53 protein-coding genes and 1 tRNA gene (2 of these 54 cut by a window edge) are annotated in these 57671 nt (G+C 71.0%); 24 read left to right on the forward strand and 30 right to left on the reverse strand.

Annotated elements, in window-relative coordinates; all coding sequences use genetic code 11:
- The 23 genes from atpD to ACGF2Y_RS12130 form a co-directional block, all read right to left on the reverse strand.
- Positions 1-217 carry the start of a F0F1 ATP synthase subunit beta gene (gene atpD / locus ACGF2Y_RS12020; protein WP_018958984.1) on the reverse strand. 1226 nt of this gene lie to the left of the window's left edge, so only the first 217 of its 1443 coding nucleotides appear in the window; the start codon lies at positions 215-217; the stop codon falls past the left edge of the window.
- Entirely contained in the window at positions 217-1134 is a 918-nt protein-coding gene (locus ACGF2Y_RS12025) for a F0F1 ATP synthase subunit gamma (RefSeq protein ID WP_392945506.1), read from the reverse strand. Before ACGF2Y_RS12025 ends, atpD begins: the two co-directional genes overlap by 1 nt.
- Positions 1135-1137: 3 nt before the next feature.
- Positions 1138-2709: a F0F1 ATP synthase subunit alpha gene (gene atpA / locus ACGF2Y_RS12030; RefSeq protein WP_392945508.1), complete on the reverse strand. Its 1572-nt coding sequence runs from the start codon at positions 2707-2709 to the stop codon at positions 1138-1140.
- 131 nt (positions 2710-2840) lie between these two features.
- On the reverse strand, positions 2841-3656 hold the full coding sequence (locus ACGF2Y_RS12035; protein WP_392945510.1) for a F0F1 ATP synthase subunit delta: 816 nt from the start codon (positions 3654-3656) through the stop codon (positions 2841-2843).
- A complete protein-coding gene (locus ACGF2Y_RS12040; RefSeq protein WP_391893180.1) occupies positions 3653-4189 on the reverse strand; it encodes a F0F1 ATP synthase subunit B in 537 nt (178 codons plus the stop codon). Before ACGF2Y_RS12040 ends, ACGF2Y_RS12035 begins: the two co-directional genes overlap by 4 nt.
- A 37-nt stretch (positions 4190-4226) precedes the next feature.
- The gene (gene atpE, locus ACGF2Y_RS12045) at positions 4227-4463 is read right to left on the reverse strand and encodes an ATP synthase F0 subunit C (protein WP_003966254.1); all 237 of its coding nucleotides are present in this window, start codon (positions 4461-4463) and stop codon (positions 4227-4229) included.
- A gap of 95 nt (positions 4464-4558) precedes the next feature.
- On the reverse strand, positions 4559-5386 hold the full coding sequence (gene atpB / locus ACGF2Y_RS12050; protein WP_161265985.1) for a F0F1 ATP synthase subunit A: 828 nt from the start codon (positions 5384-5386) through the stop codon (positions 4559-4561).
- 201 nt (positions 5387-5587) lie between these two features.
- A complete protein-coding gene (locus tag ACGF2Y_RS12055; protein ID WP_392945514.1) occupies positions 5588-6028 on the reverse strand; it encodes a hypothetical protein in 441 nt (146 codons plus the stop codon).
- Positions 6029-6295: 267 nt separating this feature from the next.
- Positions 6296-7696 carry an MraY family glycosyltransferase gene (locus ACGF2Y_RS12060; protein WP_392945516.1) on the reverse strand — a complete coding sequence of 467 codons (1401 nt, stop codon included), beginning with the start codon at positions 7694-7696 and terminating at the stop codon, positions 6296-6298.
- A gap of 108 nt (positions 7697-7804) precedes the next feature.
- Positions 7805-9085 carry a serine hydroxymethyltransferase gene (gene glyA / locus ACGF2Y_RS12065; protein WP_392945518.1) on the reverse strand — a complete coding sequence of 427 codons (1281 nt, stop codon included), beginning with the start codon at positions 9083-9085 and terminating at the stop codon, positions 7805-7807.
- A gap of 149 nt (positions 9086-9234) precedes the next feature.
- Complete coding sequence (locus ACGF2Y_RS12070) at positions 9235-9876, reverse strand: protein-tyrosine-phosphatase (protein WP_392945520.1); 642 nt, start codon at positions 9874-9876, stop codon at positions 9235-9237.
- Positions 9873-10520 (reverse strand): L-threonylcarbamoyladenylate synthase, encoded by a 648-nt coding sequence (locus tag ACGF2Y_RS12075; protein ID WP_392945522.1) that lies wholly within the window; start codon positions 10518-10520, stop codon positions 9873-9875. Before ACGF2Y_RS12075 ends, ACGF2Y_RS12070 begins: the two co-directional genes overlap by 4 nt.
- A 55-nt stretch (positions 10521-10575) precedes the next feature.
- Positions 10576-11421, reverse strand: a complete 846-nt coding sequence (gene prmC / locus ACGF2Y_RS12080; protein WP_392945524.1) for a peptide chain release factor N(5)-glutamine methyltransferase — start codon at positions 11419-11421, stop codon at positions 10576-10578.
- 46 nt (positions 11422-11467) lie between these two features.
- Positions 11468-12544, reverse strand: a complete 1077-nt coding sequence (gene prfA, locus ACGF2Y_RS12085; RefSeq protein WP_392945526.1) for a peptide chain release factor 1 — start codon at positions 12542-12544, stop codon at positions 11468-11470.
- A gap of 157 nt (positions 12545-12701) precedes the next feature.
- On the reverse strand, positions 12702-12926 hold the full coding sequence (gene rpmE, locus ACGF2Y_RS12090) for a 50S ribosomal protein L31 (RefSeq protein ID WP_015611364.1): 225 nt from the start codon (positions 12924-12926) through the stop codon (positions 12702-12704).
- Between the two features lie 184 nt (positions 12927-13110).
- On the reverse strand, positions 13111-14214 hold the full coding sequence (locus ACGF2Y_RS12095; RefSeq protein ID WP_392945529.1) for an LCP family protein: 1104 nt from the start codon (positions 14212-14214) through the stop codon (positions 13111-13113).
- Between the two features lie 329 nt (positions 14215-14543).
- On the reverse strand, positions 14544-16592 hold the full coding sequence (gene rho / locus ACGF2Y_RS12100; RefSeq protein WP_392945531.1) for a transcription termination factor Rho: 2049 nt from the start codon (positions 16590-16592) through the stop codon (positions 14544-14546).
- 389 nt (positions 16593-16981) lie between these two features.
- Positions 16982-17899, reverse strand: coding sequence for a homoserine kinase (gene thrB / locus ACGF2Y_RS12105; protein ID WP_392945533.1), 918 nt, complete (start codon positions 17897-17899; stop codon positions 16982-16984).
- Between the two features lie 405 nt (positions 17900-18304).
- Positions 18305-19375, reverse strand: coding sequence for a threonine synthase (gene thrC / locus ACGF2Y_RS12110; protein ID WP_392945535.1), 1071 nt, complete (start codon positions 19373-19375; stop codon positions 18305-18307).
- Between the two features lie 6 nt (positions 19376-19381).
- Entirely contained in the window at positions 19382-20671 is a 1290-nt protein-coding gene (locus ACGF2Y_RS12115) for a homoserine dehydrogenase (RefSeq protein WP_392945763.1), read from the reverse strand.
- Positions 20672-20840: 169 nt separating this feature from the next.
- A complete protein-coding gene (lysA, locus tag ACGF2Y_RS12120; RefSeq protein ID WP_392945537.1) occupies positions 20841-22232 on the reverse strand; it encodes a diaminopimelate decarboxylase in 1392 nt (463 codons plus the stop codon).
- 33 nt (positions 22233-22265) lie between these two features.
- The gene (gene nrtL, locus ACGF2Y_RS12125; protein WP_392945539.1) at positions 22266-23474 is read right to left on the reverse strand and encodes an ArgS-related anticodon-binding protein NrtL; all 1209 of its coding nucleotides are present in this window, start codon (positions 23472-23474) and stop codon (positions 22266-22268) included.
- Between the two features lie 280 nt (positions 23475-23754).
- Positions 23755-24168, reverse strand: coding sequence for a response regulator (locus ACGF2Y_RS12130; RefSeq protein WP_392945541.1), 414 nt, complete (start codon positions 24166-24168; stop codon positions 23755-23757).
- Between the two features lie 211 nt (positions 24169-24379).
- Here ACGF2Y_RS12130 and ACGF2Y_RS12135 point away from each other — a divergent pair.
- Positions 24380-24451 (forward strand) — tRNA-Arg (locus tag ACGF2Y_RS12135).
- A 117-nt stretch (positions 24452-24568) separates the two neighbouring features.
- On the opposite strand, the gene ACGF2Y_RS12140 is transcribed toward ACGF2Y_RS12135, so the two are convergent.
- Positions 24569-25618: an AI-2E family transporter gene (locus ACGF2Y_RS12140; RefSeq protein ID WP_392945543.1), complete on the reverse strand. Its 1050-nt coding sequence runs from the start codon at positions 25616-25618 to the stop codon at positions 24569-24571.
- Between the two features lie 269 nt (positions 25619-25887).
- Between ACGF2Y_RS12140 and ACGF2Y_RS12145 the strand changes: the two genes are divergently transcribed.
- Both ACGF2Y_RS12145 and ACGF2Y_RS12150 read left to right on the forward strand, forming a co-directional pair.
- Positions 25888-26442 (forward strand): copper chaperone PCu(A)C, encoded by a 555-nt coding sequence (locus ACGF2Y_RS12145; protein WP_392945545.1) that lies wholly within the window; start codon positions 25888-25890, stop codon positions 26440-26442.
- Between the two features lie 145 nt (positions 26443-26587).
- Positions 26588-26947, forward strand: coding sequence for an SPW repeat protein (locus ACGF2Y_RS12150; RefSeq protein WP_392945547.1), 360 nt, complete (start codon positions 26588-26590; stop codon positions 26945-26947).
- Between the two features lie 1419 nt (positions 26948-28366).
- On the opposite strand, the gene ACGF2Y_RS12155 is transcribed toward ACGF2Y_RS12150, so the two are convergent.
- Positions 28367-29398, reverse strand: a complete 1032-nt coding sequence (locus tag ACGF2Y_RS12155; RefSeq protein ID WP_392945549.1) for a CBS domain-containing protein — start codon at positions 29396-29398, stop codon at positions 28367-28369.
- The gene (locus tag ACGF2Y_RS12160; RefSeq protein ID WP_392945551.1) at positions 29382-31199 is read right to left on the reverse strand and encodes a DUF262 domain-containing protein; all 1818 of its coding nucleotides are present in this window, start codon (positions 31197-31199) and stop codon (positions 29382-29384) included. Before ACGF2Y_RS12160 ends, ACGF2Y_RS12155 begins: the two co-directional genes overlap by 17 nt.
- A 340-nt stretch (positions 31200-31539) precedes the next feature.
- Here ACGF2Y_RS12160 and ACGF2Y_RS12165 point away from each other — a divergent pair, with 340 nt between their 5' ends.
- The 7 genes from ACGF2Y_RS12165 to ACGF2Y_RS12195 all read left to right on the forward strand — a co-directional run bounded on the left by ACGF2Y_RS12165 (position 31540) and on the right by ACGF2Y_RS12195 (position 36998).
- A complete protein-coding gene (locus ACGF2Y_RS12165) occupies positions 31540-31725 on the forward strand; it encodes a hypothetical protein (RefSeq protein WP_392945553.1) in 186 nt (61 codons plus the stop codon).
- 94 nt (positions 31726-31819) lie between these two features.
- On the forward strand, positions 31820-32251 hold the full coding sequence (locus ACGF2Y_RS12170; protein WP_392945555.1) for a hypothetical protein: 432 nt from the start codon (positions 31820-31822) through the stop codon (positions 32249-32251).
- A gap of 161 nt (positions 32252-32412) precedes the next feature.
- A complete protein-coding gene (locus ACGF2Y_RS12175) occupies positions 32413-33258 on the forward strand; it encodes a hypothetical protein (RefSeq protein ID WP_392945557.1) in 846 nt (281 codons plus the stop codon).
- Between the two features lie 86 nt (positions 33259-33344).
- Entirely contained in the window at positions 33345-33833 is a 489-nt protein-coding gene (locus ACGF2Y_RS12180; RefSeq protein ID WP_392945559.1) for a hypothetical protein, read from the forward strand.
- Between the two features lie 240 nt (positions 33834-34073).
- Positions 34074-35351 (forward strand): hypothetical protein, encoded by a 1278-nt coding sequence (locus ACGF2Y_RS12185; RefSeq protein WP_392945561.1) that lies wholly within the window; start codon positions 34074-34076, stop codon positions 35349-35351.
- A gap of 10 nt (positions 35352-35361) precedes the next feature.
- A complete protein-coding gene (locus ACGF2Y_RS12190) occupies positions 35362-35991 on the forward strand; it encodes a hypothetical protein (RefSeq protein WP_392945563.1) in 630 nt (209 codons plus the stop codon).
- Positions 35992-36470: 479 nt separating this feature from the next.
- Positions 36471-36998: a hypothetical protein gene (locus ACGF2Y_RS12195; RefSeq protein ID WP_392945565.1), complete on the forward strand. Its 528-nt coding sequence runs from the start codon at positions 36471-36473 to the stop codon at positions 36996-36998.
- On the opposite strand, the gene ACGF2Y_RS12200 is transcribed toward ACGF2Y_RS12195, so the two are convergent.
- Positions 36911-38791, reverse strand: coding sequence for a serine/threonine-protein kinase (locus tag ACGF2Y_RS12200; RefSeq protein WP_392945567.1), 1881 nt, complete (start codon positions 38789-38791; stop codon positions 36911-36913). The two genes, ACGF2Y_RS12195 and ACGF2Y_RS12200, sit on opposite strands and share 88 nt — an antisense overlap.
- A gap of 282 nt (positions 38792-39073) precedes the next feature.
- Positions 39074-40219 (reverse strand): Ku protein, encoded by a 1146-nt coding sequence (locus ACGF2Y_RS12205; protein ID WP_392945569.1) that lies wholly within the window; start codon positions 40217-40219, stop codon positions 39074-39076.
- 78 nt (positions 40220-40297) lie between these two features.
- Here ACGF2Y_RS12205 and ligD point away from each other — a divergent pair, with 78 nt between their 5' ends.
- From ligD to ACGF2Y_RS12255, 10 genes are all read left to right on the forward strand, one after another.
- A complete protein-coding gene (gene ligD, locus ACGF2Y_RS12210) occupies positions 40298-41188 on the forward strand; it encodes a non-homologous end-joining DNA ligase (RefSeq protein WP_392945571.1) in 891 nt (296 codons plus the stop codon).
- 330 nt (positions 41189-41518) lie between these two features.
- Positions 41519-43951: a HEAT repeat domain-containing protein gene (locus tag ACGF2Y_RS12215; RefSeq protein WP_392945573.1), complete on the forward strand. Its 2433-nt coding sequence runs from the start codon at positions 41519-41521 to the stop codon at positions 43949-43951.
- Positions 43948-44265, forward strand: coding sequence for a zinc-ribbon domain-containing protein (locus tag ACGF2Y_RS12220; protein ID WP_392945575.1), 318 nt, complete (start codon positions 43948-43950; stop codon positions 44263-44265). The genes ACGF2Y_RS12215 and ACGF2Y_RS12220 overlap by 4 nt, the downstream gene beginning before the upstream one ends.
- Positions 44266-44499: 234 nt before the next feature.
- Positions 44500-45330, forward strand: a complete 831-nt coding sequence (locus ACGF2Y_RS12225; protein ID WP_392945577.1) for a hypothetical protein — start codon at positions 44500-44502, stop codon at positions 45328-45330.
- A complete protein-coding gene (locus ACGF2Y_RS12230; protein WP_392945579.1) occupies positions 45327-46706 on the forward strand; it encodes an ATP-binding protein in 1380 nt (459 codons plus the stop codon). The genes ACGF2Y_RS12225 and ACGF2Y_RS12230 overlap by 4 nt, the downstream gene beginning before the upstream one ends.
- 102 nt (positions 46707-46808) lie before the next feature.
- Positions 46809-47309, forward strand: coding sequence for an SH3 domain-containing protein (locus tag ACGF2Y_RS12235; RefSeq protein WP_392945581.1), 501 nt, complete (start codon positions 46809-46811; stop codon positions 47307-47309).
- 205 nt (positions 47310-47514) lie between these two features.
- Positions 47515-48897 carry an FtsW/RodA/SpoVE family cell cycle protein gene (locus ACGF2Y_RS12240; protein WP_392945583.1) on the forward strand — a complete coding sequence of 461 codons (1383 nt, stop codon included), beginning with the start codon at positions 47515-47517 and terminating at the stop codon, positions 48895-48897.
- Entirely contained in the window at positions 48894-50351 is a 1458-nt protein-coding gene (locus ACGF2Y_RS12245; protein WP_392945585.1) for a penicillin-binding transpeptidase domain-containing protein, read from the forward strand. The genes ACGF2Y_RS12240 and ACGF2Y_RS12245 overlap by 4 nt, the downstream gene beginning before the upstream one ends.
- Before the next feature lie 26 nt (positions 50352-50377).
- Positions 50378-51460: an amidase family protein gene (locus ACGF2Y_RS12250; protein WP_392945587.1), complete on the forward strand. Its 1083-nt coding sequence runs from the start codon at positions 50378-50380 to the stop codon at positions 51458-51460.
- Complete coding sequence (locus tag ACGF2Y_RS12255) at positions 51457-51942, forward strand: DUF3291 domain-containing protein (protein ID WP_392945589.1); 486 nt, start codon at positions 51457-51459, stop codon at positions 51940-51942. Before ACGF2Y_RS12250 ends, ACGF2Y_RS12255 begins: the two co-directional genes overlap by 4 nt.
- A 51-nt stretch (positions 51943-51993) precedes the next feature.
- Here the strand turns inward: ACGF2Y_RS12255 and ACGF2Y_RS12260 are convergent, their stop codons facing one another.
- Both ACGF2Y_RS12260 and ACGF2Y_RS12265 read right to left on the reverse strand, forming a co-directional pair.
- The gene (locus ACGF2Y_RS12260) at positions 51994-52845 is read right to left on the reverse strand and encodes a hypothetical protein (RefSeq protein ID WP_392945591.1); all 852 of its coding nucleotides are present in this window, start codon (positions 52843-52845) and stop codon (positions 51994-51996) included.
- A 134-nt stretch (positions 52846-52979) separates the two neighbouring features.
- Positions 52980-54092: a ferritin-like domain-containing protein gene (locus ACGF2Y_RS12265; RefSeq protein WP_392945593.1), complete on the reverse strand. Its 1113-nt coding sequence runs from the start codon at positions 54090-54092 to the stop codon at positions 52980-52982.
- Positions 54093-54413: 321 nt separating this feature from the next.
- Here ACGF2Y_RS12265 and ACGF2Y_RS12270 point away from each other — a divergent pair, with 321 nt between their 5' ends.
- From ACGF2Y_RS12270 to ACGF2Y_RS12285, 4 genes are all read left to right on the forward strand, one after another.
- Complete coding sequence (locus ACGF2Y_RS12270) at positions 54414-55352, forward strand: diiron oxygenase (RefSeq protein WP_392945595.1); 939 nt, start codon at positions 54414-54416, stop codon at positions 55350-55352.
- Between the two features lie 64 nt (positions 55353-55416).
- Entirely contained in the window at positions 55417-56193 is a 777-nt protein-coding gene (locus ACGF2Y_RS12275; protein WP_392945597.1) for a TetR/AcrR family transcriptional regulator, read from the forward strand.
- 4 nt (positions 56194-56197) lie between these two features.
- On the forward strand, positions 56198-56473 hold the full coding sequence (locus ACGF2Y_RS12280) for a hypothetical protein (RefSeq protein ID WP_392945599.1): 276 nt from the start codon (positions 56198-56200) through the stop codon (positions 56471-56473).
- A gap of 343 nt (positions 56474-56816) precedes the next feature.
- A protein-coding gene (locus ACGF2Y_RS12285) for a PQQ-binding-like beta-propeller repeat protein (protein ID WP_392945601.1) crosses the window boundary here: on the forward strand, positions 56817-57671 show its 5' portion. 2259 nt of this gene lie beyond the right edge of the window; only the first 855 of its 3114 coding nucleotides appear in the window; its start codon is at positions 56817-56819; its stop codon lies beyond the right edge, outside the window.

Consider the following 57671-nt stretch of genomic DNA (forward strand, 5'->3'; position numbering starts at 1 on the left):
GCATCGAGATCGCACGGACCACGCCGTCACCCAGGTGCTGGGCGACTTCCAGGGTCAGCGTCTTGCGGGCGCCGTCCTCGGCGGGGTCCGCGACCTCGACGTGGAGGGCGTTGTAGATCTCCGGCATCGCGTCGACGGGGAACTCCACGTCGACGACCGGGCCGATGACCCGGGCGACGCGGCCCGTGGCAGCGGCCGTCTCAACTGTCGTCGTCATTACTTGTCACTCCCCGCGGTCGCGTCGGCCAGAGCACTGGCACCGCCGACGATCTCGCTGATTTCCTGGGTGATTTCGGCCTGTCGGGCCGCGTTGGCAAGCCGGGACAGGCTCTTGATGAGGTCCCCGGCGTTGTCGGTGGCCGACTTCATCGCGCGGCGGCGGGCAGCGTGCTCGGAAGCGGCCGCCTGCAGCAGTGCGTTGTAGATGCGGCTCTCGACGTAGCGCGGCAGAAGGGCGTCGAGGACGTCCTCGGCCGACGGCTCGAAGTCGAACAGCGGAAGGATCTCACCCTTGCGGGTGCTCTCCTTCGCCACCTCGTCGAGCGAAAGCGGCAGCATCCGGTCGTCGACCGCGTTCTGCGTCATCATCGACACGAATTCCGTGAAGACGATGTGCAGCTCGTCGACGCCGCCCTCGGCCGTGTCCTTCTGGATGGCCGCGATCAACGGGGCGGCGATGCTCTTGGCATCGGCGTACGCCGGGTTGTCGGTGAAGCCGGTCCAGGAGTCCTCGACCTTGCGCTCGCGGAAGCCGTAGTACGCGACACCCTTGCGGCCGACGATGTACGTGTCGACCTCCTTGCCCTCGGAGGCAAGGCGCTCGCGCAGTCGCTCCGCGGCCTTGATGGCGTTGGAGGAGTAGCCGCCGGCCAGACCGCGGTCGCTCGTGACGAGCAGGACCGCGGCCCGGGTCGGGGCCTCGACCTCGGTGGTGAGCGGGTGCTTGGCGTTGGAGCCGGTCGCCACCGCGGTCACCGCACGGGTGAGCTCGGTCGCGTACGGCTTGGACGCCGCCACCTTGCGCTGTGCCTTGACGATGCGCGAGGCGGCGATCATCTCCATCGCCTTGGTGATCTTCTTGGTCGCGGTGACGGCTTGGATGCGGCGCTTGTAAACGCGAAGCTGAGCGCCCATCGATCAGCCCTCGCCCAGGAGCTTGCCGTCCGAGGTCTCGAACTGCTGCTTGAAGGCGGCGATCGCGTCGGCGATCGACTGCAGCGTGTCGTCGGACATCTTGCCGCCCTCGGCGATGCTGGTCAGGAGGTCCTTGCGCTCACGGCGCAGGTACTCCAGCAGCTCGCCTTCGAAGCGGCGGATGTCCTCGACCGGGACGTCGTCCATCTTGCCCGTGGTGCCGGCCCAGACCGAGACGACCTGCTCCTCCATCGGGAACGGGGCGTACTGCGGCTGCTTCAGCAGCTCGACCATGCGCTTACCGCGCTCCAGCGAGGCCTTCGAGGCCGCGTCCAGGTCGGAACCGAAGGCGGCGAACGCCTCCAGCTCACGGTACTGGGCGAGGTCCACGCGAAGCCGGCCGGAGACCTGCTTCATGGCCTTGTGCTGGGCGGAGCCACCGACTCGGGAGACCGAGATACCGACGTTGAGCGCCGGACGCTGACCCGCGTTGAACAGGTCGGACTCCAGGAAGCACTGGCCGTCGGTGATGGAGATGACGTTGGTCGGAATGAACGCCGACACGTCGTTCGCCTTGGTCTCGACGATCGGGAGGCCCGTCATCGAACCGGCGCCCATCTCGTCGGAGAGCTTGGCGCAGCGCTCCAGCAGACGCGAGTGCAGGTAGAAGACGTCACCCGGGTAGGCCTCGCGGCCCGGCGGGCGGCGCAGCAGCAGGGACACGGCGCGGTAGGCGTCGGCCTGCTTCGAGAGGTCGTCGAAGATGATCAGGACGTGCTTGCCGGCGTACATCCAGTGCTGGCCGATGGCCGAACCGGTGTACGGCGCCAGGTACTTGAAGCCGGCCGGGTCGGACGCCGGGGCGGCGACGATGGTCGTGTACTCCAGCGCACCGGCCTCTTCGAGCGCACCACGCACGGAGGCGATGGTGGAACCCTTCTGACCGATGGCGACGTAGATGCAGCGGACCTGCTTGTTCACGTCGCCCGAGCGCCAGTTGTCGCGCTGGTTGATGATCGTGTCGACGGCCAGAGCGGTCTTACCCGTCTGACGGTCGCCGATGATCAGCTGACGCTGGCCGCGGCCGATCGGCACCATGGCGTCGACGGCCTTGTAGCCGGTCTGCATCGGCTCGTGCACCGACTTGCGGACCATGACGCCAGGGGCCTGCAGCTCGAGGGCGCGGCGGCTGTCGGTCTCGATCTCGCCGAGACCGTCGATCGGGTTGCCGAGCGGGTCGACGACGCGGCCGAGGTAACCCTCGCCGACGCCGACGGAGAGCACCTCACCGGTGCGCTGCACCGGCTGGCCCTCCTCGATACCGCTGAACTCGCCGAGGACGATCGCACCGATCTCGCGCTCCTCGAGGTTGAGGGCGAGACCGAGGGTGCCGTCCTCGAACTTCAGCAGCTCGTTCGCCATGGCGGAGGGAAGACCCTCCACCTTCGCGATGCCGTCGCCGGCAACGCTGACCGTACCGACCTCCTCGCGCGAGGCCGCGTCCGGCTGGTACGACTGGACAAAGTTATCCAGTGCGTCCCGGATCTCCTCCGGCCGGATCGTGAGCTCCGCCATCTGGGTTCCCTGCTCTCCTTGTTGGGCCCGAAGTTTCTTAAGGGGGTCTGGGGGCCGACCCCCAGGAATCTTCTGCAATTTCTGCACGGCCCAACCGGGCCGCTGGTCTTGCTTGTTCTTTTGCGCTGAGGTCAGCCGGCCATGCGCCGGGTCGCCTCTTCGAGGCGCTCCGCGACGGTGCCGTTGATGATCTCGTCACCGACGCGCACCGAGATCCCGCCGAGGACCGCGGGGTCCACGTCCAGGTTCAGGTGCATCTGCCGGCCGTAGAGCTTCGCCAGGGCGTCGCCGAGGCGCTGCTTCTGCCGGTCGCTGAGCGGCACCGCCGAGGTGACGACGGCGACCATACGGTCCCGGCGCTCCGCGGCGAGCTTGGACAGCGAGTCCAGCCCTGCTTCCAGGCTACGTCCACGGGGCTGGGTGACCAGGCGGACGATGATCCGCTCGGTGACCGGCTGTGCCTTGCCGCCGAGCAGGCTGCGCAGCAGCTCGCCCTTGGCGGACGCCGTGGCCGTACGGCTGGTGAGCGCGGAGCGCAGCTCCTTGTCGGAGCCGACGATCCGGCCGAACCGGAACAGCTCGTCCTCGACGTCGTCGAGGTTGCCGCCGCGCTGGGCCGCGGTGAGGTCTGCGGTGTTCGCCAGCTCCTCGACCGAGTCCACCAGGTCACGCGACTGCGACCAGCGGGACCGGACCAGTCCGGAGACCAGGTCGAGGCTCTCGCCGCCCACCTGCCCGCCGAGCAGCCGCGCGGCCAGCTCGGCCTTGCTCTCGCCGCTCTGGGCCGGGTCGGTGAGGACCCGGCGCAGGGACACCTCGCGGTGAAGCAGCGCGGTGACCGATGCCAGCTCCTCGGCGAGCTTCGCCGCGTCGACCGACGTGTTGTCGGTCAGCGCGTCGAGACGCTCGCGTGCGGCAGCCAGTGCTTCGCGGCTCGCGCCGTTCATCGGGCAGCCTCGGCCTTCGCCTCGAGCTCGTCGAGGAAACGGTCGACGGTGCCGCTCTGCCGGGCGTGGTCCTGGAGGGACTCACCGACGAGCTTGCCGGCCAGGTCGGTGGCGAGCTTGCCCACGTCCTGACGCAGCGCCGAGGCAGCGGCCTTGCGGTCTGCCTCGATCTGGGTGTGGCCGGCGGCGATGATCTCTTCGCGCTGCCGCTGACCTTCCGCCTTCATCTCCTGGATGATGACGGCACCCTGCTCCTGCGCCTCCTGGCGCAGACGGGCGGCCTCGTGGCGGGCCTCGGCGAGCTGAGCCTTGTACTGCTCAAGAACGCTCTGGGCCTCGGTCTGAGCCGCTTCGGCCTTCTCGATGCCACCCTCGATCGCCTCGCGGCGCTCTTCCAGGGTCTTGTTGATCACCGGAAGCAGCTTCTTCGAGAAGACGAAGAAGACGATGCCGAAGCAGATCAAGCCGATGACGATCTCGGGCCACACCGGGAGGAGAGGGTCCTGCGCCTTCTCGGCTGCCAGATACATCATGGTGGACCTTTCGTCGAATAGAGCTACAGGCACAACGTCACTTGACGATGAACGGGACGACGAAGCCGATCAGGGCCAGGGCCTCGACGACGGCGAAGCCGAGCAGCATGTTCTGGCGGATGAGGCCGGCAGCCTCGGGCTGGCGGGCGATGGCCTGCACACCGTTACCGAAGATGATGCCGATGCCGATACCGGGGCCGATCGCGGCGAGGCCGTAGCCGATGGTGCCGACGTTGCCGTTCACGGCCGCGAGGGTCTCGAAAGCAGCAGACATGTCTGTGGTTCCTTCTCTTGGTGGGACCGGTGGAAATGGTCTTCGCACCGGGCGTCTGGGGAGGTGAGGGGTGAAGCCGGGGGGCTATCGGGTCCTCAGTGGGCTTCTTCGAGCGCCTGGGAGAGGTACGTGGCGGTCAGCACCGTGAACACATAGGCCTGAAGGGCCTGGATGAACAACTCGAACACGGTGAGGATCAGCGTCATGATGAACGACGCTCCGGCGTAGACCGTGCCGAGGACGGTGCCGAGCATGTACCAGGTGGCGATCGTGAAGATCAGGATCAGGATGTGGCCCGCGAACATGTTCGCGAAGAGTCGCACCGCCAGCGTGAACGGCCGGACGAAGACGTTGGAGATAAACTCCAGCGGCGTCAGCAGCACGTAGATCGGCTTGGGCAGACCGCTCGGGACGCAGAGGTTACGGATGCCTCCGACGAATCCGTTCGACCGGAACGTCACCGTCATGTACGTCACCCAGACCACCAGGGCCAGGCCGACGGGGTACGCGATGACGGAGCTGACCGGGAACTGGGCGATCGGAATGATGGCCCAGAGGTTCAGCATCCAGACGAAGAAGAACAGCGAGACCAGCAGAGGAACGAAGGGCTCGCCCTTCTTGCCGATGACCTCACGGGCGATGCCGCGGTGGACGAAGTCGTACAGCGCCTCGGCGACCATCTGCAGCTTGCCCGGAACGACCTTGGGCTTCGAGAATCCGGCCCAGAAGAAGGCCAGGATCGCGAACGTGCCGATGATCGCGAGCAGCATGGGCTTGTTGAACTCGACAGGCCCAATGGTGAAGAGCGGCTCGAACATGAACGACCACACGCTGGGGGCATGGAACCCGCAGTCCTTGAACAGGTGGCAGTTCGTCTCGAAGGCGAGCGTCTGGGCGTCAGTCACCAAGAGCTCCTTCTGCATGGCGCATGGATGCGGCTACCTCGTTGTGTCGGAGCGGCGGGTGGCCGCAGGTCGGCACCGGACTGGTTTCTTACGGTGAGGAGGCGGCGGCCGGGCCCGAAGCCTCGCGATGAATCAAGCGACCGCCCTGTTGCCCGCGCTCGCACTACCGCAACCGAGACCGGACGATAGCAGCACGTCGAACACGACTTTATTCCGGCCCTACTCGTCACGGTCTCCCCCAGCTCCGCCCGGACGGTTCCGGGTGTCCGCGTCGGGGTCGACGTAAAGGGTCTTGCTCCGCGAGTGCAGCACGGCCTGCGTGGTGATCCATATGATCACGGCCGCGACCAGCGAGAGGGCGAAGACCTGAAGATCGAAGAGAGAGGTGTTCCTGATGCTCAGGATGAAGATGAGCAGGAGCACGAGCTGGGCCGAGTAAATCATCAGCCCCATGCCCTGGAACAGGTGAGGCATGGTCTTGCCGACCCAGTTGAGCGCCAGCAGTCCGAGCGCCATGAAGACGATCACGACCACGCAGCCCACCGCCGCACCGATCGCCCCCTCGCCACCGGCGAGCAGCCCGCCGACAAGCGTGGCGATGGCGCCCACTGCGGCGGTGGGGGTGGCGATGCGCAGTAGTTCGCGCATGTCGGACTGCATGGCGGCAGCTCCACTGGTCTGAGAGGAGGAATGGGGCGTCGTCATGGACGAGCGTAGGCCCGGTCCGCGAGGCGGAACTTCGGGCCAATGGACCGTCCTACTAAGGTCCTTCGGCTCCGTCACCGGGTCTCGTGAACGGTATCACAAACTATTTGATGAGGTCTTTACCTGGAAAGTGTGCCAACTGTCACACATGAGAGTTACTCCGCGCGTGTGTGCACGACAAGGCGGCGCAATGTCTGGTAATGCACCACGGGTTCCGAATCGTCAGCGCGAGGAGTCGATGGAACGGCGATCCGGGAACCGTGAACGAGCGCCGATCGCGGTAGCGCCGTTGACACCGGACACCCCGACCGCCACAGGGGCCCGTTCGGCGTCCTCCTCGCCCATCCGAGCGTCTGCCGAGCCCTGTTGGGCCCCGGAGGCCACGAGCGCCGGCTTCTCCTCGTGCGCGTGCGAGAGGGACGACGACGCCCGCTCCGCCGCACGGCGCCGGTAGCGCGGCGGCACCATGCGGTTGGCCCAGTGCGGGGCGCGCGGGGTGAAGCGCGGCATCAGCAGCAGGACCAGGCCCACCGCGCTCGCCGCGATGATGGTGAAGACGATCCACATCGAGGCCGAGTGCACCGAGTAGGCGACGGCGCCGAAGGCGATGATGGCCGACCAGAAGTACATGATCAGCACGGCCCGGCTGTGCGAGTGGCCGATCTCCAGCAGCCGGTGGTGCAGGTGGCCCCGGTCGGCGGCGAACGGCGACTGGCCGTTCCAGGTACGCCGGACGATAGCGAGGATCAGGTCGGCGGCGGGGATCGCGATGATCGTCAGCGGCAGCACCAGCGGGATGAAGACCGGGAACATCGCATGGGTCGCCCCGCGCTCGCTGCCCTCGAAGAAGATCTTCATGTTGTCCGGGTCGACCTGGCCGGTGATCGAGATCGCGCCCGCCGCCAGCACCAGGCCGATCAGCATCGAGCCGGAGTCGCCCATGAAGATCCGCGCCGGGTGCATGTTGTGCGGCAGAAAACCGAGGCACATGCCCATCAGGATCGCCGCGAACAGCGTCGCGGGGGCCGCCGCCTCGATCCCGTACCCCATCCAGAGGCGGTACGCGTACAGGAAGAACGCCGCCGACGCGATGCACACCATGCCCGCCGCGAGCCCGTCCAGGCCGTCGACGAAGTTGACCGCGTTGATCGTGATGACGACCAGCGCCACCGTGAGCAGCGTGCCCTGCCACTGGGTGAGGGCGACCGTGCCGACGCCGGGGATCGGCAGCCACAGGATCGTGAGCCCCTGGATGACCATGACGGCGGCGGCGATCATCTGGCCGCCGAGCTTGATCAGGGCGTCGATCTCGAACTTGTCGTCGAGAACGCCGATCAGCCAGATCAGGGCGGCGCCGGAGAGCAACGCCCTCGGCTCGTTGGAGAGTTCGAAGACGCCCTTCAGGTTGTGCAGGTGGTCGGCGACGATCAGTCCCGCACACAGTCCGCCGAACATGGCGATCCCACCGAGCCGGGGTGTCGGCTCCCGGTGGACGTCGCGCGCACGGATCGCGGGCATCGCCCCGACCGCGATGGCGAACTTACGCACCGGTCCGGTCAGCAGATAAGTCACCGCTGCCGTGACACAGAGCGTCAGCAGGTAATCACGCACAGGCTGCCCCACAGAACTCGCCGGCCATCCAAAAACCACACCCTAGTCTCTGCAACAAGGACTCCACGGTACGGGTGATGGTTGCACAGGGTTCGTGTGCCCCGGACGGGGCGGAGTCCGCTACCCCGGATAGGGCGGATTGCGGGCGGCCAGTTCACGGACCTCCGCCGCGATCGGGCTCACATCGCCCGGCTCCCGGACGGCCGCTCCGAACAGGGCCGCGATCCTGGCCATGTCCCCGTCGTCCATCCCCTGGGTGGTGACGGCGGCGGTGCCCAGGCGGATGCCCCGGGCGTCCCCGTACGGCAGGGCGCAGGTGTCCAGGACCAGACCGGCCGCCGCCAGCCGCAGCCGGGCGGTGCGGCCGTCGACGCCGAGCGGGGCCGGGTCCGCGACGACGATGTGGGTGTCGGTGCCGCCCGTGGTGATCTCGAAGCCCTCCGCCTCCAGGCCGGCGGCGAGCACCCGGGCGTGGGCGACGACCTGGTGGGCGTAGAGCGTGTACGCCGGTGTCTCCGCCTCCCCGAACGCGACGGCCTTCGCCGCCACCGTGTGCATCTGCGCGCCGCCCTGGGTGAACGGGAACACCGCCCGGTCGATCCGCTCGGCCAGCTCAGCGCCGCACAGGATCATCCCGCCGCGCGGGCCGCGCAGCACCTTGTGCGTGGTGGCGCAGACCACGTCGGCGTACGGGACCGGGTTCGGCGCCGCTCCCCCGGCGATCAGCCCCATCGGGTGGGCGGCGTCGACGATCAGATACGCCCCGGCCTCGTCGGCGATCTCCCGGAACAGCTCGTAGTCGGGGTGGCGGGGGTAGGAGATCGAGCCGCAGACGATGGCCTTGGGGCGGCGGGCGCGGGCCAGGGCGCGGAGCCGGGTGTAGTCGATGAGCCCGGTGTCCGGGTCCACCCCGTAGCCGGCGAAGTCGAACCAGCGGCCGGAGAAGTTGCCCGGCGAACCGTGGGTGAGGTGCCCCCCGTACGGCAGTCCCATCGCGAGCACCGTGTCACCGGGGCGCAGCAGCGCGGCGTACGCGGCGAGGACGGCGGAGGAGCCGGAGTGCGGCTGGACGTTGGCGTGCTCGGCGCCGAAGAGGGCGGTGGCCCGGCGCACCGCGATGCGTTCGGCGGCGTCCGCGTGCTCGCAGCCGCCGTGGTGGCGGGCGCCCGGGTATCCCTCGGCGTACTTGTTGGCGAGCGGGGAGCCGAGGGCGGCGAGGACCGCGGGCGACTGGAAGTTCTCCGCGGCGATCAGCTGGAGGGTGCTCGCCTGCCGGCCGCTCTCCGCGAGCAGGACCCCGGCGACCTCCGGGTCCTGGCGGAGCAGGGCGCCGAAGTCCTGGGGCAGGGCGTCGGGCGCGGGCGACACGGCTGCGGGTGCGGCGGGAGAGGTGACCGGCATGGGACGGCTCCGGGCCTGGAGGTGGGTGCGCCGGCGAGGGGTGCCGGTGTCAGCTCCAATGTAGGCCGGGGCGGGGCGCTGTGCCCGCTGTCACGCGGTCCCGTACGCCGGTCGGCGCACCGGCGCCCGGTACGGCGTGGGTACGCCGGTCAGTGCGGGGCGCGTACGCCGGTGAGCGCGGTGACGACGGGGTCGAGCGCCTGGTTGATCTCGTCGCCGATGGAGCGGAAGAAGGTGATGGGGGCGCCGTACGGGTCGTAGACCTCGTCCGCCTCGGCGGTCGGGGCCAGCAGCCAGCCGCGCAGCGCGGCGGCGGCGCGCACCAGGGCGCGGGCCCGCTCGACGACGCCCTCGTCACGCGGGTCGGGCAGGGTGGCCGGGTCTATGGCCCGCACCAGCCGGGTGAACTCCTTGAGCGTGAAGGTGCGCAGGCCCGCGGAGTGGCCCATGGAGATGACCTGGGCGCGGTGGTCGCGGGTGGCGGTGAGGACCAGGTCGGCGCGGATCACGTGCTCGTCGAGCAGCTCGCGGCCGACGAAGCCGGTGGCGTCCGCGCCGAAGTCGGCGAGGACGACCTCGGCGTTGGCCTCCATGGGCGCGCCTTCGTGGCCCCAGGTGCCGGCGCTCTCCACGATCAGGCCGCCGCTGAGCGGGTCGTCGAGGCGGTCCACCAGGGCATGGCGGGTCAGCCGCTCGGTGATCGGCGAGCGGCAGACGTTGCCGGTGCTGACGTGGAGGATGCGGAAGGTGTCGGTCCGCCCTGCTATGCCACGCCCCTCGGGGGCGGTCAATTGGCCACCTCGAGGTCGGGGACCACCTTGCGCAGCTCCTCCGCGGAGAGGGCGCCGACGCGCAGCAGGACCGGGGTGGCGCCGGTGACGTCGACGATCGAGGACGGCACGATGCCGGGCGTCGGGCCGCCGTCGAGGTAGACGGAGACGGAGTCGCCGAGCATGCCCTGGGCGGCGTCGCAGTCCTCCGGCGAGGGGTGTCCGGTGAGGTTGGCGCTGGAGACGGCCATCGGGCCGACCTCGGTCAGCAGCTCGATGGCGACCGGGTGCAGCGGCATCCGGATGGCGACGGTGCCCCGGGTGTCGCCGAGGTCCCACTGGAGGGAGGGCTGGTGCCGGGCGACGAGGGTGAGGGCGCCGGGCCAGAAGGCGTCGACGAGCTCCCAGGCCTCCTCCGAGAAGTCGGTGACCAGTCCGTGCAGGGTGTTCGGCGAGCCGATGAGGACGGGGGTGGGCATGTTGCGGCCCCGGCCCTTGGCGTCCAGCAGGTCCGCGACGGCTTCCGAGGTGAAGGCGTCCGCACCGATCCCGTACACGGTGTCGGTGGGCAGCACGACCAGTTCGCCCCGGCGGACGGCCGATGCGGCCTCGCGCAGGCCCGTGGTCCGGTCGGTGGCGTCGTTGCAGTCGTATCGCCGAGCCATCAGCCGGCCTCCTGGAGCGGGTACGGGTACGGGTACGGGTGGTGCCGGGGGCCGGTCACGGCATGGCCTTGCGAGCGGTGGCGAACCGGGGCCGCTTGTTCAGGTCGGGGTGGTCTGCGGCGTCCGCCCAGCCCCGCTCCTCGGTGAAGATCCACGGCACCTGGCCGCCCTGGGTGTCGGCGTGCTCGATGACGACGAGGCCGCCGGGGCGCAGCAGGCGGTGGGCGGTGCGTTCGAGGCCGCGGATGGTGTCGAGGCCGTCCTCGCCGGAGAACAGAGCCATCTCCGGGTCGTGGTCGCGGGCCTCGGGGGCGACGTACTCCCACTCGGTGAGCGGGATGTACGGCGGGTTGGAGATCACCAGGTCGACCTGGCCGTCGAGTTCGGGAAGGGCGCTGAGGGCATCTCCGCGGTGGACGGTGACCCTGGACCCCTCGGCGTTCTTCCGCGTCCACCTGAGAGCGTCCTCGGACAGCTCCACGGCGTGCACCCGGGAGCGGGGGACCTCCTGCGCCATGGCGAGCGCGATGGCGCCCGATCCGGTGCACAGGTCGACGACGACGGGTTCGACGACGTCCATCGCGCGCACCGCGTCTATGGCCCAGCCGACGACCGACTCGGTCTCCGGGCGGGGCACGAAGACACCGGGTCCGACCTGGAGCTCCAGGTAGCGGAAGAAGGCGCGGCCGGTGATGTGCTGGAGGGGTTCGCGGGCCTCACGGCGGGCGATCGTCTCCCAGTACCGGGCGTCGAAGTCCGTGTCGGGCACCGTGTGCAGCGCACCCCGCTTCACCCCGTGGACGAAGGCCGCGAGTTCCTCGGCGTCGAATCGCGGTGAGGGGACACCGGCGTCGGCCAGCCGCTGGGTGGCCTGGGCCACCTCGGCGAGCAGCAGGTTCATCGCGGTTCTCCGTACGGGTTACGGGTGTGCGGGGCGGGCGGGTCGCTTACGCGTTGGCGAGCTTGGCGGCGGAGTCGGCGTCGACGCATGCCTGGATGACGGCGTCGAGCTCCCCGTCGAGGACCTGGTCCAAGTTGTACGCCTTGAAGCCGACCCGGTGGTCCGAGATGCGGTTTTCCGGGAAGTTGTACGTCCGGATCTTCTCGGAGCGGTCGACGGTACGGACCTGGCTGCGGCGTACGTCGGAGGCTTCCTGCTCGGCGGCTTCCTGGGCGGCGGCCAGCAGCCGGGAGCGCAGGATGCGCATGGCCTGCTCCTTGTTCTGGAGCTGGCTCTTCTCGTTCTGGCAGGAGGCGACGACGCCGGTGGGCAGGTGCGTGATACGGACGGCGGAGTCGGTCGTGTTGACGGACTGCCCGCCGGGGCCCGAGGAGCGGTAGACGTCGATACGGAGATCGTTGGCGTGGATCTCGACCTCGACCTCCTCGGCCTCGGGGGTGACGAGCACGCCCGCGGCGGAGGTGTGGATGCGGCCCTGGGACTCGGTGGAGGGCACGCGCTGCACGCGGTGCACGCCGCCCTCGTACTTCATCCGGGCCCAGACGCCCTGGCCGGGCTCGGTGGCGCCGTTGCCGCCCTTGGTCTTCACGGCGACCTGGACGTCCTTGTAGCCGCCGAGCTCGGACTCGGTGGAGTCGATGATCTCGGTCTTCCAGCCGATGCGCTCCGCGTAGCGCAGGTACATGCGCAGCAGGTCACCGGCGAACAGGGCGGACTCGTCGCCGCCGGCGCCCGCCTTGATCTCCAGGAGCACGTCCTTGTCGTCGCTGGGGTCGCGCGGGACGAGGAGGAGGCGGAGCTTCTCGGTGAGCTCTTCGCGCTGCTTCTCCAGGTCCTTGACCTCGGCGGCGAAGTCGGGGTCGTCCGCCGCGTACTCGCGGGCGGTCTCGATGTCCTCGCCGGTCTGCTTCCAGGTCCGGTACGTGGAGACGATCGGGGTCAGCTCCGCGTAGCGCTTGTTCAGCTTGCGCGCGTTGGCCTGGTCGGCGTGGACCGACGGGTCGGCGAGCTGCTCTTCGAGACCGGCGTGTTCGCCGATCAGTTCCTCGACCGCCTCGAACATTCGGGGGCTCCTGGTTGGTTTTGCGTCTGCGGGCCTGCTGGAGGGCGTACTGCCCGGCGGGGTGTCCCGGGGAGGGGTTCCCTGGGACACCCGACCGGAAAAACGCCGGTTCCGACGCCCCCGGGAAGAGGGCGCCGAGAACCGGCGCAGTGGCTCGCTACTTGCTGGCGGAGCCGGCAGCCTTGCCGAAGCGGGCCTCGAAGCGGGCCACGCGGCCGCCGGTGTCGAGGATCTTCTGCTTGCCCGTGTAGAACGGGTGGCACTCGGAGCAGACGTCGGCGCGGATGGCGCCGCTGTCGATGGTGCTCCGGGTGGTGAACGACGCACCGCAGGTGCAGCTGACCTGCGTCTCGACGTACTCGGGGTGGATGTCGCGCTTCAAGGTGTCTCCTAGTTTCGGGAGGGCGCCGGGTCGTCCGCGCGGATTGCGCGGCCGTGAACCGGGGCCGACGTACCAGTCTGCCAGGACCGGCCGTATCTCCCAAAACCGGGGGCGGAGCGCAGGTATTCCCCGACGCCCCGCGCACGGAGGGTGACGGCCCGCCCGGTCCGTGCGCCGGCCGGGGCTATTCGACGACCTGCGCGGCCTCGCCCTTGTCGCCGGCCGACTTCTCGGTGGCGGAGGCGGGGATCGGCCGGTCGTTCCTGAGGGCGGCCCAGACCTGCCGGCCGGCCTCCTCCTGCGGCAGGACCCGGTTCGGGTCCACCCGGTCGTACTCCACGGGCAGGGTCACCATGTGGACGTTCTTCGCGTTCAGCCCCTTGAGGCCGCCCGCGAAGCCGGTGAGCTTCTTGACCGAGCTCAGCCCGGAATCGGTGGTGACGGCCTTGGTGGCGGCGTCCGCGAGGCCGAACAGCTTCTTGGGGCTGGAGAACACCCCGACGCTCTTCGCCTGCTCCATCAGCGCCTTGATGAACGCCTGCTGGAGCTGGATCCGCCCGAGGTCGCTGCCGTCGCCGACGCTCTTGCGGGTACGGACGAGGCCGAGGGACTGCTCGCCGTTCAGGGTGTGGGTGCCCGGCTCCAGGTCCAGATGGCTCTTGGCGTCGTCGATCCCGGTCCTCGTGGTGATCTCGACGCCGCCGAGCTCGTCGATGAGCTCCTTGAAACCGGTGAAGTCGACTTCCAGGTAGTGGTCCATGCGGATGCCGGACATCGACTCGACGGTCTTCACCGCGCAGGCGGGCCCGCCGACCTCGTAGGCGGTGTTGAACATCGCCCGGTGCTGGGCCGGGACCGGGTCGCCCGTCGTGTCGCTCGTACAGGCGGGGCGTTCGATGAGGGTGTCGCGCGGTATCGAGACGACGCTCGCGGACTTGTGGCCCTTGTCGACGTGCACGACCATCGCCGTGTCCGAGCGGGCCCCGCCCTCGTCGGCGCCGTACTCCCCGTTGTCGCCGGAGCGTGAGTCGGAGCCCAGCACCAGGATGTCCTGCGAACCGTCGTCCACGTCGTCGGGACGGTCGGCGCCGAGCTTGGCGTCGATGTCGACGCTGGAGAGGTTGCCGTCGAGCACCGTGTACGCGTATCCGAGTCCGGCCCCGCCGACGACCACGACGCCCGCCGCCGTCCAGGCGGCGACGATCTTGGCGCGGTGCCGGCGCGACGGCTTCCGCCGCCGGCTGCCGGTGCCGCGTATGCGGCCGGTACTCCTGCTCTGCTCGCTCACGCGTCTCCCTCGGTCCTGGCGCTCCGCTGCTCCTCGCCCCCGGCGTGATGGTTCCGGGAGGGTTTGTCATCTCTTGATCAGACGTCGAAGCAGCAAGAAGGGTTGCACGGGGGCCTGTGCTCCCGGTTCGGACGGCAGGTGCGGTGCGCGGGCCGGCGGCGGCCGGTGATCCGGCGTCCACCTGCGGTTTCCCGGCCGCTGCCGGCACCGGCCGGAGCGCCGTCGGACGGCCCGCCGTGTGGCAAAGGTCTCGGGCCGGACCGGCGGACGCACGAAGGCCTCCGTCACCGGAGTGACGGAGGCCTTCGTGCTCAACTGCCGGAAGAACGTCAGTCGTTGCCGTTTCCGCTGCCCGGCGTCGTCTTCTGGATCTGGAGCAGGAACTCCGCGTTGGACTGGGTCTTCTTCATCCGGTCCAGGAGGAGTTCGATCGCCTGCTGCTGGTCGAGCGCGTGCAGCACCCGGCGCAGTTTCCAGACGACCGCCAGTTCGTCGGTGCCGAGCAGGATCTCTTCCTTACGGGTGGAGGACGCGTCGACGTCCACCGCCGGGAAGATGCGCTTGTCCGAGAGCTTCCGGTCGAGCTTGAGCTCCATGTTGCCGGTGCCCTTGAACTCCTCGAAGATCACCTCGTCCATGCGCGAGCCGGTCTCGACGAGCGCGGTGGCCAGGATGGTCAGCGAGCCGCCGTCCTCGATGTTGCGCGCGGCGCCGAAGAAGCGCTTCGGGGGGTACAGCGCGGTCGAGTCGACACCACCGGAGAGGATGCGGCCGGAGGCCGGCGCCGCGAGGTTGTACGCGCGGCCCAGGCGGGTGATCGAGTCGAGCAGGACGACCACGTCGTGACCCAGCTCGACGAGGCGCTTGGCGCGCTCGATGGCCAGCTCGGCGACGGTGGTGTGGTCCTCGGCGGGACGGTCGAAGGTCGAGGAGATGACCTCGCCCTTCACCGACCGCTGCATGTCGGTGACCTCTTCCGGACGCTCGTCGACCAGGACGACCATCAGGTGGCACTCGGGGCTGTTGACCGTGATCGCGTTGGCGATGGCCTGCAGGATCATGGTCTTGCCGGTCTTCGGCGGGGCCACGATGAGCCCGCGCTGGCCCTTGCCGATCGGGGCCACCAGGTCGATGATCCGCGTCGTCAGGATGTTGGAGTCGGTCTCCAGACGGAGCCGGTCCTGCGGGTAGAGCGGGGTCAGCTTCTGGAACTCGGGGCGGCCGCGGCCGGACTCGGGGGCCATGCCGTTGACCGAGTCGAGGCGGACCAGCGCGTTGAACTTCTCGCGCCGCTCGCCGTCCTTGGGCTGACGCACCGCGCCGGTGACGTGGTCACCCTTGCGCAGGCCGTTCTTGCGGACCTGGGCGAGCGAGACGTACACGTCGTTCGGGCCCGGCAGGTAGCCGGAGGTCCGGATGAACGCGTAGTTGTCGAGGATGTCCAGGATGCCCGCGACGGGGATCAGGACGTCGTCGTCGGCCACCTGCACGTCGCTCGCGAAGTCGTCGCGCCCGCGACGGCCACGGCGGTCGCGGTAGCGGCCGCGACGGCCGCGACGGCCGCCCGCCTCGTCGTCGAAGTCGTCCTGCGGACCGTTGTCACGATTCTGCTGGCCCTGGCCCTGGCCCTGGCCTTGGCCCTGCCCCTGGCGCTGCGGGCGCTGCCCGCCGCCGCCCTGCTGGCCCTGGTCGTCGCCCTTGCCGCGGCGGTCGCGCTGACGCTCGCGGCGCTCACCGCGCTCGCCCCGCTCACCGCGGTCCCGGCGGTCGCCTCGACGGCCCTCGGCCGTGTCGGCGGCGGCCTCGGCCTTGGCGTCGCCCTTCGGCTCGGCCCGCTCCTCGGTCTTCTGCTCGGCCTGGGGCTCCGCCTTGGCCTTGACCTCGGTCTTCGCCTCGGTCCTGGCGTCGGGGCTGCCCGCCTGCGCGGTCGCACGGCGGCGACGACGCTCGCCCGCGGGCTGGTCGTCGCTGGCCGGCTGGCCGGGGATGTCGATCTGCTGCTGGGCCGATTCCTTCTCGGCGGCGGCAGCGGCGCCCTCGTCCCCGGTGCGCGCCTTGGAGGTCGCGCGGCGCTTCGGCTTGCTCTCCGCCTCGGCGGGGGCCTCTGCGGCCTTGGTGGAGGTCTTGGGGGCGGCGGATCCGCCGCCCGCCTGCGCCTCCTTGATGACCTCGATCAGCTGGCTCTTGCGCATCCGCGCGGTGCCCCTGATGCCGAGGCCGGACGCGACCTGCTGCAGCTCGGCCAGGACCATGCCCTCGAGGCCGGTGCCGGAGCGGCGGCGCCGTGCGGTGGTGCCAGTGGCAGCACCTTCGGCGGGCGCGGCGCTGTCGACGTTCTTGTCGGCAGTCACGCCCATCAGATCGGTGGTGTCGCTCACGAAGGGTCCTTCCCTGGAGCGGACGTCGGCCTTCTGGCTCGGCGACCGGTTGTGCTGTCCGACTGCGGTCTGTTGATCTTGCTGGATCGCGGACCTTGCCGGGGCGGTGGTCCGCCGGGTACGGCGGAGAGATGAACGTGCGGGGTCCGGCGCGAGATCCCCCTGCTCGGCCCACTCCTGGACGAGCGAGGGGTGTCGTGCCGGTTCCGGAGCGTGCTCGAAACTGCTCAGGCAGGCTGCTCAGGCAGTTGGGGAGGCTCCCGGAAGAATGGTGGTCCCGGAGGGGGACACAAAGCAACGCGCCTCAAAGACGTCGGTTGCAGACTTGAGGTTAACACTACCGGCTCCAACAAATATTCCCCCTCTCGCTCACCGGTAATCACATGCGGTTACGCGGCCAGCGGCAGCACACTGGCGCCCGTCGCGTCCAGGGCCAGCCGGTTCGCCGCCCAGCCCTCCCCCGCCAGTCGGGCGACCTTGTCGGCCGAGCTCTCCTCCGTCAGCGCGAGGACCGTGGGCCCCGCACCGGAGATGACCGCGGGCACCCCGTCGGCGCGCAGACGGTTGACCAGTTCCACGCTCTGAGGCATGGCGGGGCCCCGGTATTCCTGGTGGATCCGGTCCTCGGTGGCGGCGAGCAGCAGCTCGGGGCGACGGGTCAGGGCCTCGACGAGCAGGGCCGCCCGGCCGGCGTTGAGGGCCGCGTCGACGTGCGGGACGGTGCGCGGGAGCAGGCCGCGCGCCGTCTCGGTGAGCACCGGGCGCCCGGGTACGAAGACCACCGGTACGACGGAACCGGCGGGGTCCATCCTGATCGCCCGAGCCGCGCCGCCGTCCATCCAGGCGAGCGTGAATCCGCCGAGCAGACAGGCCGCGACATTGTCGGGGTGCCCCTCGATCTCGGTCGCCAGCTCCAGCAGGGCCGCGTCGTCGAAGCGGGCGTCGCCGCCGGTCGTCACGGCGCGGGCGGCGACGATTCCGGCGCAGATGGCGGCCGAGGAGGAGCCGAGGCCGCGGCCGTGCGGGATGCGGTTGGCGCAGACGATCTCCAGCCCGCGGGGCTGCCCGCCGAGCAGGTCGAACGCGGTGCGCAGGGAGCGCACGAGCAGGTGGCTCTCGTCGCGGGGCAGCGTCTCGCCGCCCTCACCTGCGATGTCGATGTGCAGCCCGGAGTCGGCGACCCGGACGACCACGTCGTCGTACAGCCCCAGCGAGAGGCCCAGGGCGTCGAAACCCGGTCCCAGGTTGGCGCTGGTTGCGGGGACGCGCACCCTGACGGCGGCGGCTCGGAACGCGGGACCGGCCATCGGGCGGACCACTCCTTGTAAGGCGGCGGGGATGCAGTGCTGGTGGCTCTGCGGCGGCGGGACGTGAAGGCGGGGCGGTGGGCTGCTGCGAACGGTGGGGGTCATGGCGGTGGGGGTCGCGGCTGTGCGGAGGGCTCCGAAGCGGTGCGGGAATCCGGCGGCCTGCCCGGCGGCCACGACGGGGACCGCAGGCGTGGCGGTCCGGCGGGCGGATGCCGGGCGGATGGGATACAGCTTATCGAAGGTAGGTTCTGTGGCGACATAGGGCGCACAGGAGGCGCACGATGCGTGTCGCCCGCCTCCCATGCGCTCTCCGCCCCGGAAAAGGGCCGGTTGAGGCGGGTTGTCGCGGTTGCCCCGGGCCGGCCGCGGCGGGCGACGCCGCCGGCCGGCCCGGGGGCCCGGTCAGACGAGTCCGAGCTTCTCGGCGGCGGCGGCCGCGTCGACCGGTACGGTGACCGGCTGCGGGGCGCCCGCGACGGCCCAGTCGGGGTCCTTGAGGCCGTTGCCGGTGACCGTGCAGACGATGCGCTGGCCGGGGTCGACCTTGCCCTCCTCGGCGGCCTTGAGCAGGCCGGCGACGGACGCGGCCGACGCGGGCTCCACGAAGACGCCCTCCCGGGAGGCCAACAGCCGGTACGCGGACAGGATCTGTCGGTCCGTCACCTCGTCGATGAAGCCGCCCGACTCGTCGCGTGCGGCGAGCGCGTAGTTCCAGGAGGCCGGGTTGCCGATACGGATCGCGGTGGCGATGGTGGACGGGTCCTTGACGACCTCGCCGCGCACGATGGGCGCGGAGCCGGAGGCCTGGAAGCCCCACATGCGCGGGGAGCGGGTCGAGACGCCGTCGCCGGCGTACTCGGTGTACCCCTTCCAGTACGCGGTGATGTTGCCCGCGTTGCCGACCGGCAGGACGTGGATGTCGGGGGCGTCGCCGAGCGCGTCGACGATCTCGAACGCGGCGGTCTTCTGTCCCTCGATACGGACCGGATTGACCGAATTGACCAGCGCCACCGGGTAGTTGTCCGAGAGCGAGCGGGCCAGGGTCAGGCAGTCGTCGAAATTTCCGTCGACCTGAAGGATCTTGGCGCCGTGCACGAGCGCCTGGCCCATCTTGCCGAGCGCGATCTTGCCCTGCGGTACGAGGACGGCGCAGACCATTCCCGCACGCACCGCGTACGCCGCGGCGGAGGCCGAGGTGTTGCCGGTGGAGGCGCAGATGACGGCCTTCGCCCCCTCCTCCTTGGCCCGGGTGATGGCCATGGTCATGCCGCGGTCCTTGAACGAACCGGTGGGGTTGGCGCCCTCGACCTTGAGGTGCACCTCGCAGCCCGTGCGCTCGGAGAGGACCTGCGCCGGAACGAGCGGCGTACCGCCCTCACGAAGCGTGACGACCGGCGTCGTAGCTGTGACCGGAAGGCGGTCCCGGTACTCCTCGATGATGCCGCGCCACTGGTGGGTGCCCTTGCTGGTCATGGGTCCTTACTCCCCTTCAACACGCATGATGCTGGCGACACCGCGCACGGTGTCGAGCTTGCGCAGCGCTTCGACGGTCCCGGAGAGGGCGGCGTCGGGCGCGCGGTGGGTGACGACGACGAGGGACGCCTCGCCGTCCTTTCCCTGCTGGCGGACGGTATCGATGGATACGCCCTGCTCGGCGAAGACCGTCGCCACCTGGGCGAGGACGCCCGGCTTGTCGGCCACGTCGAGGCTGATGTGGTAGCGCGTGACGACCTCGCCCATGGGGCTGACCGGCAGGCGGGTGTAGGCGGACTCACCGGGGCCGGTGGCCTCGCCCAGTTTGTTGCGGCAGACCGCGACGAGGTCGCCGAGGACCGCGGACGCGGTCGGCGAGCCGCCGGCGCCGGGACCGTAGAACATGAGCTGGCCCGCGGCGTCGGCCTCGATGAAGACCGCGTTGTACGCCTCGCGGACCGAGGCCAGCGGGTGGCTGAGCGGGATCATCGCGGGATGTACGCGGGCGGTGACGGAGGCCCCGTCGGCGGCGCGCTCGCAGATGGCCAGCAGCTTGACCGTGCAGCCCATCCGGCGGGCGGAGGCGATGTCGGCGGCGGCGACCTCGGTGATGCCCTCGCGGTGCACGTCGCCGATCTTCACCCGGGTGTGGAAGGCGATCCCGGCGAGGATCGCGGCCTTCGCGGCGGCGTCGAAGCCCTCGACGTCGGCGGTCGGGTCGGCCTCGGCGTACCCGAGGGCGGTGGCCTCGTCGAGCGCCTCGGAGTAGCCGGCGCCGCTGGTGTCCATCTTGTCGAGGATGAAGTTGGTCGTGCCGTTGACGATGCCGAGCACCCGGTTGACCTTGTCGCCGGCGAGCGACTCGCGCAGCGGCCGCACCAGCGGGATGGCTCCGGCGACGGCTGCCTCGTAGTACAGATCGCGGCCGTACTTCTCGGCGGCGGCGTGCAGGGCGGCGCCGTCCTCGGCGAGCAGCGCCTTGTTCGCGGAGACGACGCTCGCGCCGTTCTCGAAGGCGGTGGTGATGAGTGCGCGGGCCGGCTCGATGCCCCCGATGACCTCGATGACGACGTCGATGTCGCCGCGCCGCATGAGCGCGGTCGCGTCGGTGGTGATCAGTGCGGGGTCGATGCCCTCACGCACCTTCGAGGGCCGGCGGACGGCCACACCGGCGAGCTCGACGGGCGCGCCGATGCGCGCCGCGAGGTCGTCGGCGTGCGTCGTCATGATGCGCGCCACCTCTGAGCCGACCACTCCACAGCCCAGCAGCGCCACCTTCAGCGGACGCGTACGCATCATCCGACCTCGTTTCTCATACCTAGTCCCTCCGGCGATTGGGGAGCGGCGTCGCGGGGCTCCTTCTCCCACCCCCCAATCGCCGGAGGGTCATACTCATGTGTGGACCAGTCTCACTCACCGGACGGGAGTTTCTGACCCCCGTCCGGATCCTGAGATGACTATTTCATCAGCCGACATCGAGGCGCAGGAGATCTTCCTCCGTCTCGCGCCGGACGATGACGCGGGCCTCTCCGTCGCGGACCGCGACGACCGGCGGGCGCAGTGCGTGGTTGTAGTTGCTCGCCATGGAACGGCAGTACGCGCCGGTGGCGGGGACGGCGATCAGATCGCCGGGGGCCAGGTCGGCGGGCAGGAACGCGTCCTTGACCACGATGTCACCGCTCTCGCAGTGCTTGCCGACGACCCGCACGAGCATGGGCTCGGCGTCCGAGGTGCGGGAGACGAGCGCGACGCTGTATTCGGCGTCGTACAGCGCGGTGCGGATGTTGTCCGACATGCCGCCGTCGACGCTGACGTACGTCCGCAGCCCCTCCAGGGGCTTGATGGTGCCGACCTCGTACAGCGTGAACGCGGTCGGTCCGACGATGGCGCGCCCCGGCTCGACGGAGATCCGGGGAGTGCGCAGCTTCGCCGACTCGCACTCACGGGTGACGATGTCGCTGAGCGCCTTGGCGATCTCGTGCGGCTCGCGGGGATCGTCCTCGGAGGTGTACGCGATACCGAGGCCGCCGCCGAGGTCGATCTCGGGCAGTTCGATGCCGTGCTCGTCGCGGATCTCGGCGAGCAGCTGCACCACCCGCCGGGCGGAGACCTCGAAGCCGGCCATGTCGAAGATCTGCGATCCGATGTGCGAGTGGACGCCGATGAGTTCGAGCCCGTCGAGGGCGAGCGCGCGGCGCACGGCTTCGGCGGCCTGCCCGTCGGCGAGCGCGATGCCGAACTTCTGGTCCTCGTGCGCGGTGGCGATGAACTCGTGGGTGTGGGCCTCGACGCCGACGGTGACACGGATCTGTACCCGCTGGCGGACGCCGTGCCGCTGGGCGATGTGCGCGACGCGGACGATCTCCTGGAAGGAGTCGAGCACGATCCGCCCGACGCCCGCCTCGACGGCCCGCTCGATCTCGGCGACGGTCTTGTTGTTGCCGTGGAAGGCGATGCGCTCGGCGGGCATGCCCGCGTCGAGGGCGGTGGTCAGCTCACCGCCGGAGCAGACGTCGAGGTTGAGTCCTTCTTCGGTGAGCCAGCGGACGATCGCGCGGGAGAGGAAGGCCTTCCCCGCGTAGAAGACGTCGGCGTCCGGCCCGAAGGCGTCCGCCCAGGCCCGGCAGCGGGCCCGGAAGTCGCTCTCGTCGAGGAAGTAGGCGGGGGTGCCGAACTCCTCCGCGAGCCGGGCGACGGCGATCCCGCCGACGGTGAGGGCGCCGTCGGCGTCCCGGGAGACGGTACGGGCCCAGACCTTCTCGTCGAGGACGTTGAGGTCGGCGGCGGGAGCGGAGTAGTGCCCCTCGGTGAAGACGTCGGCGTGACGGGGTCCTGCGGGGTGTGCGGAGCGGCTCATCGTGATGGTTCTTTCAGGTCTCTTCTGATCGCGTCAGAGGTGTTCGGGCGCACGGATACCGAGCAGGGACAGGCCGCCTGCCAGCACCGTCCCGGCGGCTTCGGCGAGAGCCAGCCGGGCACGGTGGGCGGCCGAGGGTTTCTCGTCACCGGCGGGCAGGGGCGGGCAGGAGTCGTGGAAGTCGAAGAACGCGTGCGCGACGGCTTCCAGCTGCCGGGCGACCCGGTCGGGCGCGCGGTGACGGGCCCCGGCGAGCAGGACGCCGGGGTGGTCGGCGATGAGGTCGAGGAGGGGGCGGGCGGCGCTGTCGTAGAGGGCGGGGCCCTCGGCGTGCCTGGCGGGTTCGGCGTACGGGGCGAGGCCTTCGCCGTACGGGCCGGGTCGTTCGCTGCACGCGGCGTGCGGGGCGGACTCGGCGTGGACCTGCCCGTACGGGGCGTGCTCGGCGGGTTCGGCGTACGGGGCGTGCTCGGCGGTGAAGCCGAGGAGGGCGGCCCCGCGGGTGAGGGCGCGGGCCCTGGCGTGGGCGTACCGGACCCGGAAGAGCGGGTTGGCCTCGCCCTGGACGAGCAGTTCGGGGCCGAGGGCGGCGCGGTCGTGCCCGGCCGGCCGCAGGAGCCCCCAGCGGGCCGCGTCGGGCCCGAGCCGCTCCAGCAGCTCTCCCGCGGCGGCCCCGGCGGGGACGGGCCGGATCCCGGTGAGCGGTACGGGGGGCGTCCCGTGCGCGTCGACGACGACGCCGAGGCGGGCCCAGTCCGGGTCGGACGCCTCCTCGCAGCTGATCCGGACCCGGGCGCCCTGGGAGATGACGAGCCGGCGCACGGCATGGGCGGTGACGGCGGCGCGCACCTCCCGCGCGTGGTGGAACTGGAGGACCTGGTCCCGGAGCGCGTCCCCGTGTCCGTACGCGAGTCCCTGTTCCCGTACGGCGTCGAGCACGGCCCGGTCGCCATCGGCCGGGGCGTCGAGGGTGAAGCTCAGGAACCCCGGTCCGGTGATCTCGACCCGCCCGACACCGGGCTCGGCGGCGACGCGTTCCCGCAGGATGCGCGCGACCTCCAGGGCGGGCAGCGCGGCGGGCCCGGCGAGCTGGAGCGCGACGGCGCAGGCGTAGTCACCGCTGCCGCCGGGCCGTGTCCTCTCCACCCGCACGCGCGCGGGCACGGGTACGCGCAACGCATCCTCGTCGACCGCGCGGCGCACGGCGTGCAGCACGGTCCGGGAGAGGTCGGCGGGGGTCACGGGTCAAGCGTAGGTGAGAGAGGGGGGCACTTCGCGACCCGGTTTCGCCATCCGGTCAGCCGGACCGGTGTCGCCACCCCGACAGCGGGCCCTGGCTGACGGCCCCGGTCGGCCGACCCCGGACCCGCTGGCTCCGGACAGCAGGCCCCGGACCGGAATCTGTCGCCGCTCGGGACAGCCGGACCCGGACCGGAACCTGTCACCGCTCCGGACAGCCGGACCCGGACCAGAACCTGTCGCCGCCCCGGCCGTCCGGACCCGGTTCGGTTCGCCGTCCCGGTCAGCCGGTGGCGCTTCCCGCCCGTCCGGCGCCGTGCCGCCCGTCCACCGCGGGCGCTTCCTCCCCGGTCACCAGCCGGCGCATGATCCGCACCAGCTCGCTCGGCTCGAACGGCTTCGCCAGGAACGCGTCGACCCCGGCCGCCACGCCCGCGTCGACCTCGTAGGGCGTACAGGCGCTGATGACGGCGATGGGAAGGCCGCGGGTCCGGGAGTCGGCGCGCAGGCGGGTGGCGGTCTCCAGGCCGTCCAGCCGGGGCATCACGACATCGAGGGTGATCGCGTCGGGGCGGACCCGCTCGACCAGGTCCAGGCACTCGACACCATCGGCCGCGGTCACGACCTCGAAGCCCTCCAGCTCGAGATTGACCCTGATCAGCTGCCGGATGACCTTGTTGTCGTCGACAACAAGCACGCGGCCGTACGCCCCTGACACCCTTCGAGAGTAGGTCGGCCGGAGGAGCGGCGTCCGGGTTTTGTCCACTTCCGCCCCGGACGGGTGGCCACGGCTTCCACGGGCGGCCCGACCGGGAGGAAGAGGCGCGGAGGCACGACGGAATACCTGTTCACGGACACCCCGTGGGAGCTGGTAGTGTTTCACCCGTCGCAGAGCAGCACAGCGATACGCCCCCGTAGCTCAGGGGATAGAGCATCGGCCTCCGGAGCCGGGTGCGCAGGTTCGAATCCTGCCGGGGGCACCTTGGTTTAGGTGCCACACAGGCCCTCTGATCAGGCATAACGCCAGATCGGAGGGCCTGTTGCATGAGCAGGCGGATGTCCCGCCGGCGCAGCCCCGGAACTGCCGCTGCGAGCCGTCACAAGGAAGACCGGTTCGTGGACGGGCCGTAACGCGCGCGCAGTTCGTGGACTCCGCCGAAAGCGGCGGCGGTGGCCGGCACCGCGAGCAGCACTCCGATGATTCCGGCGACGGACGCGCCCGCGGTGAGGGCCACCAGGACCAGCGCCGGGTGGATCCGTACGGTCCGGCTCTGGATGACCGGCTGGAGGATGTTGCCTTCGAGCGCCTGCACCACGAGCACCACCGCGAGCACCCACAGTGCGACGACGAACCCCCGGTCGGCGAGCGCGACGAGAACGGCCGCGGTTCCGGAGAGAAGGGCGCCGATGTAGGGGACGTAGGCGCCGATGAAGACGATCGCGCCCAGCCCGAGGGCACCCGGCACGCGCAGGATCAGCAGACCCGCGGTGATGCAGACGGCGTCGATGACCGCGACCATCGTGGTGCCGCGCATGAACCCTTCCACGCCCTCGAACGCCCGCCGTGCCACCGCTTCGACGGTGTCGGCCCTGTGGCGCGGGGAGAGGGAGCGCAGTGCGCCGACGGCCCGGTGGGAGTCCCGCAGGAAGAAGAAGACGAGCAACAGCGTGAGCACCGCCACACCGAGGACCTGGAAGAGGAGGTTGATGCCGGTCACGACACCGGAGGCGGCCGTCCCTCCGTAACTGTCCAGTATGTCCCGGGCGTTGTCGAAGAGGTCGTCCAGCGAGGTGCCGTCCGCCCCGAACTGATCGGCCAGGCCACGCACCGCCCTGCGCAGAGAGGCGACGATCTGGTCCCAGGTGCCGACCAGCGCGACCGTGACCGCGGACACGGAACCGCCGACCAGGGCGAGGACGGCGGTACACGTGAGACCGGCGGCGACGGACCGGTTGACCCTCGCCTTGACCAGCCATCGGTACAGGGGCAGGAGCAGCGCGGTGCCGAGCAGGGCGAGCAGCACGGGGACGACGGCCAAACGCAGCGCGACGCACACCTGGATCCCGACGTAACCGACCCCGGTGACCAGGAGAATGACGGCACACCAGGCGGCGAGCCGGCGAACGGGCTCCGGGAGCAGTGGCACGCGCCCACCGTACGTACCGGCCGCACGGTTCTGGATGAACGACCCTCCCGCGTCGCGGATCGTCGGCTTCAAAGGCCGGAGGAGTGGTCGGGAGCAGCTCTTCTCCGGGTGGGCCGATCGGACCGATGCCCGCGTCGCTCGTCCGGTCGGGCCGGTATCCGTCGTGGTGCTTCGGCCCGCCATCCGGCGCAACCCGTCGGCGGAAGAGGCCGTCCCCGGGCCTACCCGCGGGTGGACCCGTAGGAGCACGACGAAGTTGGGGACCCTCCATGAACAGCTTTCCACGGCTCGGCCGTTCCTTGCGCCGGACGGCATACGCCCTGGTCGGTTACTGTCTCGCCGCCACCGTGCTGGCCGGTTGCGGTACGCAGGAAGGTGAGTACAACGCGCCAGGCGCGAACGCCCGGGTCGGAAACATGCTGATGCGTTACGCCCACATCTCCGAGCCGCCGAACGGTCCGTGGGAGATCGGTGACGACGTACCGCTGTACGTGTGGCTCTACAACGAAGGGCCGGCCGCGGACCGGTTGCTCGGCGCTGAGACGACGATCGCGCGATCGGTCGGCGTCGTCACCGGGGACGGCGACGAGCGGGGACCGGTGGAGGTGCCGCCCGAGAAGCTGGTGGCGCTGGAGGAGGACCGGCCGCATCTGCTGCTGCGGGGGCTGAAGGAGGAGATGCGGGGCGGCGACTACGCATGGGTGACCCTGCGCTTCGAACGTGCGGGTGAGGTCGCTCTCCAGATGCACGCGCAGCTGCCCACCTACGTCGACGAGGACGTCACCGACAACCCGGGGCTCACGCCGCCCTCGCCCGGGGAGTGACCCGGAGAGCAGGGCCCCCGCCCCGGGCCGCCCGGGGCCACGGGGCGGCCCGGAGCACTGTCGGGAACCGGTCGCACGGGAACCCTGGGGACGACACCTGCTGTACCGGTACCGGTCGCGTACCGCGCGCCGAGAGAAGACCGTCATGCCCGGTGGACCTTCCACGCCACCCGAGGCCGACCCTCCGCCCGGGAAGCCGGCGCGCGGCCTGCGGAACGAGCCGATCACCGTCCTCGTGCTCGTCCTCGCGGGCGGGGTGTGGCTGATCGTCGCACCGTTCGTGGTGAGCTACGGCGACACCGACGCGGCCGACGCCGCCCGCGTCAACGACATCGCGGTGGGCTGCGTGCTGATCGTCCTGTCGTTTCCTCTCCCTGGCCATCGCCCGGACGACGTCCCGCGCAGCCAGGCCGCCCGGCGCTCACTCCCCCGCCCCTCGTGGACAGCGGGGCTCCTGAGGTACGGTCCCGGTCACCCGTCCCGGGCCGGGTGCTGTCGGCCGTGACCAGGACGGAGCGTCCGAAAGCAGAGGACCGCACGACCCGGGCGGCAGCCCAGGCCTGACCCCGTACGAGGAAAGGCCCGATCGCGTCCAGACCGGTGTCGGCTGCTCGCGCGGGCACCGGAACGTACGACGGCTGCGCGCCCGCTGAGCGGCACGGCGCGGGTAGCCTGCCCCGCGGTGGCCTGCCGACCGGCGCGGGCAGCCGGGCCTCCCGGGCCGCCACCGCGCCGGGGTCCGTCGGGGCACCTGGCGGAACGCCCTCCTGCGATCACAGGCCGTTCTCGTCCATCAGTTGCATCAGGTTCCGCTTGCTCTTCTGGGCACCGCGGAGGTCGGTGACGTACGAGGTGAAGCCGTCCGGCGTGCCCAGGCCGGTCCCCGCCTTCTTCCGCCGGGTAGCAGCGGTCTCGGTTTCGGGTCAGTACTTGCCGTCGACCGGGATCCAGCCGGACCAGGCTCGGGCTGGTAGCACTTGCCCGGTGTCGCCGTCGTGCGCAGGGCGTGGAGGCGCACGTTCCCGTTCTCGCAGCAGTCCTTGTTGCAGGTTGCCCAGGTATTCACGCCGAGCTTGTTGACGCAGGCCTCCTCGGCGCGGCCGTAGTCGGTGTGGACCCCGACCGCCGGGTACATGCCGTCCTTCTTCGTGTCACCGGCCCGGACGATGTCGCCGTTGTGCTGGAAGCAACCGTCGGAGTCGTAGGCGGCGGTCGCGCCCAGGCCGTGCTCGACGGCTGAGCGGCCTTGGCGAATGCCAGCATGTCCGCAGCTGCGGTCGTTTCCGCCTCGTCCATCGGGAAGGAGACTTCGGTCCCCGGTGCCGGCGCGACGCCCTCGACGATTCGCACGTCCGCAGTCATCCACACTTGCAGGCGGAGCCCCTGAAGGCGGAGCGAAGCGCGGCGGAGGAGGGCGGGCACACGATCGTGTGCCGGCCCTCCTGTCGCGGTCTGCTCACCCGTTCATGAGCAGAATGCTCACGGCAGGGTGGGCGCCTCGGCAGCCCGCTCCCCCTCCGTGAAGTCGGGCGAATGTGAGATCGAGGGCGCAGTCCGCCGGAATCTCAGCAGCGGAGGTCACGCACTTCGCGGGACCGGCCGCGCTCGGCCCGTTCAACTCGGGCGGGCCTGTCTGACGCTTGCCGGGTGGCGTCCGCGGCGTCCGGCGGGGACGAACAGGCCGCTGTGCCCGCCGTGGCGCACCGGACGAGTGCGGCTGAGGCCGAAGCGGTACGAAGTCGCATGAAGGCCCCCTACGCGGGTGCCCGGACACCCGGGTCATCAGTTGGTCCACGCTGCCACAGGGGGCGGTTCGGAGCGCGGAGAACATGTGAAAGACGCGGGACGCGGTGTGCGTGATCTGTACACCGGTACCGGTGTGGCCCATCCGGCTTCCTGCTTTCACTGCAGCGCCGTGCGGCCCTCAGGCAGCGGAAGTGGCTCTGTAGTCAGGGTCGTAGAGGCGCAGCATGGAGACAAAACTGTCGAGCAGGTCGAGCTGTTCAGGCCTGAGCGCCGGGGCGTTGAAGTGCATGACCGTGTTGCGGACATTCTTCACTCTGCCGAGCAGCCCGATGAAATGGTCCCTGTCGACAAGAGGCCAGCCGAGCTTGGCCCAGCGTTCTTCGTCGTCCAGAAGGCGGATGTACTCGCCGAACATCAACTCGTCGACGGACTTCCTCCTCTTGTGCACCTTCTGGACGTCGGAATCGTCGTAGACGCGCCCCAGGCACCGCCGCAGCCTCCGCTCGATCTCGCCCAAGGTGAAGAAGGGACGGGCTACCGTGCCGAACTCGCCGGCGAGGTCGGCGGAAGTGACAATGCCGGTCACCCGCCCATCTGCGGCCCGGACGAGGACGAACTCGTGTGCACGGATGGTCGGCAGAACTGGCAGCAAATGCGCCGAGGCATTGACGGTCTCGTACTCGCTGCTGATCGCGCTGGCTAGACACATCCTGCGTCCGGTCGCGTGAATGTGGGCGATCGATGCCCAGGTGACCACCCCATGGAGAGTCCCCGAAGCATCGATCACGGGCAGCTGTGAGTACCCGAACTCCGCCATCCTGCCCATCGCGACGGACAGAGTCTCGTCGGGCGTGATCGATGTGACCCTGCCGGCACACCGCAGGTCGTGTACCCGCATCGCCGTCTGCGGGAACTTGCCGACGGCTTCTTCGGGGGCGTCCGCCTGGTCCTTCTCAGCACCGCCATCGCCATCGTCCGGACCGACACCGGCGTCGCGCTTGAGGGCGATCGGTACGACTTCGACCTCATCGTCCTGCGGGCCGGCCGCAAAGTCCGGCACCGTGGTCAGCCCGGCGTTGGTCAGATCGAGTCGGATCTGCGGCACGGAGGCGTGGTCACGGATCCGGAAGCCCCATCGGGACAGCAGATCCCGGACCGAAAGGGTCTCGCCTTCCAGGCTCTTGACCATGGCGTCATCCGGCGTGGGCATCGTCCACCCCTTCTCGCACCGCGACCTTGCCCATCTCCCGTTCCACGAGCTCCAGAAGCCTGGTCGTCCGGTTTCGGTAGAAGGCCTCGAAGTCGTCGGCTCGCAGCGTCTTGGCGTCGATGAGGTGCGTACCGACAATGTCGTCGAACCAGTCACCCGGGCTGCCGGTATGCCGTTCGAGGGAGGACAGGTACGCCGACGGCAGGCTGGATCCCATCGCCTGCAGCGCCCTGTAGGACAGCGGAGTCTTGTTGACGATGCTGCTCATCCGTGTGCCGTCCGCTCCGTTCTGCTCGAACCAGGCTTTGGGGAAGACCTGCCGGATGTCCACGTTCTGCCCGATCAGGAACTGCTCGTTGATCGGCTCCTCGTGGAAGAACCAGTCGATCACCCCCTCCTTGAGGAGCAGAGCGTGCACGCCCTTGTACGCAGCACTGTTACGCGAAGTGAGCCGATGCAGGCGCTGCTCCTGGAACGTCGCCTCCGTGATGGTGTCGGGCTCCGGACCGCCCTCCTTGATCCAACCGACCACCTGCTCGACGTCCCGGACGAAACGGGTGTCCGTGACGCCTCCGTAGAGCTCGCCGAGCACGCCGCACCAATACCAGCGCGCGAGCTTGTCCTGAACGTCCCGGTCCTCCACGAGGCTCCCGAGGAGGACACCAATCGCCGTGAGTGGCACGATCTGGGAGCCGTACGGCAGGTCGCGCTCACGGAAGACATGCTGTGCCCCGAGGAACCGGCCGACCCAAGACAGGGCTTCAGCGGCCTTCGGCGCGATCCGGGTGTAGTCGGTGAGCGGCAGGTGCAGCAGGTCGCGGCGCTTACAGCTCACGGCCGGCGCGTTCGTCGCCCCCGGGTGCTCCGCCAGAAACGCCCGCTTGCGCTGATGTGTACGAACCAGTGCGATGGCCTGCAGGAAGTCCAGGCTGCTGAGCCCGGTCTCCTGCCCGCCTTCCTTGTCCGTCGTCCCGAAGACCTGGTGCTCCGAGCACAGCTTGCCCTTGATGGCCCGCCAGTCCTCGATGAGGCTGAAGTCCTCGCCCCCGTTGCTCTCCGCATACGGTGTGTCACCGGCATAGGTCGCCGTGAGCAACTCGAAGACGTTGAGGACGACGCCGCCGGTGTTCACCCGCTCGAATACCGAGCACACCGCTTCCTTGCGGGTTTCTTTGGGCAGCCGGATCAGCGGCACCTTGAATCCCTTGACGGTGTCGATCACCTTGGCCTGGAAGGCCGACCACAGATCCCAGCGGTCTTCGGCACCACTGACATAGACCCGTTGCCACTTCCCGGTCTGCTCCGGCTCGAAGATCAGGTTCAGTGGAAAGAGGCCACTGGCGCACTCCTTCTCCCGTGTGGTGAGGTCACGTGGAGCGGCCCGGCCCAACGCACCCCGCACAACACGGTCCTCGGGGACGGAGAGGATCGCCTCGTCCCGGTCCGCGCTGTCGTCCACGGCTTTTGCGATGTCGATGTAGTACCAGCGCTTGAGCGGTTTGTTCCGGGCGCCCGTCGTCTCCACCGGACGCTCCGACTTGAGCGCCTGGAACAAGGACGTCAGCCGCTGCTGACCGTCGAGCAACAGCTGTTCCGGGACAACCTGCGGGCCCACCTCGGTGCCGTGCAACGGGCGCGCCTTGAACTGGGCTTCACCGCCCGTCTCCAACGTCATCGCGACACCCAGCGGGTAGTCGAGCGTCACGGTCGCCAGCAGAGCGCTGATCCGGTCGTCGTCCCACTTCCACTGCCGCTGGAAGTCGGGAAGCTGGATCCTGCCGACAGCGACATCGTCCAACATCTTGCCCAGGCTGGGCCCGTCGAGCGCCATGCCTCACCCCCGCATCGAAGACGCTCCCCTGCGTCACAGGGGAACATGCTAGTGGCACTGCCCGCCTTCCGGCCGGTAGCTCCAGCCGATGCGAAAGGCCCACAGGTCGGTTCTCGGCCAGCACCTGGTCCGATCCGGCCGCCGAACCCTCTGGCCTGCTCCGGCCCCGACGGAGAAGGGTCTCTCCCGTCCTAGACTGGCCGGGAGCTGTGCGCTGTCGGCCGAACGCGGCCTCCCGTACACCCGGTCCTCCAGGGCCGCACGCACCGCCGACGACACGACCGGGTTCGACAGAGGTGGGGAACGAGCCGTGTACGAGCTGAACGAAGAGAAGGACCCTGTGATACTGGGTCCGTTCGAACTGCTCGCCGTGCCCGGGCAGGGCGGGATGGGCCGCTCGCATCTCGGACGCAGGCTCCCGCTGGAGACCCTCGGCCCCGAACTGGAGATGGGCTACCACCTGGCCGAGTCCAGGGAGTCGGCCGAGCTGCCCTAGCGGCGGTCAAGGTGACCAGACCGTCGAAGCTGCGGACAGGTCCGAGCACTCCGAGGAGGAGGCGAGGGCACGGTTCGCGCAGGAGATCGACACCATGCGTACGGTGGCCAGCGCGCGGGTACCCGCGCTGCTCGGCGCCGACGCCGACCGTGACGAGTACGCGAAGCAGGACCGCTGCCCGACCTGCGGGCAGGCGGAAGGCATCCGCTTTCTCGGTGCCGGTGTGGCCCCGCTCGCTTCGGTGGCCGTCACCCAGTTGTTCACCGGCGGGGAGCTGCCCAAGGAGGACGCCGAAGGCAACGACCGGCGCAAGACGCTGATCTACAACGACTCCGTGCAGGACGCGGCCCACCGGGCCGGGTTCGTCGCGTCGCGGGCCTGGAAGTTCTCGCTGAGGTCGCTTGTCCAGAAGCAGTTGGTAAAGCGTGCGGCGGAGAACCCGGACTTCGCCTCCGAAGGCGTCCCAGCTGGGATGCCGCCGGCGCCTCCCGGACATTCGAACTTGCCTGGCCCGACAGGAAGTTGACAGTGGTCCTGGATGAGGACGTGGCCGATGATTCCTATATGGCCGAGTGCGTGGCGGCCGGGTGGCAGGTCCGGGCCCCGGACGCCTGGGAAGGGGAGGAGCTCGTCGCCCTGCTTGACGAACGGCAGTGATACGCATCCGGAGAGGGGAGGGGACCGGCGATGAGTAGCGGTGTCAGGACGCAGATCGCGGTCACGCCGCAGGCCGACGAGGACAGCCGACGCCTCGATGCGACCACGAAGAACACGGTGGGCGACTTCGTCCGCCGGTTGCGGGCAGATCGGTCCAACCGGGCGCTGCGGCTCACCTTCCTGCGCGAGGCGGGCGGAAACGGGCGCCTTTTCCTCACGGCACTCGACGGCAGTCGCATGGGGCTGCTTCTCGAAACCGAGGAGAACCGCTTCAGTCTGCTGGCCGTCCGGGGCGGACCGGCGGCGCGGGACGAACTCGCCCGGCTGACGGTGGAGATCAACGCGGTCTCGGGCGGCGTGGAGCTCGTCGACCAGAGTGAGGTCAGCGCCATTGTGGTGGCAATGCCCGATCGACCGGTGTCCGGTCCGGAACCGGGCACTCGACCGCAGGAGACCGCGGTCTTCGGGGCGCCCGTTTACCCCCACCGCTTCTCCGGCCGATACGCAGGCCCCTTCGGCCGCCACCCCCACTCCGGTTGCACTGCCGGTGCCTCTCCTCGCCCGCTACGGCGATGCGGGCCGTCGCCGCGCTGCGAGGCCTTCCGTCTGATCAGTCCCGACCGATACCGCCAGGAGGAACAGCGAGCCCGTTCCCTGCTCTTCGTAGCGGCACCCGGGCGCGAGACGAATTGGTGGTCACCTGGCACGGCACGGCGAGCCGATGTCTGCCACGGCAGGCCGACCGCGACGCCGGCCGTGCGGCATCCCTGCCGACGGACGACGGTCCTCCATCGGGATCGAATGCGGCCTGACCCAGGGGATACAGCTGCACGTCCGAGCGGAGCAGACCGCTGCCACGGGCTCGGGCACCAATGAGGACTACGGCTACGCCCTCTCCGCGGCCCACACGCGTCGCAACTGCAGCGTGAGGGTGAAATGTTGGCATCGATCGAGGGGTACTCATGACAACGTTCGACGACGAGTGGGCAGCGCTCAAAGCCGACGCGCAGGACCGGCAGTCCGCGCGGATGAGGCTCAACACGACTGGAGCTCAAACCGACGGTTCAGCGGCGGGGACGCCTGCAGGCCTGGTGGTGCACCAGGACGACCTGGGCGCGGTAGGCAATGAAGCTTTCCGTGTACACGGCGAGCTGCGGAAGCGTGCGGACCTCGCAGGAGCCGACGCAGACAAGGCCGGTGCGGGGACCACTGCCCGGGCCGCGGCGGAGTTGCAACGCCGTAACTTCAGCGCGGGGGGAGAGCTGTATACCGCCCTCGAAGTCTGGACTTCTCAGGTGAAGACCGTCCTACAGATGTGCGCACACATCTCCAACCACTTGGACTACTCGAAGAAGGCCCACGCCAACGACGAGGTAGCGATCGCCGCCACTCTCCGAGGACGAGACGGCTCCGCCGTGCCGGTGTCAGACCTTCTCAAGTATGTGAATTGAGCCGGAGGAGCGAGGAATCATGGGGACGTTCTCATACACGGATCTCGTCGAAGTCGACCTGGGCAAGCTGGTCTCGGCAGCCGATGACTGGACAGCAACAGCAGTCGGCCTGAAGAAGCTGAGGACCGAGTCTACGGCGGTCTCCTGCCTCTGTCCGACGGGGCCGACTGGGCCGGGCTCAACGCCACCGTCACCAAGGACTTCGTCCGCAAGACAGCCAAGGAGGTCGCGGATCTCCAGATGGAGGCCCAGAGCATTGCGGCTGTCCTCCAGGATGCCCACGCCGAACTGGCGCACGTGCAGAAACGGGCCAGGGAGCTCTCCGCCGAAGCCCGCAAGGGCAATCCGACCCGGCAAGCAGGCCCGGATCCCGGGCTGGTGGTCACGGACGGACCGAACGGCACCGTGAAGGTCATGGAGGCCATCTGTGGCGTGGAAGGCACCTCCCAGCGAACCAAGGACCTGATGCAGTGGTACGCCGACACCCTTACGGGTCTGGTGGCGCACGCGGCGGAGATCGACGCGGCCGTTACGAGGGCCCTGAAGAGGAGTCACGGCGGCGACCCTCACAACGCGGGCCATGCGACGTACACCTCGCTCGACGAGGAGCAGCTGCCCCGCGCCACCAAGCTCGCCTCGCTCGCGGGCGACGCGAACACCGCGCAGCGCGCAGAGCTTCGGCGGCTCTGGTCGTCCCCAAGCCCCCAGGCTCGTGCGGAGCTGTGGGCCGGGCACAAGGGCGACCTTCTCGCTGCCGGGCTACTCTCTCCGTCCGTCAAGCAAGCAGCCCCCGACCGGGGCTCCGGCCCCCACGGTGCCGAAGAGCCGGGGGCCGAGGAGCGCAGGACCCGGGAGAAGATGAACCTGATCGCCGAGGCTGCCGACTGGAAAGGCGACAACGACGCCGCGCGACATATGGCTCACTACCTCGGCAACAGCGGGACGGACATGGAGTTGCCCGTCGACAAGATGATGTCGGACGTGCCCGGCTTCCATGCTCACATCGAGGATGGCATCAAGGAACATCAGGCTGCTTGGCGCGATGAGGCTCTCGCGGAGTTCAGACGCAACGGCGGGCAGCCCGTCGCCATGCCAGTGGAGACCGGTAACCGGGACTTCAGTTTCACTCCGGACGTCGACAAGAACTGGTTCTACGCAGTCGGGTCCACCCGGTCGAATGTGACCGGGGTGGTCACCGTCGTGCCGGACGAGAACGGGCAGCCCAAAGTCGGTCTCGACTATCAGACCAACGCCTGGGACCGCTACAACTGGGATGAGAGCAAGGGGGTGACCATCGACCTCCCCTGGGGTAGCGGCATGAGTATTCCGGACGGTCAGATGGCACGCCTCCATACCACGGGCGTCGCCCAGGAGTTCGACATGGCGGGCAGCAGCACCGTCAAGCACTACGATCTGGGCGGACCCGCCCCGAACCACGGCCCTGTGCCGCAGCCGGACGAGCCCGGGCGCGAGGGCGACCGGACGGATCCGGGTCGTGAGCAGCAGGAAGCACGATAGAGGATCAACGATGGACACCTCCCGTGAGACCGCTGCCGACGTGCAGCCCACGCCTTGCCGCCGTATGCCGGTCGCGGCTGTCGTCGTCCTGGTGCTCCTCGCCTGCGTCGCCACCACGATCGGCGTGGTGTCCTGCGTCGCCGATGACGTGTCGTCGGACCTGTCGGACCAGGAGAGGACCTGCTGCTGGGAGGACGGAGTCACGCCCGCCTGGATGAGCGGTCAGCTCGGTATCCGCATTCCGGAGGAGGCATCGGACCGCCGGGCGGGCTACAAAACCGGGCAGCGCTACGACACCGGTCTGCTCTCCTTCATCCTCCCGAGCGAAGAAGCGGAGCGGTACACCGGCCGGCTCATCCAGCGCGGCACCGAGATGATCGGGAACTCTCATCCAGAGGAGAAGGCCTACCGCCCTGCGGCTGCCTTCGGCCATCTCGGCCTGCCCGAGCCGGAGACTCTCGTCCAGGGTCTACGGAAGATCAGTCTCTGCCCGGACGGCCTCACGACCCCGGAAGGCATGTACCTTCAGCGCTGCGTCGACCTATTCGCCCACGAGCTCGAACCCGGCACCACGCGAATGTACGTCCGGTCGACCATCGAACCGTCCGTAACTCCTCCCCCTGTGAGCAAGGTTCCATAGATTTCCACTCGTGTCGGTGCTCGCCACCGCCGCCGACGGGGCCCGGATCGCCCGGCGTTCGGCGCTGGGCGAAGCGCGGCCGCCCGTGTCGGCGGTCGTTGTGGGGGTGTTGCTGCCGGCCGCGCCAGCGGGCGGGGCGGTGGTGTACGGCTCCGGAGCAGATGCTGCTGGACCGGCCGGCGGTCGGGGCGAGCGGGTCACGGCGGCCTCGCGGCAGCCGTTCGGCTCGGCGAAGGGCGAGTACGAAGGGGCACTCGACGAGGACCATCCCGGCTCCCGGGCCGCGAAGTTGGCCCCCGGCCGCCTGGAGACGTATGACGACGCCGTCTCCGCCCCACATGCCGAGCAGCGGCACTGCGACGCCGTCGAGCCGTTGACCTATCTGTGGACGCTGCCGGACCCGGTGGACGCGAAGCTGCTGGGCAGGGCTTTCCGCATCGCCCGACGAACCGCTCGCCGCGTCCTTGTACGGGTGCGGTGTGTCGCGCCTGGGCGGGACGGGCGGCGGTGGCTCGGAGCTGGGCGAGCTGTTGCGTACGTTCCCCGACTCCACCTCCGCGCAGCAGGTGCGGCCCGCGATCGGTGAGCAGATCAAGTACCGGGTCACGGCGTTGAAGGGGGCCGATCCGTGTGCGGCCACCGAGGTGCTGCGCAGCCTCGGCACCACCGCGTCCGAGGTTCCCGCCGAGGGCGTGAAGGCGCTGCCCGCCGATGCGGACAAGGGCATCGGGGACGGGGTGTACGCCTGCGGGGTCGGCCAGTTCAAGGACGAGGAGTTCGGCGACGCACGCACGACGTCGACCGACCCTCGGGGCGACGGTCCGGCCGGGCTACCCGTACACCAGTTGCCCGTACGGCATCGAGCGGAATCCGTTCGGGCCGGGCGGGCCTCGGCTCCCGGACCTGGTCGAGCCGGTGCTCAGCCCTGGGGGCGCGGGTTCTTCTCGATGACCCGTCCGTCCAGGTGCGCGGTGAGGTGGGCGCCCCCGTGTGCGTCGGAGACGTAGACGCGCAGCACCGGGCGGTCGTCGTGGAAGGGCGAGGAGGGGTCCACGATCACATAACGGATCTCCGGTTCCGGGATGTTGAGCGTCTTCTCCGCCGTTCTCAACAGGGCGGGCAGCGCGTCCCAGTCGACGGAGTTCAGGTCGACCGTCGTGTCCGCCGACATCAGCGTGCCGCCCATCTCGGCGTTCTCCGCCCGGCCGTCGCGGTAGCTGAAGCGGTCGTACAGGGCGGCGTTGGACTTCAGCGGCGCCTCGGCCGAGACGTGCTCGTCGAAGATGCTGAAGTCGGTGACCTTCGTACCGCCCATGAGCGGCTTCAGCGCCTTGATCGCCGCCCGTGCCCCGTCCGGGGTCAGCAGGTTCACGGTCTCCGGTACGTCCTTCTCGCCGGAGCCGCCGGAACCGCCGGAGTCGTCGAAGTCCTCGGAGCCGCCGGACTCGTCGGAGTCCTCGGGCTCGTCGGACGCGTCGGACGCGTCGGACGCGTCGGCGACCGGGTCCGGCGTCGGAACGGAGGCCGGGGGTGCGCTCGCACTGTCGCGGGGGCGGCCGTCGCCTTCGGAGCCGCCGGAGGAGGAGAACGGGTCGGCCATCCAGAGGATGACGCCCGCGATCACCACGGCCGAGACGGCGGACGAGGCGGCGCTGACCATCCGGACGCGGCGCAGCGTGCGCTTCTGGTCCTCTTCCGGGGTGGGGGAAGCGCCGCCGGTGACGACCTGCGGGGAGTCGTAGCCCGTGGGGACGCGGTCCTCCGGCTCGCCGGGCGAGGCTGGTTTCGGTGGCATCCGGTCGTGCGTGGGTGCCGGCGTGGGCCTCGGTCCGGGCGGCGACACAGCGGCCGTCTGCGTGGGCGTGGCGTGTACGGGGCCGGGGAGCGGGGATCCGGGGTGCGCGGATCCGGGCCGTTCCCGTACGGGCTCCGTGGGCGTCGGGGCCGTGCTCCCGCCGGTGCCCGTCGCGGCCTCGGCCAGCAGGCGGTCGAGGGCTTCGGCGTCCGGGCGGGCCGGGATGCCCCTGGTGAGGAGCGCGCTCAGCACCGGGGTGAGGGTCCCGGCCCGGACCGGCGGCGGGATCTCCTCGTCGAGCACGGCGGCCAGCGTGGCCAGGGTGGTGGCCCGGCGCAGCGGGTGGTGGCCCTCGACGGCGACGTACAGCATCATGCCGAGCGACCAGAGGTCGGAGGACGGATCGCCCTCGGTGCCCCGGATGCGCTCGGGGGCTATGTAGTCGGGCGAGCCGATGAGGGCGCCGGTGGCGGTGAGGCTCGTCGACTCCCGGATCGCGGCGATGCCGAAGTCGGTGAGGACGGGACGGCCGTCGGTGCGCAGGAGCACGTTGGCGGGTTTGACGTCGCGGTGCTGGATGCCGGAGGCGTGGGCGGCACGGAGGGCGGAGAGGATGCCGCGCCCCAGCACCGCGGCCTCGGCCGGCTCCATGGGACCGGCGGCGAGCCGTTCGTGCAGGGAGGAGCCGGCCACCAGCTCCATCACGATCCACGGGTAGCCCTCCTCACCGGGGTCGACGATGTGGTGGACGGTGACCACGTTGGGATGGTCGACCCGGGCCAGGGCGCGGGCCTCGCGCAGCACCCGGGCGCGCAACGTGCGGGCCCCTTCGGGGTCGTACTCCGCGAGCGCCGGGTCCGGGGGCCGCACTTCCTTGAGCGCGACATCACGGTGGAGCGCCTCGTCGCGGGCCCGCCAGACCATGCCCATGCCACCGCTGCCGAGCCGCTCCACCAGCGTGAAGCGGCCGTCGATCACCCGTACGGAGGGGGCCTCTTCGCTCATGGGCCGTAGCGTACGGGGGGAGTACGACAGCGGGTAGTTGGGGCCGTGCCGCCGGTCGGATGGGGGTACGGCCTGGGTACGCAGGGACCTCCGCCCGGTCGTGTGGCGGAGCAGAGCCCACGGCAGGCCCCCGCCGGGTGGGGTGCTCCGGAGCCACGAAGCCACGGAGCCGTCAAGCCCGGAACGCCGTCGGACCGGCGTCGGACCGGCGTCGGACCGGCGTCGGACCGGCGTCGGACCGGCTTCGGACCGGCTTCGGACCGGCTTCGGACCGGCGCATCGTCAGGCCGAGGCGCGTTTGCGGGAGGACGCCGTCTTCTTCGCCGCGGTGTCGCCGCTGGATGACGTCTGCTTCTTCGCCGCGGTCTTCTTCGCGGTCGTCCGGCTCCCGCCGCTCCCGCCGCTTCCCCTGCTTCCTCCGCTACCACCGCTCCCGGCGGACTTCTTCGCCGTCGACGTGGACTTCTTCGCGCCGGTGGACTTGGGGGCGGACTTCTTCGTCGTGGAGCTTCCGGAGCGGGTGACGGTCTTGCCGGTCGGGGTGCGGTGCGTGGTCTTCTTCGTCTTCTTCGCGGTCGTCCCGGACGTCTTCTTGATGGGGTGGACGTCGGCGATGTCGCCCTCGTCCTCGTCCTCGTCCCCCTGCTCCCCCCGGGACTTCCTGGCCGCCTGCACGCTGTTCTCCAGGGCCGCGATCAGGTCGATGACCTTGCCGCCGCCGGCGTCCTCGGTCTCGGCCGGGCGCACGCTCTCGCCGGAGGCCTTCGCGGTGATGAGCTCCTCCACCGCCTCCCGGTAGTCGTCGTGGAGGGAGTCCATGTCGACTTCGCCGAGGGTGTCCATCAGGGCGTCCGCCAGGTCGAGTTCGGCGTCGCGGACCGTGACGTCGCTGTCCGGGGCGACGCCCTCGGGGGCGCGGATCTCGTCCGGCCACAGCAGGCCGTGCATGGCGATCACGTCGTCGACGACACGGAGCATGCCGAGCCGCTCGCGGCCGCGCAGGGCGTACTTGGCGACGGCGACCTTGTTGCTGCGCTTGAGGGCCTCGCGGAGCAGGGTGTACGGCTTGGCGGCCGGGACGCCGTTGGCGGAGAGGTAGTACGCCGCGTCCATCTGGAGGGGGTCGATCCGGTCCGAGGGCACGAAGGCGACGATCTCGATGGTCTTCGCCGTCGGCAGCGGAAGCTGGGCGAGATCCTCGTCGGTGATCGGAATCATCGTGCCGTCGGCGTCTTCGTACGCCTTGCCGATCTCGCCGGCCTCGATCTCCTCCTCGTCCAGTTCACAGACCTTGCGGTACCGGATCCGGCCACCGTCGGAGAGGTGGATCTGCCGGAAATGGATCGAGTGGTTCTCGGTGGCGTTGACCAGCTTGATCGGAATGCTGACCAGCCCGAAGGAAATCGCGCCGTTCCATATGGACCTCACCGTTCACCCCTTGTCGACCGTTAAGGACTCTTTGACCGTCAAAGGCGCTTTGGCCGGTTTTCGTGTGACTCTTATGGTATGACGCCGATCACCGAGGTGGAGGGGCGACGGGTGTCGCTCAGCAATCTCGACAAGGTCCTGTATCCGGCCACCGGGACGACCAAGGGCGAGGTCCTCCACTACTACGCGGCCACCGCGGGCGGCGTGATCCTGCCCCATCTGCGCGACCGCCCCGTGTCCTTCCTGCGGTACCCGGACGGGCCGGGCGGCCAGCTCTTCTTCACCAAGAATCCGCCGCCCGGTACGCCCGCCTGGGTGGCCACCACCCCTGTTCCCCGGAGCGAGGACCAGGCCGCCCGGCAGGTGGTCGTGGGGGATCTGGCCTCGCTGATGTGGGCGGCGAACCTGGTGGTGGAGTTCCACACTCCGCAGTGGCGCGCGGACGCGCCGGGGACGGCCGACCGGATGGTCCTCGACCTGGACCCCGGCTCCCCCGCGACCGTCGTGGAGTGCTGTGCGGTGGCGCTCTGGCTGCGGGAGCGCCTCGCGGCCGACGGGCTGTTCGCGTACGGGAAGACGTCCGGGGCCAAGGGGCTGCATCTGCTGGTCCCGCTGGAGCCCACCCCCTCCGGCGAGGTGTCCGCGTATGCGAAGCGGCTCGCGATCGAGGCGGAGGCGGCTCTGCCGGGGCTGGCGCTCCACCGGATGAAGCGCGCCCTGCGACCGGGCAAGGTCTTCGTCGACTTCAGCCAGAACGCCGCGACGAAGACGACCGCCACGCCCTACACCCTGCGGGCGAGGCCCGAGCCCACGGTGTCGGCCCCGGTCACCTGGGACGAGATCACCAGGTGCCGGGAGGCCGGGGCCCTGGTGTTCCGCGCCGAGGACATGGCCGCCCGGCTGGACCTGCACGGCGATCTGCTCGCCCCGCTGAACGCCCCGGAGCAGGCGCGCCCACTGCCGGTGTGACGCGCCTGGCCGGCTGGTGTGCAACGCCTGTCCGGCCGACGTGACGCGCCCGACCGGGCAGTGTCACGTACTCGGCGACCGGTGTCACGTACCCGGCCGGGCGGTGGGCGCCCGCTCTTCACAGCAACCTCACAGCCGAATCCTCTTGACCGGGTCATGACCTCGTCACGGGCCCGAGGAAAGGCCACAAGTGGCGGGTGGATTGTCGGAGCCGTGGTGCACACTCTGCGCAGGCGCTTTCTGCGGGGCGCGCCGGAGGGGTGTGACGGGCAGGGCGCGCTACGGTGCACGCCGGTCCGGGCGCTGTCGTGGTCGTGGGGAGGAGATGGCGTGTTCTCGGGGATCGACGAGGTCGACTGGGCCTCGATGGAGCATGCCTACGGGCCTGCCGACGATGTGCCGGCGCTTCTGCGGGGGCTCGCATCCGACGATCCGGCGCAGCGGGAGGCGGCGCTGGACGGTATGTACGGCGCGGTGCACCACCAGGGCGATGTGTACGCGTGCACGCTCGCGTGCATCCCGTTCCTGTTGGAGCTGGTCGTGGATCCGGGGGTGCAGGACCGGGGCAGCGTGGTCGAACTGCTCACCAGCATCGGCGGCTTCGACCTCGACGAGGACGACGAGGCGGAGATCGACGAGGACGAGATCGAGGGCGCCGCGAACTACGCGATGGCGGCGGCGGCGGTCACCGCGGGCGCCGGGGTGTTCTTCGAGCTGATCGCCGACGAGGACCCCGGGGTGCGGCTCGCGGCCCCGCTGGCGCTCGCCACGCTGCACCGGCACCCCGTGCGGGTGCTCGCGCTGCTGCGGGAGCGGCTGCCGGTGGAGCCCGACGAGGAGGTGCGGCTCGCCCTCGTGGAGGCGGCCGGGCGGGTCGCGCTGCGGCACCGGCCGCTGGCGGGGCGGGTCGCGGAGTGGCTGGGCCGGCTGGCGTCCCGGGCGCACTCCCCGGGGCTGCGGCTCGCGGCCCTGGCCCAGCTGGCGCGCTGTTCGCCCGACGGGCTGCCCGGCGATGTGGTGCCGGTGGTCTCGGGGCTGCTGCGCGAGATGCGATCGGCGCCGGAGGGGCACGCCGCGCGGGAGAGGAACGCAGCCCCGGAGGGTAACGCCGCGCGGGAGGCAAACGCGCCGACCCCGGACGCGCCGGCCCCGGACGCGGAGCCGATGGCCTCCAAGTCAATGGACTCCACGCCGGTCGACTCCAAGCCGATGGGCCCTGAGCCGATGGCCTCCAAGTCGGTGGACTCCAAGTCCGTGGACTCCGAGCCGGTGGACTCCACACCGGTCGACTCCGAGTCGGTGGACTCCGAGCCGGTGGACTCCGAGCCGGTGGACTCCGAGCCGGTGGACTCCGAGCCGGTGGACTCCGAGCCGGTGGACTCCGAGCCGGTGGACTCCGAGCCGGTCGCCGCGGCGGAGACCCGTCGGGGCGAGCAGGTCGCGACGCCCACGCTCGTGGGGCAACTGCGGTCGCTGTCCGCCCAGGAGAACGCCGGGCGCGGCGCCCCCTGGGCCGCGGATCTGCTGCGCACCCTGCACGTCGGCCTCGACGACCGGGTGGGCGACCGCACGGCGCTCCTCGCCGACCAGTTGCGCAGCCCCGACCGCCGGCAGCGCATCGACGCGGTACGGATGAGCGGCGGGCTGATACGGGCCTGGCGCGGCCCGTACGAGGAGTTGGTGGCGCTCGTCGGCGATCAGCTCTCCGACCCCGAGCCCCGGCTGGCCGAGGCCGCGTCCCATGTCCTGGAGGAGTTGTTCTCCCTCGCCGCGCCCGCGGCGGACGCCCTGGCCGCCCGGCTGGCCGCCGAACCCGGGGACTGGGTGAAGACCTGGGCCGGCGGTCCACCCGGGCTCGGCTCCACCGTGAAGGCCCTGGCGCGCCTCGGCGACGCCCGTGCGGTGCCCGCGCTCGCGGCGGCGCTGGAGCTGCCCGAGGTGGCGCACGACGTGGGGTTCGCGGTGGGCCACCTGGGGGCGGCGGCCCGGCCGCTCGCCGGGGCGCTGCGGCGCAGGCTCGCGGAGGTGGAGCTGAACGAGGGGGCCTACGACCGGGCGAGCCCGCTGCTGGCCGGGCTGACCGGGCTGCGGGCGGGCGAGGCGGCCCCCGAGGTGCTGCGGGTGCTGCGCGGGGCGCCGGCGTACCGGGGCGAGTGGCTGCGTACGGCGGCGCTGCGGGCGCTGGGTTCGTTCGGGCCCGCGGCGCGGGAGGCCGTCCCGGAGCTGCGGGCGCTGATCCGCCGCCCGGGGTCGGCCTCCGCGACGGAGGTGGCCGAGGCGCTGTGGGCGATCTCCGGGGACACCGATGCGGTGCTGCCGGTGCTGATCGAGGGCCTCCAGTCGGACCAGGTGCACGACCGGCGCGCGGCGGCGGTGGCGCTGGGGGCGCTCGGACCGCGCGCCTCGGTGGTCGCGCCCCGGCTGCGCGGGCTGCTGGCGCACGAGGAACTGTGGATGCGGGTGGACGCGGCGATCGCGTTGTGGGAGGTGTCCGGCCGGCCGCAGGAGACCACCGAGGCGCTGCTCGCCGGCTGGGAGCGGAGCCGCCATGTCCGGGTCCGGGTGGCAGAATGCGTGGCACGGATGGGGCCGGTCCCGGCGGGGTCGGCCGCAGCACACGTCCTGCGGAGCGAACTCGCCTCCGTGCGCCGTCACAACGCGATGGACGGTGGGTACGGCAGTCACGACATCCACGAGGACGAAAAGCTCCTGGCGCTGTGCCGACGGGCACTCCGGGGGACGGGGAAAGGGACCACGGCATGATCATTTTCGGTACCAAGGGCTACCTCTACCAGCTGGCCATCCTGACGATGGTGTGCGGCTGGTGCGGCAATCCGGCGGCGCACACCCTGCGCAAGCGGGTCACGAAGTTCACGCTGTTCTTCGTGCCGCTGTTCCCGTTCTCGACGAAGTACGCCACGCAGTGCACCTTCTGCGGCGGGGAGCAGCAGATACCCGGGGAGCAGGCGGACCAGCTGCTCGCCCAGGCCACGGCCGGGCAGGACGGCGCCGTCCACGGCCAGGCCCCGCAGCAGCCCGGCTTCACTCCGCCCGGACAGAACCCGTACCAGCGCTGACCCTCACGACCCGCACCGGCACCGGCACCGGCACCAGACCTCACCACCCGTGCCCGCGTCGCCCCTCGCCACCCGTACCGGCGCCGACGCCCACGACCCGTATCAGCGCCGGCTCCGCGGCGACCCAAAGCACCCCATAGGCCCACTCGACGTCACACAGCGGCACGAAGTCGGCATTGCGCGCGGCCGTCCGTCTAGGGTGTGAGACCGCAGTCGTCGGAGAGGAGGCGAGCCATGCTCCCGCACCGCGTCCCGGCGGCGACCCGAAGGGCCGTGTCCGCCGTGTCCGCCGTCGCCGCGCTCGCCCTGCTGTCCGGCTGCGGCGCCGCCGGCGGGCTGAGGAGCGCCGGGGACGCGCCGTCGGCCGTCGAGCCCAAGCACCTCTGGCCGGATCTGCCGCCCGCCTCCTCCGCGCCGTACGACTACGGCGAGGGCGAGACCGCGCGTATCCCGGGAATCCGGGTGACCGGCGGTGATGTGCGGCGGCTGGACCCGGTGGCCGTGGCGCAGGCCGGGCTGAAGGCGAAGACCGACCGGGACAGCGGCCTGGACGAGCTGCCGGACGACACGGTCCGGCAGGTCGAGGCGTGCCGGACCGCCCCGGACGACTGCCCGGTCCTCCCGCCGTACTACCGCGACCTGACCGGCGACGGCAGGGACGAACTGGTGCTCGGTATCCGGATGCCCGACCGGCAGATCGCCGTGCGCGTCTACATGCCGGACGGGGACCGGCTGACCCGGATCATGTCCACCTACGACGCCGTCATCAGCGTGGAGCTGGCGGGCCGGGACGTGATCATGCGGACCCCCTCGGTGATCCCGGGGTACGAATACCGCACCGCGTGGTCCTGGGACGACCGGCAGCGCGCGATGCTGCCCACCCGGGACGAGATCCTGCGGACGCCCGAGCACCGGAAGACCCCGCAGCCGCAACGCACGCCGACGAGCACGCCGACCGGCACGGGGGCAGGGGCGGGCGCGGCGACGGGCGCGCCGACGCCGTCCGCCGGCTCCTCCACCCGTACGCCCCGTACGCCTTCGGAATCCCCTGCGGGGACGCGATGAGGCGGCGCGGCTTCCGCTCGCCCTCCTGGACCGCGAGCCTCACCTGGAAGTCCGCGGTCTTCCTGACCGTCATGTGCTGCACCCTGGCCGCCCTCCTCGGCGTCCTGGTGCACACGGCGGTGACCCGGCAGACGGTCGGCCACGCCCGCGAGAAGGCGCTGGAACGGCTGGAGCTGGTCATCGACGCGTACGAGGCCGGGGAGCCGCTGCCCCGGGACTCCGGCATCGACCCGCCGGGGCTGCCCGCCTCGCTGCGCGCCCTGGCGGCGGGCGGCGAGCGGGGCACCGTCGTGGCGGACGGCCCGCACCGGCCGGGCGACCCGGACGGTCAGGGCGGCCCCGCCATGTGGGCGGCCGGTCCGGCGGACGGGCGGGCGCTGACCACCTGGACGGACTACAGCCACAGCGCCCGCACCATCGCCGGGCTCGACCGGGCCATCGCCGGTTCCTCGCTGCTGGCCATCGCCGCCACCCTGTTCGTCGGGCTGTTCGCCGTCGGCCGGGTGACCCGCAGGCTGCACCAGAGCGCCCGGGTGGCCCGCCGGATCAGTGCGGGCGACCTCGACGCCCGGGTGGACGACCCCCGGACCGCGCGCCCGGTCCGCGCCCAGGACGAGGTGGCGATCGTGGCGGGCGCGCTCGACACCATGGCCTCGACGCTTCAGCGCAAGCTCCAGACCGAGCAGCGGTTCACCGCCGATGTGGCGCACGAGCTGCGCACCCCGCTGACCGGCCTGTCGGCCGCCGCCGAACTGCTGCCGCCGGGCCGCCCGGCGGAGCTGGTGCGCGACCGGGTGCGGGCGATGCGGTCCCTGACGGAGGACCTGCTGGAGATCTCCCGGCTGGACGCCCGTACCGAGCAGGTCGACCTCGCCGTGCACGATCTCGCGCCGGTGGCGGAGCGGGTCGTCCGGGCGTCGGGCACCGACACCGAGGTACGGGTGACGGGCGCGGCCCGGGTGGAGACCGACCGGCGGCGCCTGGAGCGGGTGCTCAGCAATCTGGTGGCCAACGCCCACCGGCACGGGCGCCCTCCGGTGGTGCTGAGCGTGGACGGCGCGGTGGTCTCCGTACGCGATCACGGCCCGGGATTCCCGGCGTATCTGCTGGACGGCGGGCCGCAGCGGTTCCGTACGGACGGCGCGGGCAAGGGGCACGGCCTGGGGCTGACCATCGCCCTCGGCCAGGCCCAGGTCATCGGCGCCCGGCTGGACTTCGGCAATCCGCCGGACGGCGGGGCGCTCGCCCGGTTGACCCTGCCGGAGTACGTACATCTCGACGACGGGGATTCCGGCGGGAATCCGGGCCGGGACGGGGGACCGGCGGGGACGGATGCCCCGCACGGCCCAACGGAGGGCCGCCCTCACGCACCGTGACGCGTTGCGGACGGTGAGTGTCGAATTTAGCGTGGCCAGCACGAGCCCAGCTCGTGTCCCCCACGGTCCCTTTCCTCATCTTCCTCATCGCATGGAGGCAGTATGTCCCCCCTGTCCCGCTCCTCGCGGCTCCGCCGGCTCGGTCTCTGCGTGGCCACCGGCGCGCTCGCGGCGCTCACCGCCGCCGCCCCCGCCGCACTGGCGGCCGACCCCCAGCCCGCCGGACAGCGCGCGGAGGCCACCGTCACGGACCCGACGTCCGACGAGCTCTCCGCCTCGGCCCTCCAGCGCGAGCACGAGGCGCAGCAGAAGGAGGCCGGCCGGGAGACTCAGACCCAGGGCCAGGCAGAGTCCCAGGCGCCCAAGCGGACCTACACGGGACGGGTCATCGCCAAGCCGTACCTGCTGCTCCGTGACCGGCCGACCCGCAGCAGCCGGATCGTCGGCTCGGTCGAGTACGGCTCGATCGTCCACATCTTCTGCAAGACCAAGGGCGACAACGTCGACGGCAACCCCCGCTGGTACCTGCTGACCGACGGCACCTGGGCCTGGGGTGCGGCCCGCTACATCGAGAACATCGGCGCCGCGCCGAGGTGGTGCTGACCCCGCGTCACCCGCACACCCGCACACCCGCACGTCCGCACCTGCGTCCGCCCGTGGAGCCCGCCCGTGGAGTCCGGCCCTGTCGCCGTGAGCTCCGCGGGCGGACGCATGCCCCGGTGAGCGCCGGCCCGCGCTCCGGTGGGCTCTGACATGAGCAGGTGTGACATAAGGGAAATACCGCGTACCTCTTGCTACGTTGCGGGGCATGACCGCAACGACGGCGGACGCTCCCCCGCCCGAGCTACGCCTGCCCAAGCGGCGCGGGGTGGAGCTCGCCCTCCTCGTCGGGGGCGTCCTGATCTCCGTCCTCGGCTATGCGGCGGTCGGCCTCGCCCACGACGGCGCCGTGCCCCCCGACGTCGCCGGGTACGGCGCCGGGCTCGGCACGCTCGCGCTGCTCGCCCATGTCGCGGTCCGCTTCCGGGCCCCGTACGCCGATCCGCTGCTGCTGCCGATCGCGGTGCTGCTCAACGGTCTCGGCCTGGTACTGATCTACCGGCTCGATCTGGAGACCCCGAGGGACCAGGCCGCGCCCACCCAGCTCATCTGGTCCACGCTCGGCGTCGCGCTGTTCACCGCCGTGGTGGTGCTGCTGCGCGACCACCGGGTGCTCCAGCGGTACGCGTATCTCTCGGTGGCCACGGCGCTCGCGCTCATGACCGTGCCCATCTTCTTCCCGGCGGTGAACGGGGCGAAGATCTGGATCCGGATCGGCGGACTCTCCTTCCAGCCCGGTGAGTTCGCCAAGATCCTGCTCGCGGTGTTCTTCGCCGCCTATCTGGCCGCCAACCGCAACGCGCTCGCGTACACCGGCCGCACGGTGTGGAAGCTGCAACTGCCCTCCGGCCGGGTGCTCGGGCCGATCGTGGCGATCTGGCTGCTGAGCGTCGGGGTGCTGGTGCTGGAGCGCGATCTCGGCACCTCGCTGCTGTTCTTCGGGCTCTTCGTCATCATGCTGTACGTGGCGACCGGCCGGACCGGCTGGATCGCGGTCGGCCTGCTCCTGGCCTCCGTCGGGGCCTTCGTCGTGGGCTCCTTCGAACCACATGTCCACAGCCGGGTGCAGGACTGGCTGGACCCGTTCGCCTCGATCGACGCGGGGCAGGGGCCCGGCCAGCTCGCCCAGTCGCTGTTCGCGTTCGCCGCGGGCGGGATGCTCGGGACCGGGCTCGGCGCGGGCCACTCCATCCTGATCGGCTTCGCCGCCAAGTCCGACTTCATCCTGGCGACCGCGGGCGAGGAGCTGGGCCTGAGCGGGCTGACCGCGATCTTCCTGCTGTACGCGCTGCTCGTGGCGCGCGGCTACCGGGCCGGGCTCGCCCTGCGCGACGCGTTCGGACGGCTGCTGGCCATCGGCCTGGCGTCGATCCTGGCGCTCCAGGTGTTCGTGATCGCGGGCGGGGTGATGGGGCTGATCCCGCTGACCGGGATGGCGATGCCGTTCCTCGCGCAGGGCGGTTCCTCCGTCGTCACCAACTGGATCATCGTGGCGCTGCTGATCCGGGTCAGCGACGTCTCGCGCAGACCCCATCCGGAACAGGTGGAGACCGGGGTCATCGCGGCGTCCGTGGCGGAGGAGGACCGGTGATCCGCTGCATCCGGCGGGCCGCCGCCTTCTGTCTGCTGCTGCTCGTGGCGCTGCTCGTCAACGCGGCCCGCGTCCAGCTCTTCGAGGCCGGCGAACTGGACGACAACCCGGCCAACCGCCGTAACGCCATCGCCCGCTACGACCAGCCGCGCGGCAACATCCTGGTCGGCGACCGGGCCGTGACCGGCAACAAGGAGACCGGCGAGCAGCTCAGCTTCGAGCGCACCTATCTGCACGGCCCGCTGTACGCCCCGGTGACCGGATACGCCTCGCAGACGTACGGCACCACGCTCATCGAGAACGCCGAGGACTCCGTCCTGTCCGGTACGGACCCGGCTCTGGCGCCGCTGCCGTTCTGGAACGAGTTCACGCGGGGCCGGCAGCCGGGCGGCGATGTCGTCACCACGATCAAGGCGTCGATGCAGCAGGCCGCGTACGACGGGCTGAGCGGGCGGCGGGGCGCGGTCGCGGCCCTGGACCCGTCGACGGGCGAGATCCTGGCGCTGGTCTCGACCCCGTCGTACGACCCCGAGCGGCTGTCGGGGACCGGGTCCGCGGTGACCGAAGCGTGGGCCCGGCTGAACGCGGCCAAGAGCCTGCCGATGCTGAACCGGGCCATCCGGCAGACCTATCCGCCGGGCTCCACCTTCAAGATCGTGACGGCGGCGGCGGCGCTGGAGGCCCGGGTGGTGACGGACCCCGACGCCGCCACGGACACCCCGTCGCCGTACGTCCTGCCCGGCACGAGCACGACCCTGCCGAACGAGTCGAGCGGCTGCGAGCAGGCGTCCCTGGCGGATGCGATCCGGGTGTCCTGCAACACGGTGATGGCCCACCTGGGGGTGGAGGTCGGGCTGGACGGGATGGTGGAGGCGGCGGAGAGGTTCGGCTTCAACGACACCGGGCTGCGCATCCCGTCCGGGGTGGCCAGGAGCACCTTCGACACCGACATGAGCGACGACCAGCTCGCGCAGTCCTCGATCGGGCAGTTCAACACGACCGCGACCCCGCTCCAGATGGCGATGGTCGCCGCGGCGGTCGCCAACGGCGGGGATCTGCGCCGTCCGCATCTGGTGGACCGGGTGACCACGAACGACGGGCAGACGGTCCGGCAGGAGGGGTCCCCTCCGTACGAGCGGGCGATGAGCCCGTCGACGGCCGTGCAGCTCCAGCGGATGATGGTCGACGTGGTGGAGAACGGCACCGGGTCGAACGCGGCGATCGACGGGGCGAAGGTCGGCGGCAAGACCGGCACCGCCCAGCACGGCATCGACAACTCCGGTCTGCCGTACGCCTGGTTCATCTCCTGGGCCCAGGCCCCCGGCTCCGGCCGCCCGGCGGTCGCGGTGGCGGTGGTCGTGGAGGACGCCGCCGCCGACCGGGCCGACATCAGCGGCGGCGGCAGCGCGGCCCCGATCGCACGGGCGGTGATGGAGGCGGCGCTGGAGGAGTGACCCGCGCCCTCCGGGAGACTGGCGGCATGACACCGAGACCGTCCGCCGTGGCGCGGGCCCTGGAGCGGATCGACCGGCTGGACCCGGCGCTCAACGCGTTCATCGAGGTCTGGCCCGACGAGGCGCTCGCCCGGGAACGGCAGACCGTGGCGCGGCGACTCCCGCTGGGCGGGCTGCCGTTCGCGGTGAAGGGCCCCTCCGGCATCCGCTCGCACGCGGCCCGCCGGCTGATCGCGGCGGGCGGGGTACCGGTCGGCGCGACCTCCGTCCCCGGCCCCGGGACGGTCTGGCAGACCTGGGGCCGGGGCGCCCACGGCCGTACGGTCAACCCCTGGCGGGCGGACCGCACGCCCGGCGGTTCGTCGGCGGGCTCGGCGGTCGCGGTGGCGGCGGGGATGGTGGAGCTGGCGACGGGCAGCGACGGGGCCGGGTCGGTCCGCATCCCGGCCGCCTGGTGCGGGGTGTTCGGGCTGAAGACGACGAACGGGCTGCTCCCCTCCCCCGACCGGTCCGGGCTCGCGTCGGCGGGGGTGCTGGCGCGGACGGCCGCGGGTGCTGAGCGGTATCTCCGCCATGTGCTGGACGGGTACGAGCCGCCCGCCGCCCCGCCGCTCCCGCTTCCCGCCGTCTACAGCGAGGGCCTCGGCTTCGCGGACGTGGATCCGGAGGTGGCGGCCGTCGTCCGGGCGGCGGTGGACCGGCTCGTGGCGGCGGGGACCGTACGCCTGCTGGACACGGACTGCGCCCTGCTCGACCCGGCGCGGGCCTGGCAGGCGGTACGGGGCGGGGCGCCCGGGGACCCGGGGGCCGTGGCGGTCCGGCGGGCGAACGACGACCGGCTCGATGGCCTCTTCGCCGCCGCGCCCCTGTTGCTGACCCCGGTCACGCCGAACCGGCCGCATGGGCACGAGGGTCCGGGCGACCTCTACTCCACCGCCCTGACCTGGGCGTTCAACCTGAGCGGCCATCCGGCGGCCAGCCTGCCCGCCGGATTCACCAAGGACGGCTGCCCGGTGGGGCTCCAGCTGGTGGCGGCGCGCGGAGCCGACGTCTCGCTGCTCGGAATGGCCCGCGCGGTGGAGAGCGTCCTGCCTACCGTGCGGTCATGACCTCTATCGAGACAGAAAACGGCGGCGGAGAACACGAGTTGGCGCAGGTGAACATCTCACGGCTCAGATTCCCGCTGGACTCACCGCAACTGAAGGACTTCGTCGATGGGCTGGACCCGGTGAACGCGGTCGCCGACGAAGCCGACGGGTTCCTCTGGCGACTGCGCTCCGACTCCGGGAACGCCACGGACGTCCCGGTCTTCGGGGACGACTGGTTGATCGTGAACATGTCGGTGTGGCGGGACGTCGAAGCGCTCACCGGCTTCATGTACGCCGGGCGGCACCGGGAGCTGATGAGCCGGCGCCGTGAGTGGTTCGAGCAGATCCGGGAGGCGATGACCGCCCTTTGGTGGGTGCCGGCGGGGGTACGCCCGACGGTGGCGGACGCCGAGGAGCGGCTGCTGCACCTGCGTGAACACGGCCCGACCGAGCGAGCGTTCACCCTGCGCACCCGTTTCCCGGCACCGGCCGGAGTGCGCTGACCGGCGACGGACGGGCGGGGGAGGCTCCGGCCCCGCCCGGACCGCGGCGGGTCAGCCGATCGGCTTGCGGGCCTCCTCGCGGACCTTGGCCGTCTCCGCCGCGACCCCTGCCAGGTCGACGGACTTGGCGTCCTCCAGCACGGTCTCCGGGCGGACCAGCGCGACCATCGCGGCGGTGTTGTCGTCGCCCCAGGCGCACATGGGGATGTTCACGACGCCGCCGGACTCCTTCGACTGCACGACCTGGCATTCGATCGTGATGTCGTACCCCTCGGGCCTGAACTCCTTGGCGGGCACGACGAGCTTCGCGCCGTCGGCCTCCGCCGCACCCTCCATGATCTTGCCGCGCATGAATCCGGGGCTGGCGAGCCGCCCGTACATCCCCGAGAGCACCAGGGCGCCGCCCTTGGCCGAGGCGTAGTGCGCGACGACCGCCTCGGCGTCCCGGATGCTGGGGTCGGGAGTGTCCTCGATCTCCTTGCCCTCGGTCTCCGACAGGTCCTGGCTCAGGCTGAACTCGTCGTCCAGGAGCTTCTGCTGCACGAGGAGCCGGTGCTCCGCCTTCGGGTACGCCAGGTCGGTGCCCTTGTCGGCGAGCTGGGTGACGCCGAAGACGATCCCGCCCGCCACCAGCACCGCGCCGACCGCGATCCCGATGATCAGCCCGGTCCGCTTCCCGCGCGGCGGCTGCGGGGCCGCCGGCGGCCGGCCGCCCGTCCCCGGGCCGCCGGGCATACCGGGCTGACCCCAGCCGCCGCCCTGCTGGGGCGGGGCCGGGGGCTGCTGCGGGTAGCCGTAGGGCTGTTGCGGGACGGACCCCGGTGCGACCGGCGGCGGACCGTAGGGGTTCTGCGGGGACGGCGGCCCGTACGGGCCCTGCGACGGGTAGGGCGGGGTGGTCATACGCTCACGGTACGACACGTTTGCGAACGGAATTTCGATGCGGCCGATATCGGTACCAGGTCGAGAGAATCGCCCCGCGCGCGGACGGCCCGCCCCATCGGCTCACCCCGACACCCCGCTCCGGTCCCCGCCACTCAGGCGGCTTCGGCGGCCCCCTCGCCGATGGCCTCCGCGACCTCCGCCACCCGGGCCCGCTCCTCGGCGGCGAAGCGCTCGCGGTCCAGTTCCTCGGCTATCTCCTCGTCCTGGGACATCAGCAGGTCGAGGCTGGAGTCGCCGAGTTCGAGGACGCCCATGTCGACGTACGCCTTCTGGAGCCGCGGACCCCACAGTCCGATGTCCTTGACGCACGGGACGATCCGGCTGAACAGGAGCTTGCGGAAGAGCTGGAGGTACTCGGAGTGCTCGGAGAGGTCCTTCGCCTCCTGCTTGCCGATGCCGAAGTTCTCCAGGACCTCGACGCCGCTGAGCCGGTCGCGCATCAGGTAGCAGCCCTCGATGACGAACTCCTCGCGCTCGCGGAGTTCGGCGTCGCCCAGCTGCCTGTAGTAGTCGCGCAGCGCCATCCTTCCGAAGGCGACGTGCCGGGCCTCGTCCTGCATGACGTACGCGAGGATCTGCTTGGGCAGCGGCTTGGTGGTGGTGTCGCGGATCATCCCGAAGGCGGCCAGCGCCAGGCCCTCTATGAGGACCTGCATCCCGAGATAGGGCATGTCCCAGCGGGAGTCGCGCAGGGTGTCGCCCAGCAGCCCCTGGAGGTTGTCGTTGACCGGGTAGAGCATGCCGATCTTCTCGTGCAGGAAGCGGCCGTAGATCTCGGCGTGCCGGGCCTCGTCCATGGTCTGCGTGGCGGAGTAGAACTTGGCGTCCAGGTCGGGGACGGACTCCACGATGCGCGCCGCGCACACCATCGCGCCCTGCTCGCCGTGCAGGAACTGGCTGAACTGCCAGGAGGTGTAGTGCTTGCGCAGCTCCCCCCGGTCCTTCTCCGTCATCTTCGCCCAGTGCGGGGTGCCGTACAGCGCGAGCGCCTCGTCGGGGGTGCCGAGCGGGTCGGCGGGGTCGACCTCCAGGGACCAGTCGATCCGCTTGCTGCCGTCCCACTGCTTGTCCTTGCCCTTCTGGTAGAGGGCGAGGAGGCGTTCGCGCCCGTCGTCGTAGTCCCAGCTGAACCGGGCGGCTCCGGTGGCGGGGACCTGCCATATCGGTTCGGCGGGCGGGGTGGTGTAGAGGTCATGTGTGGACACGGACGGCTCCTTCGCCTCGACTGACTCGATCTGCTCGACCTGCTCGACCTGCTCGATCCGCTCGGCCTGATCGACAAGTTCCCTGACACCGACGGCAGTTGAACGCGGGCTCCGGCCGCCTCCCTGACAGGTTCACACCTTGGTAGACAGCGGGTCAACAAGTTGCACCGAGTCGTGCGCAGGGGATTGACGGCCTTGCTGACAGGAAGTCTCATAAGGGGTGACCGCCGGTGACTCCCGCTTCCGGCAGCTCCTGCTTCCGACGACCCCCGCTTCCGGTAACTCCCGCTTCCGCTAACTCCTGTGTGAGGTGCTCCCGCCATGACGACCGTCACCGCCGCTCGCGACATGACCGTGCTCCGCGACGCGCTCGGGCCGCTCCGCGACCGCGAGCAGATCGCCCTGCGGCTGCTCGCATCCTCGGCCAAGCACTCCTTCGACCCCGACACCGAACTCGACTGGGACGCGGCCGTCGAGGAGGGCAAGTGGTTCTGGCCGCCGGAGCTGCTCTCGCTGTACGGGACCCCGATGTGGGACCGCATGTCCGAGGAGCAGCGGCTCGACCTCTCCCGGCACGAGGCGGCGGCACTGGCCTCGCTCGGCATCTGGTTCGAGATCATCCTGATGCAGCTGCTGGTCCGGCACATCTACGACAAGCCGGTGACCAGCAACCACGTCCGCTACGCGCTCACGGAGATAGCCGACGAGTGCCGGCACTCGATGATGTTCGGCCGCATGATCGACTGGGGCGGCGCCCCGGCGTACCCGGTGCCGCGCGTCTACCACCAGCTGGCGCGCGTCCTGAAGACCGCCTCCACCACCCCCGGTTCGTTCGCCGCGACCCTGCTGGGCGAGGAGATCCTCGACTGGATGCAGCGGCTGACGTTCCCGGACGAGCGGGTGCAGACCCTGGTGCGCGGCGTGACCCGCATCCATGTGATCGAGGAGGCCCGGCACGTCCGGTACGCCCGGGAGGAGCTGCGCCGCCAGATGGTGACCGCCCCGCGCTGGGAGCGCGAACTCACCAAGGTCAGCTGCGGCGAGGCGGCCCGGGTCTTCTCCGTCTGCTTCGTGAACCCACGGGTGTACGAGAACGTCGGCCTGGACCGCCGTGAGGCCCTCGCCCAGGTCAAGGCCAGCAGGCACCGCGCCGAGGTGATGCAGTCGGGCGCGAAGCGGCTCACCGACTTCTTCGACGACATCGGACTGCTGAACGGCGTCGGCCGCCGGCTGTGGCGGAGCTCCGGCCTGCTGGCCTGAATCCGTGCGGACGGGAGGGCCTGGACCCGGTGGTCCTCAACCCACCGGCGATAGGCTCGGTGGCATGACCTCCACCGCCGCAGCCCCGCCGCCCCGGGCGACGTACCGCAGGCTCAGCGTCGAGGAGCGCCGCGCCCAGCTGCTGCTCGCCGCGCTCGGCCTCTTCGCCCACCGGGCGCCCGACGAGGTCTCGCTCGACGAGGTGGCGGTGGCGGCCGGGGTGTCCCGGCCGCTCGTCTACCGCTACTTCCCGGGCGGGCGGCAGCAGTTGTACGAGGCCGCGCTCGGCTCGGCGGCCGACGAGCTGACCCTGTGCTTCACCGAACCGCCGGCGGGCCCGCCCACCGAGCGGGTCGCCCGGGTCCTGGACCGCTACCTCCGCTTCGTCGACGAGCACGACACCGGGTTCAGCGCCCTGCTGCGCGGCGGCAGCGTCGTGGAGACCTCCCGTACGACGACGATCGTGGACGGGGTGCGACGGGCGGCGGCCGACGAGATCCTGCGCCACCTCGGGCGGATCGGCGGGGCCGGGGAGCAGCCCGCCGGGCCGAGGCTGCGGATGATGGTCCGCAGCTGGATCGCGGCCGTCGAGGCGGCCTCGCTGATCTGGCTCGACGACGGGAAGCGGCCGGACGCGGCCGAGCTGCGCGGCTGGCTGGTCGACCACCTGATCGCCCTGCTCGCCGCGACCGCCGCCACCGACCCGGAGACCGCGGCGGTGGTGAACGACCTGCTGGCGCTGGAGCGGGCCGACGGCCCGGCGGGACGGCTGACGGAACGGGTGATTCCGGTCTTCGCGGAGGCGGCACACCTGCTGCCCGCGCCCGCTGCGTCAGACTGACCCGGTGAAGAGCGAGAACACCCCTTTCCGAGGCGGCCCCCTGGACGGCCGGGTCCTGCCGATCCTGCTCGGCCCGACCGGCCATCCACCGAAGTGGTACGAGGTCCCCGTCCCCTCCCCCGACGGCGGCCCCGCCACCGTGTACGCCTACCAGCGGGTCCCGGCCGGCTACACCAAGCGGCTCGGGCTCCAGCGCGGCTGGGTGTACGAGTACGCCCCCGGGGGCCGCGAGCGCCGCACCCTCAAGTGGCCCTGGTCCAAGCCGCCGGGCCGCGACTGACCGACGGGCGGACCGCCCGCAGGGCTCAGGCCCTAAGACCCACCGGCGATTGGGGGGCGGCGTCGCGGGGCTGGGCACGCACTCCCCCAAGCTCTCGGCTTCGCTCGAGCAGGGAGGGGCCCCCTCCGGCGTTGTCGTCAATCACCATGGCTCCTTCCCCAAGCTCTCGGCTCCGCTCGAGCAGGGGAGACCCCATCTGCCTCAATCCTCCGCCTTGCAGCTGCACGCACCCGGCCCCGCTCCTTCTCCCACCCCCCAATTACCGGTGGGTCTAAGATCGACGGTCAGGTGCCGAAGGACGGGTCACTCGGTCGCCGGAGGACGGTCACAAGGGGGGTGCGCCATGGAGGCGCTGCGTCAGGACGATCCACGCCGCTTCGGCCGCTTCACCGCGCTGGCCCGCTTCCACGAAGGCGCGAGCGCCGTGCGGTACGTGGCCCGGGACACCGCCTCCGGCGAGACGGCCCTCATCACCGCCGCGCGCCCCGAGCTGGCCGCCGTACCGGTCTTCAGCCGCCGCTTCCAGGCCGAGGCCCGCACCGCCGAACGCCTCGCGGGCGGCTGGGTGGACCCGCCCCTGGACATCGGCGAGGAGCCGGATGCCCCGGCCGACGGGCCGGGCCTCCTGTGGACGGCGACGGGTTACGTCCCCGCGCTGCCGCTGGCCGAGGCGATCGGGATCGCCGGTCCGCTGCCCGAGCGGGCCGTGCGGATACTGGGCGCGGGCGTCGCCGAGATCCTCTCCCGGGTGCACGCCGCCGGGTCCGTACTCCAGGGGCTGGCTCCCGGCACGGTGCTGCTGGCCGCCGACGGCCCCCGCCTCACCGCCTTCGGCCCGCTGGGCGCCGCCGCGTCGGCGGAGGCCGGGCCGGGCGGCCAGCTCTCGGTACGGCTCGGCTATCTGACGCCCGAGCAGATCGAGGGCAAGGAGGTCTCCGCCGCCTCCGACCTGTTCGTACTGGGGCTGCTGCTGGCGTACGCGGCGACCGGGACGACCCCGTTCACGGAGGGCCCGGCCGGGGAGGCCGCCCGCCGGATCGCCGAGGACGAGCCCGAACTCGACGCCGTGCCGGAGGAGTTGCGCGAGCTGATCGCGGGCTGCCTGGCGAAGGACCCGGCCCAGCGCCCCACCGCCGGCACGGTCGCCGCCGAACTGGCCCTGGAGGGCGCGGCGGGCCTCGCCCTGGGCGGCTGGCTC

This window comes from Streptomyces sp. NPDC048142, from assembly GCF_043202835.1.
GTDB lineage: Bacteria > Actinomycetota > Actinomycetes > Streptomycetales > Streptomycetaceae > Streptomyces.

Coding starts and splice junctions, on each gene's coding strand:
- ACGF2Y_RS12055 (WP_392945514.1), bottom strand. CDS start 6,028: ATGCAGTCCGACATGCGCGAACTACTGCGCATCGCCACCCCCACCGCC.
- ACGF2Y_RS12185 (WP_392945561.1), top strand. CDS start 34,074: ATGGAGGCCCAGAGCATTGCGGCTGTCCTCCAGGATGCCCACGCCGAA.
- ACGF2Y_RS12240 (WP_392945583.1), top strand. CDS start 47,515: ATGACCGCAACGACGGCGGACGCTCCCCCGCCCGAGCTACGCCTGCCC.
- ACGF2Y_RS12200 (WP_392945567.1), bottom strand. CDS start 38,791: ATGAGCGAAGAGGCCCCCTCCGTACGGGTGATCGACGGCCGCTTCACG.
- ACGF2Y_RS12035 (WP_392945510.1), bottom strand. CDS start 3,656: ATGAACGGCGCGAGCCGCGAAGCACTGGCTGCCGCACGCGAGCGTCTC.
- ACGF2Y_RS12025 (WP_392945506.1), bottom strand. CDS start 1,134: ATGGGCGCTCAGCTTCGCGTTTACAAGCGCCGCATCCAAGCCGTCACC.
- prfA (WP_392945526.1), bottom strand. CDS start 12,544: ATGTTCGAGGCGGTCGAGGAACTGATCGGCGAACACGCCGGTCTCGAA.
- ACGF2Y_RS12230 (WP_392945579.1), top strand. CDS start 45,327: ATGAGGCGGCGCGGCTTCCGCTCGCCCTCCTGGACCGCGAGCCTCACC.
- atpB (WP_161265985.1), bottom strand. CDS start 5,386: ATGCAGAAGGAGCTCTTGGTGACTGACGCCCAGACGCTCGCCTTCGAG.
- ACGF2Y_RS12150 (WP_392945547.1), top strand. CDS start 26,588: ATGCCCGGTGGACCTTCCACGCCACCCGAGGCCGACCCTCCGCCCGGG.
- atpA (WP_392945508.1), bottom strand. CDS start 2,709: ATGGCGGAGCTCACGATCCGGCCGGAGGAGATCCGGGACGCACTGGAT.
- ACGF2Y_RS12250 (WP_392945587.1), top strand. CDS start 50,378: ATGACACCGAGACCGTCCGCCGTGGCGCGGGCCCTGGAGCGGATCGAC.
- ACGF2Y_RS12170 (WP_392945555.1), top strand. CDS start 31,820: ATGCGTACGGTGGCCAGCGCGCGGGTACCCGCGCTGCTCGGCGCCGAC.
- ACGF2Y_RS12275 (WP_392945597.1), top strand. CDS start 55,417: ATGACCTCCACCGCCGCAGCCCCGCCGCCCCGGGCGACGTACCGCAGG.
- ACGF2Y_RS12115 (WP_392945763.1), bottom strand. CDS start 20,671: ATGCGTACGCGTCCGCTGAAGGTGGCGCTGCTGGGCTGTGGAGTGGTC.
- ACGF2Y_RS12260 (WP_392945591.1), bottom strand. CDS start 52,845: ATGACCACCCCGCCCTACCCGTCGCAGGGCCCGTACGGGCCGCCGTCC.
- prmC (WP_392945524.1), bottom strand. CDS start 11,421: ATGAACCTGCTGCTCGCCGAGGTGGCCCAGGCCACCCAGCGGCTGGCC.
- ACGF2Y_RS12040 (WP_391893180.1), bottom strand. CDS start 4,189: ATGATGTATCTGGCAGCCGAGAAGGCGCAGGACCCTCTCCTCCCGGTG.
- ACGF2Y_RS12075 (WP_392945522.1), bottom strand. CDS start 10,520: ATGGCTCGGCGATACGACTGCAACGACGCCACCGACCGGACCACGGGC.
- ACGF2Y_RS12145 (WP_392945545.1), top strand. CDS start 25,888: ATGAACAGCTTTCCACGGCTCGGCCGTTCCTTGCGCCGGACGGCATAC.
- ACGF2Y_RS12235 (WP_392945581.1), top strand. CDS start 46,809: ATGTCCCCCCTGTCCCGCTCCTCGCGGCTCCGCCGGCTCGGTCTCTGC.
- ACGF2Y_RS12160 (WP_392945551.1), bottom strand. CDS start 31,199: ATGTTGGACGATGTCGCTGTCGGCAGGATCCAGCTTCCCGACTTCCAG.
- ACGF2Y_RS12255 (WP_392945589.1), top strand. CDS start 51,457: ATGACCTCTATCGAGACAGAAAACGGCGGCGGAGAACACGAGTTGGCG.
- ACGF2Y_RS12220 (WP_392945575.1), top strand. CDS start 43,948: ATGATCATTTTCGGTACCAAGGGCTACCTCTACCAGCTGGCCATCCTG.
- ACGF2Y_RS12180 (WP_392945559.1), top strand. CDS start 33,345: ATGACAACGTTCGACGACGAGTGGGCAGCGCTCAAAGCCGACGCGCAG.
- ACGF2Y_RS12155 (WP_392945549.1), bottom strand. CDS start 29,398: ATGCCCACGCCGGATGACGCCATGGTCAAGAGCCTGGAAGGCGAGACC.
- ACGF2Y_RS12225 (WP_392945577.1), top strand. CDS start 44,500: ATGCTCCCGCACCGCGTCCCGGCGGCGACCCGAAGGGCCGTGTCCGCC.
- ACGF2Y_RS12270 (WP_392945595.1), top strand. CDS start 54,414: ATGACGACCGTCACCGCCGCTCGCGACATGACCGTGCTCCGCGACGCG.
- glyA (WP_392945518.1), bottom strand. CDS start 9,085: ATGCCGGTCACCTCTCCCGCCGCACCCGCAGCCGTGTCGCCCGCGCCC.
- thrC (WP_392945535.1), bottom strand. CDS start 19,375: ATGACCAGCAAGGGCACCCACCAGTGGCGCGGCATCATCGAGGAGTAC.
- thrB (WP_392945533.1), bottom strand. CDS start 17,899: ATGGCCGGTCCCGCGTTCCGAGCCGCCGCCGTCAGGGTGCGCGTCCCC.
- lysA (WP_392945537.1), bottom strand. CDS start 22,232: ATGAGCCGCTCCGCACACCCCGCAGGACCCCGTCACGCCGACGTCTTC.
- ACGF2Y_RS12190 (WP_392945563.1), top strand. CDS start 35,362: ATGGACACCTCCCGTGAGACCGCTGCCGACGTGCAGCCCACGCCTTGC.
- ligD (WP_392945571.1), top strand. CDS start 40,298: ATGACGCCGATCACCGAGGTGGAGGGGCGACGGGTGTCGCTCAGCAAT.
- atpE (WP_003966254.1), bottom strand. CDS start 4,463: ATGTCTGCTGCTTTCGAGACCCTCGCGGCCGTGAACGGCAACGTCGGC.
- ACGF2Y_RS12175 (WP_392945557.1), top strand. CDS start 32,413: ATGAGTAGCGGTGTCAGGACGCAGATCGCGGTCACGCCGCAGGCCGAC.